Origin of the sequence: Cohaesibacter sp. CAU 1516 (assembly GCF_005771485.1) — a bacterium.
Lineage (GTDB): Bacteria > Pseudomonadota > Alphaproteobacteria > Rhizobiales > Cohaesibacteraceae > Cohaesibacter > Cohaesibacter intestini.
Genome location: NZ_VANT01000002.1, coordinates 57,177 through 112,495, shown reverse-complemented (window position 1 = coordinate 112,495; position 55,319 = coordinate 57,177). Strand labels below are relative to the sequence as shown.

57 protein-coding genes (2 of these 57 cut by a window edge) are annotated in these 55,319 nt (G+C 57.3%); 23 read left to right on the top strand and 34 right to left on the bottom strand.

Annotated elements, in window-relative coordinates; all coding sequences use genetic code 11:
• The 6 genes from FDK21_RS07445 to gcvA form a co-directional block, all read right to left on the bottom strand.
• Nucleotides 1-1,160 carry the 5' portion of an ABC transporter substrate-binding protein gene (locus tag FDK21_RS07445; protein ID WP_138148043.1) on the bottom strand. The gene continues 328 nt to the left of window position 1, outside the view, so the window shows 1,160 of its 1,488 coding nt (coding positions 1-1,160); it begins with the start codon at nt 1,158-1,160; the stop codon falls past the left edge of the window.
• An 80-nt stretch (nt 1,161-1,240) separates the two neighbouring features.
• On the bottom strand, nt 1,241-2,515 hold the full coding sequence (locus FDK21_RS07440) for an acetylornithine deacetylase/succinyl-diaminopimelate desuccinylase family protein (RefSeq protein ID WP_138148042.1): 1,275 nt from the start codon (nt 2,513-2,515) through the stop codon (nt 1,241-1,243).
• A 198-nt stretch (nt 2,516-2,713) separates the two neighbouring features.
• Nucleotides 2,714-4,387 (bottom strand): thiamine pyrophosphate-binding protein, encoded by a 1,674-nt coding sequence (locus tag FDK21_RS07435; protein ID WP_138148041.1) that lies wholly within the window; start codon nt 4,385-4,387, stop codon nt 2,714-2,716.
• Nucleotides 4,388-4,424: 37 nt separating this feature from the next.
• Nucleotides 4,425-5,660: a CaiB/BaiF CoA-transferase family protein gene (locus FDK21_RS07430; protein ID WP_138148040.1), complete on the bottom strand. Its 1,236-nt coding sequence runs from the start codon at nt 5,658-5,660 to the stop codon at nt 4,425-4,427.
• Between the two features lie 74 nt (nt 5,661-5,734).
• Nucleotides 5,735-6,922, bottom strand: coding sequence for an acyl-CoA dehydrogenase (locus tag FDK21_RS07425; protein WP_138148039.1), 1,188 nt, complete (start codon nt 6,920-6,922; stop codon nt 5,735-5,737).
• A gap of 423 nt (nt 6,923-7,345) precedes the next feature.
• The gene (gene gcvA, locus FDK21_RS07420; RefSeq protein ID WP_114008438.1) at nt 7,346-8,272 is read right to left on the bottom strand and encodes a transcriptional regulator GcvA; all 927 of its coding nucleotides are present in this window, start codon (nt 8,270-8,272) and stop codon (nt 7,346-7,348) included.
• Nucleotides 8,273-8,574: 302 nt separating this feature from the next.
• On the opposite strand from gcvA, the gene FDK21_RS07415 reads away from it, so the two are divergent.
• Nucleotides 8,575-9,042: an Rrf2 family transcriptional regulator gene (locus FDK21_RS07415; protein WP_138148038.1), complete on the top strand. Its 468-nt coding sequence runs from the start codon at nt 8,575-8,577 to the stop codon at nt 9,040-9,042.
• Nucleotides 9,043-9,124: 82 nt separating this feature from the next.
• On the opposite strand, the gene FDK21_RS07410 is transcribed toward FDK21_RS07415, so the two are convergent.
• Nucleotides 9,125-9,937: a 3-hydroxybutyrate dehydrogenase gene (locus tag FDK21_RS07410; RefSeq protein ID WP_138148037.1), complete on the bottom strand. Its 813-nt coding sequence runs from the start codon at nt 9,935-9,937 to the stop codon at nt 9,125-9,127.
• A 248-nt stretch (nt 9,938-10,185) separates the two neighbouring features.
• Between FDK21_RS07410 and FDK21_RS07405 the strand changes: the two genes are divergently transcribed.
• Together FDK21_RS07405 and ispG are read left to right on the top strand one after the other, a co-directional pair.
• A complete protein-coding gene (locus FDK21_RS07405) occupies nt 10,186-10,689 on the top strand; it encodes a Fur family transcriptional regulator (protein ID WP_114008441.1) in 504 nt (167 codons plus the stop codon).
• A gap of 217 nt (nt 10,690-10,906) precedes the next feature.
• Nucleotides 10,907-12,145, top strand: a complete 1,239-nt coding sequence (gene ispG / locus FDK21_RS07400) for a flavodoxin-dependent (E)-4-hydroxy-3-methylbut-2-enyl-diphosphate synthase (RefSeq protein WP_138148036.1) — start codon at nt 10,907-10,909, stop codon at nt 12,143-12,145.
• Nucleotides 12,146-12,155: 10 nt separating this feature from the next.
• Here ispG and FDK21_RS07395 read toward each other — a convergent pair whose 3' ends face one another.
• Nucleotides 12,156-13,091, bottom strand: coding sequence for a polyprenyl synthetase family protein (locus FDK21_RS07395; protein WP_138148035.1), 936 nt, complete (start codon nt 13,089-13,091; stop codon nt 12,156-12,158).
• A 152-nt stretch (nt 13,092-13,243) separates the two neighbouring features.
• Between FDK21_RS07395 and FDK21_RS07390 the strand changes: the two genes are divergently transcribed.
• Nucleotides 13,244-13,675, top strand: coding sequence for a DUF2267 domain-containing protein (locus FDK21_RS07390; protein ID WP_138148034.1), 432 nt, complete (start codon nt 13,244-13,246; stop codon nt 13,673-13,675).
• A gap of 7 nt (nt 13,676-13,682) precedes the next feature.
• Here the strand turns inward: FDK21_RS07390 and FDK21_RS07385 are convergent, their stop codons facing one another.
• Nucleotides 13,683-14,201, bottom strand: coding sequence for a carboxymuconolactone decarboxylase family protein (locus FDK21_RS07385; protein WP_138148033.1), 519 nt, complete (start codon nt 14,199-14,201; stop codon nt 13,683-13,685).
• A gap of 147 nt (nt 14,202-14,348) precedes the next feature.
• Nucleotides 14,349-14,897 (bottom strand): peroxiredoxin, encoded by a 549-nt coding sequence (locus FDK21_RS07380; protein ID WP_114008445.1) that lies wholly within the window; start codon nt 14,895-14,897, stop codon nt 14,349-14,351.
• Nucleotides 14,898-15,105: 208 nt separating this feature from the next.
• On the opposite strand from FDK21_RS07380, the gene FDK21_RS07375 reads away from it, so the two are divergent.
• The 4 genes from FDK21_RS07375 to ggt all read left to right on the top strand — a co-directional run bounded on the left by FDK21_RS07375 (nt 15,106) and on the right by ggt (nt 18,819).
• Complete coding sequence (locus FDK21_RS07375) at nt 15,106-16,014, top strand: hydrogen peroxide-inducible genes activator (RefSeq protein WP_114008446.1); 909 nt, start codon at nt 15,106-15,108, stop codon at nt 16,012-16,014.
• Nucleotides 16,015-16,240: 226 nt separating this feature from the next.
• A complete protein-coding gene (gene rpmF / locus FDK21_RS07370; RefSeq protein ID WP_114008447.1) occupies nt 16,241-16,420 on the top strand; it encodes a 50S ribosomal protein L32 in 180 nt (59 codons plus the stop codon).
• Nucleotides 16,421-16,617: 197 nt separating this feature from the next.
• A complete protein-coding gene (locus FDK21_RS07365) occupies nt 16,618-17,037 on the top strand; it encodes a hypothetical protein (protein WP_114008662.1) in 420 nt (139 codons plus the stop codon).
• 246 nt (nt 17,038-17,283) lie between these two features.
• Nucleotides 17,284-18,819 carry a gamma-glutamyltransferase gene (ggt, locus tag FDK21_RS07360; RefSeq protein ID WP_348639242.1) on the top strand — a complete coding sequence of 512 codons (1,536 nt, stop codon included), beginning with the start codon at nt 17,284-17,286 and terminating at the stop codon, nt 18,817-18,819.
• Nucleotides 18,820-18,828: 9 nt separating this feature from the next.
• On the opposite strand, the gene FDK21_RS07355 is transcribed toward ggt, so the two are convergent.
• On the bottom strand, nt 18,829-19,176 hold the full coding sequence (locus tag FDK21_RS07355) for a hypothetical protein (RefSeq protein ID WP_138148031.1): 348 nt from the start codon (nt 19,174-19,176) through the stop codon (nt 18,829-18,831).
• 333 nt (nt 19,177-19,509) lie between these two features.
• Between FDK21_RS07355 and FDK21_RS07350 the strand changes: the two genes are divergently transcribed.
• Nucleotides 19,510-21,198, top strand: a complete 1,689-nt coding sequence (locus FDK21_RS07350; protein ID WP_171021992.1) for a GGDEF and EAL domain-containing protein — start codon at nt 19,510-19,512, stop codon at nt 21,196-21,198.
• A 92-nt stretch (nt 21,199-21,290) separates the two neighbouring features.
• Here the strand turns inward: FDK21_RS07350 and phaR are convergent, their stop codons facing one another.
• The gene (gene phaR / locus FDK21_RS07345) at nt 21,291-21,866 is read right to left on the bottom strand and encodes a polyhydroxyalkanoate synthesis repressor PhaR (RefSeq protein WP_138148029.1); all 576 of its coding nucleotides are present in this window, start codon (nt 21,864-21,866) and stop codon (nt 21,291-21,293) included.
• Nucleotides 21,867-22,211: 345 nt separating this feature from the next.
• Here phaR and FDK21_RS07340 point away from each other — a divergent pair, with 345 nt between their 5' ends.
• The 3 genes from FDK21_RS07340 (at nt 22,212) to FDK21_RS07330 (ending at nt 25,371) form a co-directional block, all read left to right on the top strand.
• On the top strand, nt 22,212-23,393 hold the full coding sequence (locus tag FDK21_RS07340; protein WP_114008452.1) for an acetyl-CoA C-acetyltransferase: 1,182 nt from the start codon (nt 22,212-22,214) through the stop codon (nt 23,391-23,393).
• 241 nt (nt 23,394-23,634) lie between these two features.
• Nucleotides 23,635-24,363, top strand: a complete 729-nt coding sequence (gene phbB / locus FDK21_RS07335; protein WP_114008453.1) for an acetoacetyl-CoA reductase — start codon at nt 23,635-23,637, stop codon at nt 24,361-24,363.
• A gap of 132 nt (nt 24,364-24,495) precedes the next feature.
• Nucleotides 24,496-25,371: an EamA family transporter gene (locus FDK21_RS07330; protein ID WP_138148028.1), complete on the top strand. Its 876-nt coding sequence runs from the start codon at nt 24,496-24,498 to the stop codon at nt 25,369-25,371.
• Between the two features lie 24 nt (nt 25,372-25,395).
• Here the strand turns inward: FDK21_RS07330 and FDK21_RS07325 are convergent, their stop codons facing one another.
• From FDK21_RS07325 to FDK21_RS07315, 3 genes are all read right to left on the bottom strand, one after another.
• Nucleotides 25,396-26,202 carry a metal ABC transporter permease gene (locus FDK21_RS07325; RefSeq protein WP_138148027.1) on the bottom strand — a complete coding sequence of 269 codons (807 nt, stop codon included), beginning with the start codon at nt 26,200-26,202 and terminating at the stop codon, nt 25,396-25,398.
• The gene (locus FDK21_RS07320) at nt 26,192-27,004 is read right to left on the bottom strand and encodes a metal ABC transporter ATP-binding protein (RefSeq protein ID WP_138148026.1); all 813 of its coding nucleotides are present in this window, start codon (nt 27,002-27,004) and stop codon (nt 26,192-26,194) included. Before FDK21_RS07320 ends, FDK21_RS07325 begins: the two co-directional genes overlap by 11 nt.
• 241 nt (nt 27,005-27,245) lie before the next feature.
• Complete coding sequence (locus tag FDK21_RS07315) at nt 27,246-28,760, bottom strand: aldehyde dehydrogenase family protein (RefSeq protein WP_138148025.1); 1,515 nt, start codon at nt 28,758-28,760, stop codon at nt 27,246-27,248.
• Nucleotides 28,761-29,086: 326 nt separating this feature from the next.
• On the opposite strand from FDK21_RS07315, the gene FDK21_RS07310 reads away from it, so the two are divergent.
• Nucleotides 29,087-29,578 (top strand): Lrp/AsnC family transcriptional regulator, encoded by a 492-nt coding sequence (locus FDK21_RS07310; protein ID WP_114008663.1) that lies wholly within the window; start codon nt 29,087-29,089, stop codon nt 29,576-29,578.
• Between the two features lie 104 nt (nt 29,579-29,682).
• Here the strand turns inward: FDK21_RS07310 and gloB are convergent, their stop codons facing one another.
• Nucleotides 29,683-30,459 carry a hydroxyacylglutathione hydrolase gene (gene gloB / locus FDK21_RS07305; RefSeq protein WP_138148024.1) on the bottom strand — a complete coding sequence of 259 codons (777 nt, stop codon included), beginning with the start codon at nt 30,457-30,459 and terminating at the stop codon, nt 29,683-29,685.
• A gap of 459 nt (nt 30,460-30,918) precedes the next feature.
• Between gloB and FDK21_RS07300 the strand changes: the two genes are divergently transcribed.
• Complete coding sequence (locus FDK21_RS07300; protein ID WP_114008459.1) at nt 30,919-31,692, top strand: class I SAM-dependent methyltransferase; 774 nt, start codon at nt 30,919-30,921, stop codon at nt 31,690-31,692.
• Nucleotides 31,693-31,767: 75 nt separating this feature from the next.
• On the opposite strand, the gene metW is transcribed toward FDK21_RS07300, so the two are convergent.
• Both metW and FDK21_RS07290 read right to left on the bottom strand, forming a co-directional pair.
• A complete protein-coding gene (metW, locus tag FDK21_RS07295) occupies nt 31,768-32,427 on the bottom strand; it encodes a methionine biosynthesis protein MetW (protein WP_114008460.1) in 660 nt (219 codons plus the stop codon).
• Nucleotides 32,424-33,659, bottom strand: coding sequence for a homoserine O-acetyltransferase (locus FDK21_RS07290; protein ID WP_138148023.1), 1,236 nt, complete (start codon nt 33,657-33,659; stop codon nt 32,424-32,426). The genes metW and FDK21_RS07290 overlap by 4 nt, the downstream gene beginning before the upstream one ends.
• Before the next feature lie 290 nt (nt 33,660-33,949).
• On the opposite strand from FDK21_RS07290, the gene FDK21_RS07285 reads away from it, so the two are divergent.
• The 3 genes from FDK21_RS07285 to FDK21_RS07275 all read left to right on the top strand — a co-directional run bounded on the left by FDK21_RS07285 (nt 33,950) and on the right by FDK21_RS07275 (nt 37,103).
• Entirely contained in the window at nt 33,950-34,798 is an 849-nt protein-coding gene (locus FDK21_RS07285) for a chorismate mutase (protein ID WP_114008462.1), read from the top strand.
• Between the two features lie 222 nt (nt 34,799-35,020).
• Nucleotides 35,021-36,136, top strand: a complete 1,116-nt coding sequence (gene hisC, locus FDK21_RS07280) for a histidinol-phosphate transaminase (RefSeq protein WP_138148338.1) — start codon at nt 35,021-35,023, stop codon at nt 36,134-36,136.
• Nucleotides 36,129-37,103 carry a prephenate/arogenate dehydrogenase family protein gene (locus FDK21_RS07275; protein WP_114008463.1) on the top strand — a complete coding sequence of 325 codons (975 nt, stop codon included), beginning with the start codon at nt 36,129-36,131 and terminating at the stop codon, nt 37,101-37,103. Before hisC ends, FDK21_RS07275 begins: the two co-directional genes overlap by 8 nt.
• A gap of 94 nt (nt 37,104-37,197) precedes the next feature.
• Here the strand turns inward: FDK21_RS07275 and FDK21_RS07270 are convergent, their stop codons facing one another.
• Nucleotides 37,198-38,244, bottom strand: a complete 1,047-nt coding sequence (locus tag FDK21_RS07270; RefSeq protein WP_138148022.1) for a DUF2125 domain-containing protein — start codon at nt 38,242-38,244, stop codon at nt 37,198-37,200.
• Between the two features lie 162 nt (nt 38,245-38,406).
• On the opposite strand from FDK21_RS07270, the gene FDK21_RS07265 reads away from it, so the two are divergent.
• Nucleotides 38,407-38,949, top strand: coding sequence for a gamma-glutamylcyclotransferase (locus tag FDK21_RS07265; RefSeq protein WP_114008465.1), 543 nt, complete (start codon nt 38,407-38,409; stop codon nt 38,947-38,949).
• A gap of 38 nt (nt 38,950-38,987) precedes the next feature.
• Here FDK21_RS07265 and FDK21_RS07260 read toward each other — a convergent pair whose 3' ends face one another.
• The 5 genes from FDK21_RS07260 to ftsE all read right to left on the bottom strand — a co-directional run bounded on the left by FDK21_RS07260 (nt 38,988) and on the right by ftsE (nt 43,023).
• Entirely contained in the window at nt 38,988-39,344 is a 357-nt protein-coding gene (locus FDK21_RS07260; RefSeq protein WP_114008466.1) for a hypothetical protein, read from the bottom strand.
• A 139-nt stretch (nt 39,345-39,483) separates the two neighbouring features.
• Nucleotides 39,484-40,230 carry a lysophospholipid acyltransferase family protein gene (locus FDK21_RS07255; protein ID WP_138148021.1) on the bottom strand — a complete coding sequence of 249 codons (747 nt, stop codon included), beginning with the start codon at nt 40,228-40,230 and terminating at the stop codon, nt 39,484-39,486.
• Nucleotides 40,231-40,435: 205 nt separating this feature from the next.
• Complete coding sequence (locus FDK21_RS07250; RefSeq protein ID WP_114008468.1) at nt 40,436-41,107, bottom strand: YdcF family protein; 672 nt, start codon at nt 41,105-41,107, stop codon at nt 40,436-40,438.
• A 79-nt stretch (nt 41,108-41,186) separates the two neighbouring features.
• Nucleotides 41,187-42,353, bottom strand: coding sequence for an ABC transporter permease (locus FDK21_RS07245; protein ID WP_138148020.1), 1,167 nt, complete (start codon nt 42,351-42,353; stop codon nt 41,187-41,189).
• Nucleotides 42,354-42,363: 10 nt separating this feature from the next.
• On the bottom strand, nt 42,364-43,023 hold the full coding sequence (ftsE, locus tag FDK21_RS07240; protein ID WP_114008470.1) for a cell division ATP-binding protein FtsE: 660 nt from the start codon (nt 43,021-43,023) through the stop codon (nt 42,364-42,366).
• Nucleotides 43,024-43,234: 211 nt separating this feature from the next.
• Here ftsE and FDK21_RS07235 point away from each other — a divergent pair, with 211 nt between their 5' ends.
• The 4 genes from FDK21_RS07235 (at nt 43,235) to FDK21_RS07220 (ending at nt 46,121) form a co-directional block, all read left to right on the top strand.
• Nucleotides 43,235-44,338, top strand: a complete 1,104-nt coding sequence (locus tag FDK21_RS07235; protein WP_138148019.1) for a zinc-ribbon domain-containing protein — start codon at nt 43,235-43,237, stop codon at nt 44,336-44,338.
• 87 nt (nt 44,339-44,425) lie between these two features.
• The gene (gene hpt, locus FDK21_RS07230) at nt 44,426-44,950 is read left to right on the top strand and encodes a hypoxanthine phosphoribosyltransferase (protein ID WP_114008472.1); all 525 of its coding nucleotides are present in this window, start codon (nt 44,426-44,428) and stop codon (nt 44,948-44,950) included.
• 227 nt (nt 44,951-45,177) lie between these two features.
• On the top strand, nt 45,178-45,588 hold the full coding sequence (locus tag FDK21_RS07225; RefSeq protein WP_114008473.1) for a response regulator: 411 nt from the start codon (nt 45,178-45,180) through the stop codon (nt 45,586-45,588).
• Between the two features lie 284 nt (nt 45,589-45,872).
• A complete protein-coding gene (locus FDK21_RS07220) occupies nt 45,873-46,121 on the top strand; it encodes a SemiSWEET transporter (protein WP_138148018.1) in 249 nt (82 codons plus the stop codon).
• Between the two features lie 22 nt (nt 46,122-46,143).
• On the opposite strand, the gene lysA is transcribed toward FDK21_RS07220, so the two are convergent.
• The 3 genes from lysA to argH form a co-directional block, all read right to left on the bottom strand.
• Nucleotides 46,144-47,415 carry a diaminopimelate decarboxylase gene (gene lysA / locus FDK21_RS07215; RefSeq protein WP_114008475.1) on the bottom strand — a complete coding sequence of 424 codons (1,272 nt, stop codon included), beginning with the start codon at nt 47,413-47,415 and terminating at the stop codon, nt 46,144-46,146.
• Nucleotides 47,416-47,487: 72 nt separating this feature from the next.
• Complete coding sequence (locus FDK21_RS07210) at nt 47,488-47,712, bottom strand: lipoprotein (protein WP_138148017.1); 225 nt, start codon at nt 47,710-47,712, stop codon at nt 47,488-47,490.
• Nucleotides 47,713-47,840: 128 nt separating this feature from the next.
• Entirely contained in the window at nt 47,841-49,241 is a 1,401-nt protein-coding gene (gene argH, locus FDK21_RS07205) for an argininosuccinate lyase (RefSeq protein WP_114008477.1), read from the bottom strand.
• Between the two features lie 175 nt (nt 49,242-49,416).
• Between argH and FDK21_RS07200 the strand changes: the two genes are divergently transcribed.
• Nucleotides 49,417-50,016, top strand: coding sequence for a TlpA disulfide reductase family protein (locus tag FDK21_RS07200; RefSeq protein ID WP_246657539.1), 600 nt, complete (start codon nt 49,417-49,419; stop codon nt 50,014-50,016).
• Nucleotides 50,017-50,076: 60 nt separating this feature from the next.
• Here the strand turns inward: FDK21_RS07200 and FDK21_RS20600 are convergent, their stop codons facing one another.
• From FDK21_RS20600 to FDK21_RS07170, 7 genes are all read right to left on the bottom strand, one after another.
• Nucleotides 50,077-50,247: a hypothetical protein gene (locus tag FDK21_RS20600; protein WP_171021990.1), complete on the bottom strand. Its 171-nt coding sequence runs from the start codon at nt 50,245-50,247 to the stop codon at nt 50,077-50,079.
• 190 nt (nt 50,248-50,437) lie between these two features.
• A complete protein-coding gene (locus FDK21_RS07195; RefSeq protein WP_114008479.1) occupies nt 50,438-50,644 on the bottom strand; it encodes a hypothetical protein in 207 nt (68 codons plus the stop codon).
• A gap of 171 nt (nt 50,645-50,815) precedes the next feature.
• Complete coding sequence (locus FDK21_RS07190) at nt 50,816-51,376, bottom strand: RNHCP domain-containing protein (RefSeq protein ID WP_138148015.1); 561 nt, start codon at nt 51,374-51,376, stop codon at nt 50,816-50,818.
• Between the two features lie 610 nt (nt 51,377-51,986).
• Complete coding sequence (locus FDK21_RS07185) at nt 51,987-52,868, bottom strand: 3-hydroxybutyryl-CoA dehydrogenase (RefSeq protein ID WP_114008481.1); 882 nt, start codon at nt 52,866-52,868, stop codon at nt 51,987-51,989.
• 215 nt (nt 52,869-53,083) lie between these two features.
• On the bottom strand, nt 53,084-54,013 hold the full coding sequence (locus FDK21_RS07180) for an electron transfer flavoprotein subunit alpha/FixB family protein (RefSeq protein ID WP_138148014.1): 930 nt from the start codon (nt 54,011-54,013) through the stop codon (nt 53,084-53,086).
• Between the two features lie 24 nt (nt 54,014-54,037).
• Nucleotides 54,038-54,787, bottom strand: coding sequence for an electron transfer flavoprotein subunit beta/FixA family protein (locus tag FDK21_RS07175; RefSeq protein ID WP_138148013.1), 750 nt, complete (start codon nt 54,785-54,787; stop codon nt 54,038-54,040).
• 236 nt (nt 54,788-55,023) lie between these two features.
• A protein-coding gene (locus FDK21_RS07170; protein ID WP_138148012.1) for a rhomboid family intramembrane serine protease crosses the window boundary here: on the bottom strand, nt 55,024-55,319 show its end. 394 nt of this gene lie beyond the right edge of the window; 296 of the gene's 690 nt are visible here — the last part of the coding sequence; its start codon lies off the right edge, out of view; its stop codon occupies nt 55,024-55,026.

Sequence of the window (55,319 nt, the reverse complement as noted above, 5' to 3'; positions counted from 1 at the left end):
TTCAGCCACTGGCCCCACTCGACATTGATGATTTCAAGATCAATGCCGACCTTTTTGAGGTCAGAGGCAATGATCAGGCCGGAACGGCGGGCGTAATCGGTTGGCGGCAGATGCAGGCGGGCCTTGAAGCCATTTTCCAGCCCGGCTTCCTTCAAAAGAGCTTTGGCCTTGGCGAGATCAAAGTCATAGACGCCGGACAAATCAACATAGGCCGGATTGTGCGGCGCGAAGTGAGAGCCGATCAGCGTGCCATAGCCGAACATGGCGCCTTCGATCAGGGCCTTTCGGTTGATGGCATGGGCCATCGCCTTGCGGACCCGGACATCGTCAAATGGCTTTTGCGCATTGTTGGTCGACAGGACGGTTTCGCCTTCGGTGGTGCCAATGACCACCTTGAAACGCGGATTGACTTCAAATTGCGGCAGCATTTCCGGGGCGGCAAAAATCGGGAAGGCATCAACGTCGCCAGCCATCAGGGCGGAGACGGCAGCAGCAGAATCGGCGATGATCTTGAAGGTTGCCTTGTCGAGCTTGGCACCTTCGCCCCAATAATCTGGGTTCTTGGTCAGGGCAATGGAATCGCCCTTGACCCATTTGCCAAGCTTGAACGGGCCGGTGCCGACCGGGTTGGTCTTGTTGGTCTCGGCGCTTTCGGGCGCCACCATGATGGCGTCACCCCAGCCGAGATTGAACAGCATGCTGCCGGTCGGGCGCTTCAGTTTGACTTCGACGGTCAGCGGGTCAAGGGCGGTGACGCTCTCGATTGGCTCGAACAGGGCTTTCTGGGCGTTGACCGAGGCTTCGCCACGGGCGCGGTTCAAGGTGAAGACCACATCATCGGCATTGAAGTCGGTGCCGTCATGGAATTTGACGCCGTCATGCAGCTTGAAGATATAGGTCTTGCCATCCTCGGAAATGGTCCAGCTTTCGGCAAGTGCCGGTTTCACTGCACCCGTTTCGTCAATCCGGGTCAGGCCTTCGAAAATGTTGGCATAGACCACTTCGTCAATGGCGGCTGCCGCGCCAGCGGTGGGATCCAGATGCGGTGGCTCCAAGCGGACGCCGACGGTCAGATCCGTGCGGGCGGCCAAGGCGCTGGAGGCGAGCAGAGCGGACGCCACGGAAATCGCTGCAGTCCATTTCAGGGCTGATTTGATCATGAAGGTTCTCCCAACCTGGTGGTCAATGCCGCGCCAAACGACAGGGTTTGACGCCCCATATCCCTTGTTCAAAGGGGTGGTTAACTTGGTTGTGTATTGCGTAAAAGCGTATCAATGGCAAGCGCCATGATCTTGGCCGAATCGACCATATCCTCAATTCCGACCCATTCGTCGGGCTGATGGGCAAGGTCGAGAATGCCAGGGCCATAGGCGATGCAATCCTTCAATTTGCCGATGCGGTCGATGTGTTTCTGGTCATAGGTTCCCGGCGAAATGACATAGTCCGGGGCGGTGCCGAGCACCTCTTCCATTGCCTCATGCACCGCGCGGACCACCGGCTGGTCCTTGTCGGTCATGGTTGGCTGGACCTCGAACAGGTCGGTCAATTGATAGGAAAAAAGCTTGCGGCTTTGTTTCAATTGCTCAAGCAGGTCGGTGATTTCGCTTTTCACCACGTCGATATCTTCCTCGATCAGGAAGCGGCGATCAATCACGATGCGGCAGGAATCCGGCACACAAGGGGAGGGTAGGCCTTCGGTCTGACGGGTTTGGCCGCCATGGATCGAGTTGATATTCATGGTTGATTGGCGGGCGCCTTCGGGTACGACTGGCATGTCGGTGCGTTTGGTGGCGAGTGCCGGGAAAAGCGTGTTCTCAAAAGATTCCAACACCGCGCCCATATGGCGGACGGCGCAATCACCAAGAAAAGGCATCGAGCCATGGGCAATGTGGCCGTGGGTTTCGATTTCCGCCCACCAGACACCGCGATGGCCAAGGCAAATGCGGTTCTTGTTCAATGGTTCGGGGATGATGACATGATCAACCCGATCCTTGTTGAAATAGCCCTGTTCGGCCAAATAGGCGACGCCGCCAAAGCCGCCGGATTCCTCGTCGCAGGTGCCGGAAATCTCGATCGAGCCAGCAAAGTCGGGATAGGTCTCGATATAGCTTTCCGCCGCGATGATCGAGGCGGCGAGACCGCCTTTCATGTCGCAAGCGCCCCGGCCATAGACCTTGCCATCCTCAACCACGCCGTCAAAGGGCGGCTTGGTCCAGCCTTTGCCGACCTCGACCACGTCGATATGGGAATTGAAATGGATGCAGGGGCCGGGCTTTTGGCCGTTGAAGCGGGCAACGACATTCAGGCGCGGATAGCGTTCGCTGTCACCGGGGGAGCCGGTGGCGCGGACATAGTCCACAGCAAAGCCCTTGGCTGCCAAACGGTCGCCGATGAAACGAGCGCATGGCTCATAGGCTTCGCCCGGCGGGTTGATCGTCGGGAAGCGAATGAGATCCTGGGTCAATGCAACAAGGTCATCACGTTTGGCCTCGATGCAGTCGATCAGCTGTTGCACCCCTGTCCCTTTCGAAAGATGTGGCCCGCTTTCGCCTTCTGGGGCCCTTTTGGGCTTGAGGCAACAGAGTGCGTAAAAAAACGTGATCTGTCGAGAGGGCGTGCAAATTTTGCGGTTGCTCTTTAGGGGAAGCTGCGGATATCAAGGACGAAAAAGAACCACATTTCAGTTATTTTAAACTGAAATGTGGTTGAATTGTCATTGTCCGTTGCGGAACTCATCGAGTGTCTTGACCGGGGTCAGGGCCTGCGGATCGGTGATGATTTCTATCAGGGCCGGGCCGTCATGGGCCATGATGCGCGCGAAAGCTGCGGCAAAATCTTCGGTTCTGGTAACGGTTTCCGCCAGTCCGCCCATGGCGCGGGCCATAGCAGCGAAGTCCGGATTGGTGAGGCTTGTGCCGGACAGGCGGGCGGGATATTCGCGCTCCTGATGCATGCGGATGGTGCCATAGATGCCATTGTTGACGACGATCACCTTGATCGGCGCGCCTTCTTGTGTGGCGGTGGCAAATTCCTGACAGGTCATCTGGAAACAGCCGTCTCCTGCAAAGCATATGACCGGTCGGTTCTTGTCGTGAATGGCGGCGGCAACGGCGGCAGGCAGACCATAGCCCATTGAGCCGGAGGTCGGGGCCAGCTGGGTACGCCAGCCGCGATAGGTGAGGAAGCGATGGGCCCAGATGGCATAATTGCCTGCACCATTGGTGAAGACGGTTCCCTCTGGGGTGTTGGCATCGATATGCTTCATCACCTCGGCCATTTGCATGTCGCCGGGGCTCTTGCGGGCCGGAATGGCGTGGAAGGCCTCAAAGCCCTGATGCGCCGCTCTTACCCAATCGATATCCATGATGTTGCGCACGGTGCCAAGCTGGTTGAGCATTTTGGCGGCGGTGGCATGGCGAGCGGCAATCGACAGCGTGGGGCTGAAGACGCGGCCGGGTTCTTCCGGGTCCGCATGGATGTGGATGAGGGTCTGCTTTGGCACCGGGCTGTCGATCAGGGTGTAGCCGGAGGTGGTCATTTCTCCCAGACGCGCCCCAAGCACCAGCAACAGATCGCTTTGCTTGATGCGTGCAGCCAAGGCCGGATCAATGCCAATGCCCACATGGCCCGCATAATTGGGGTGCGTGTTGGGGAAATAATCCTGACAGCGGAATGAGACCCCAACGGGAATGGCGTTGGCTTCGGCGAAGTCGGCCACGGCCTGTTTGGCCTCAGCCGACCAGCCGCCACCGCCAATGATCATGAAGGGGCGTTCGGAGGCTTTGAGCAAATCTGTCAGCTCTGCCATGGCGTCGGGCGACGGAGCGCTGTCGGCGGGTTTGACCTTTGGCGGCAGGGCATTGGGGGCTGGCACTTCTGTGGTCAACATGTCTTCGGGCAAGGCCAGAACCACCGGGCCGGGGCGACCCGAAAGGGCGGTGCGATAGGCACGGGCGATGAATTCGGGCATGCGGGCGGGGTCATCGATCTGGGCGACCCATTTGGCCATCTGGCCGAACATGCGGCGATAATCAATCTCTTGGAAGGCCTCGCGTTCGATCTGGTCGCTGGCGACCTGACCAATGAACAGAATCATCGGGGTCGAATCCTGAAAGGCGACATGGACGCCTGCGCTGGCATTGGTCGCACCGGGGCCACGGGTGACCATGCAGAGGCCGACCTCGCCGGTCAGTTTGCCATGGGCTTCGGCCATCATCGCTGCGCCGCCTTCCTGGCGGGCATTGACGAAATGCAGCGTTGGCGCGTCATGCAGTGCGTCCAGCACCGCCAGATAGCTTTCGCCCGGCACGCCATAGATGGTGGAGGCACCTTGGGCGACAAGGCTGTCGACAAGAAGGGTGGCGCCTGTGAATTTGCGGTTGCTCATGGCTTTCATCCTCAAGGATCGGTCGATCCTGATTGGGTTATTCGTTCGTTTCGACGATCTGACGGGCGATCAGATCTTCAATTTCTCTCTCATTAAGTCCCAGATCGCGGGTCAGCACATCGCGGCTATGTTCGCCCAGAAAAGGCGGGGCGATGTCATAGCGCACCGGGGTTTTGCTCAGTTTGATCGGGTTGCCGACACCGGGCAGGCGGGCGCCGTCAGGGCGTTGAAGCTCGACCTGCATGCCGCGATGCTGGACCTGCGGCTCGGCAAAGACCCGGTCGAGCGTGTTGATCGGGCCACAGGGGATGCCTTCGCGGCCAAACAGAGCGAGCCAATCGTCGATGGTGCGATCCACCGTGATGGCCGAGATTTTGGCGGTCAGAATATCGCGATTTTCCACCCGGGCGCGGTTGGTGAGAAAGCGCTCATCCTCGGCCAAGCCAGCAAGGCCGGTCAGCTCGCAGAAGCGGGCAAACTGGCTGTCATTGCCAACCGCGAGGATGAAATGGCCGTCGCTCGCCGGGAAGGACTGATAAGGCATCAGGTTTGGATGGGCATTGCCCATCTGGGTCGGGGCCTTGCCGGTGATGAGATAATTGGTGGCCTGATTGGCGAGCGTTGCCACCTGCACATCAAGTAGGGCGAGGTCGATATGCTGCCCTTCGCCGCTGACCGCACGGTGATTGAGCGCAGCCAGAACCGAGATGGTGGCATAAAGGCCGGTCATCACATCAGCCAGTGCAACGCCAACCTTGACCGGGCCGCCGCCGGGGGTGCCCTGCGGTTGTCCGGTGACACTCATCAGACCGCCCATGGCCTGGATCATGAAATCATATCCGGCGCGATGGGCGTCCGGCCCGGTCTGGCCAAAACCGGTGACCGAGCAATAGACCAGATCGGGCTTGATGGCTTTCAGACTGTCATAATCAAGGCCATATTTGGCCAACCCGCCGACCTTGTAATTCTCGATCAGCACGTCGCTGGTCTTGACCAGATCGCGGATGATTTGCTGGCCTTCGGGGCTGGTGATGTCGAGAGCCAGCGAGCGCTTGTTGCGGTTGCAACAGGCGAAATAGGCGGCGTCATGGCTCGCGCCCCCCATGGCATCGGGCAGAAAGGGCGGGCCCCAGCCTCTGGTGTCGTCGCCCTTGCCGGGGCGTTCGATTTTGATGATATTGGCACCGAGATCCCCGAGGATTTGACTGGCCCAAGGGCCAGCCAGAATGCGGGACAGATCCAGCACGCGAATATGCGACAGGGCTCCTGTCATGGACGAACTCCTCCTCACCGTCCAAAGCAGACTATTTCTTCAGGTCAGGTCTTGTGCCTGACGCGCTCTATGGCTCAGAAGAATGCCTGCAGGCCGGTCTGGGCACGGCCCAGAATCAGCGCATGGATATCGTGGGTGCCTTCATAGGTGTTGACGGTTTCCAGATTGACCATGTGGCGGATCACGTGGAATTCGTCGGAAATGCCGTTGCCGCCATGCATGTCACGGGCGAGCCGGGCAATATGCAAGGCCTTGCCGCAGTTGTTGCGCTTGATCAGCGAGACATTCTCGACCGGGCAATTGCCTTCATCCATCAGGCGACCAACGCGCAGAGCGGCTTGCAGGCCAAGGGTGATTTCGGTCTGCATGTCGGCCAGTTTCAGCTGGACAAGCTGGGTCTGGGCCAATGGGCGGCCAAACTGGGTGCGGTCAAGGGTATATTGGCGCGAAGCATGCCAGCAGAATTCTGCTGCGCCAATCACGCCCCATGCGATGCCATAGCGTGCCTTGTTGAGGCAGCCGAACGGACCGGCAAGCCCTTGCACCTTGGGCAGCAAATTCTCGTCTGGCACAAAGGCATTGTCGAGAACGATCTCGCCGGTGATAGAGCCGCGCAAGCTCATCTTGCCTTCGATCTTTGGCGCGGAATAGCCATCAGTGCTGGCTTCGACGATGAAGCCTTTGATCTTGCCGTCATGGGCGTCGGACTTGGCCCAGACAATGGCAATGTCGGCGATCGGGCTGTTGGTGATCCACATTTTGGCACCGGTCAGGCGATAGCCGCCATCGACCTTGGTGGCGCGGGTGATCATCGACGCCGGGTCGGAGCCGTGGTTGGGTTCGGTCAGGCCAAAGCAGCCGATCAGTTCGCCGGTGGCGAGCTTGGGCAGATACTTCTTCTTCTGCTCTTCGGTGCCATAGGCGTCAATCGGATGCATGACGAGAGAAGACTGCACCGACATGGCGGAGCGATAGCCCGAATCAACCCGTTCGATCTCGCGGGCAATCAGGCCATAGGCAACATGGCTGACGCCAGCCCCGCCATATTCTTCGGCAATGGTTGGGCCGAGGAAACCGACTTCGCCCAACTCGCGCATGATGTCGATGTCGAAGGTCTCGTTGCGGTTGGCTTCCAGAATGCGCGGCATCAGCTTGTCGTCACAGAAGGCGCGGGCGGCATCGGTGATCATCCGCTCGTCTTCGTCCAGTTGGTCGCGGAAATGGAAGGGATCATCCCAGGTGAATTGCGGTTTGGCACACATATGAGCCGGCTCCTTGACTGGCAGCCTTTTTGCTCCGCCAAAAACCGGCAAGGAGAAAGACTGTGTTTCCTAAAATATCGCACGATGTCTCATTGGTGGGAGCATCCCATCAGGGGGTGGTCCGTAGGGCATCGCCTTGTGCAGAGCTTATCCCGGACAGACGGATCTGGCGACCATCGCTTGGGCCTTGGGTGGCAATCTTGCTTCTTCGTGGCGATTGTTCACATCCAAGGGCGGGGTGCAGGTGTCTGTCCGGTTCTCTTTGGGGGTTATCCTAGTGGGGCCATGCCTATCCGAGAAGCGATGAATATTCAAAAGCACATGAGCTTTGCTCATGACTTCGTGGAAAATTTGCGGCAAAAACGGGCTTTTGCATGAAGGATGGTTATCCCCTGCGTCGGAAGGACGCGCTTTCACTTGCCTTCACTTGCCTTCATAGGCCTTCAGCATCTGCTTCTTGGTGGTCAGTGCCTCACGCATGACCCACGTGCGGAAGGTTTGCAGATTCGGGTTGGCCCGTTTGGTTTGGGGATAGGCAAAATAGTAGTTGCCGTTCGATTGCACCGCCGTCTCATCCAGTGCCACCAGTTCGCCCGATGCCAGCTCTTCCTCCACCAACAGGCGCGGCAGGATGGCAATGCCCATTTTGGCCGCTGCGGCGCGGATCACCATATGAAAATGCTCGAAGCGTGGGCCGACATGGGGATTGGCATGGGTGAGGCCAGACTGGCTGAACCAGTGGGGCCAGATGGTGGGGCGCGATGAGGCTTGCAGCAGGGGATATTTGTGCAGAAGGGCGGTGAGGCCCAAGGCTTCTTTTTCCTTGAGCAGATCCGGATGCCCAAGCGGTATGATGAATTCCGGCATCAGAGCATCGGTCAGTGCGCCCGCCCACGTGGCGTCGCCAAAGTGAAAGGCGGCGTCGATATGCTGATCACTGAATTCGAACGGCGCGATCTTGGTGACGATATGGATGAGAATTTCCGGGTGCGCGGTGGTGAATTTGTTCAGGCGCGGCACCAGCCAGCGCGCGCCCAGCGTTGGCAGACAGGCAATGGTCAGCTCTCCCCCCTGACCGCGATAGGCGAGCAGTTCAAGGGTCGCCGTCTCGATGTCCTGTAGCTTGGAGCGGATCTTGTCGGCATAAACGGCGCCAGCTTCGGTCAAGACCAGCCCCGCACCGGTGCGCTCGAACAGGCGAAGCCCGAGCAACTCTTCCATCGCCCGCATTTGGCGCGAAATGGCGCTTTGGGTGACGCCCAGTTCATTGGCCGCCTTGGTGAAGCTGAGATGGCGCGCAGCGGCCTCAAAGGCACGCAGGGCAGAGAGGGACGGCAGGTAATTGAACATGGTCACACTCGCGGTTGGCCATCTGGGGTGAAAAAGAGAATATCAGACCACGAAAATTAGGCGAAGTTATCCCAGTGGGCAAATGCTGCGTCTCTGTTTCTATTCTAAGCTATGGAAAAATGATGCAAACTGCCCCATATTAGGTCTGCGCCAACAATCACAGGGCGCGGAGCGCTTCCATGTCGCGTCAGTGACGTCATGTCTGACGGATTGACCAAGACAGTGGGCATGCATGACGAGATCTGCAAACCCGAAGGGCGCGTATCAAGAGATCCAAACCGAGAGCATTAGGTGACCCGATCATGAGACTGACCCAACAGGCCAATTACTCTGTCCGTATTCTGATGTATTGCGCCGCTAAGAAAGGCGAGTTTGCCAAGGTGAGCGAAATTGCCCGGGTCTATGACATCTCGGAATATCATCTGTTCAAGATCCTGCCAATTCTGGTGTCGAACGGGTTCATCACCACACATCGGGGCCGCAATGGTGGCCTGAAGCTGGCGAAAGACCCGGCTGATATCACCCTAGGCCAGATCATCCGGGCGGCGGAAGAGAATTTCCATCTCGCCGACTGCTTCGATGAAGGCAGCTATGATTGCCCGCTTCTTTCGATGTGCGACTTCAACCATGCGCTCAATGATGCGCTGGAATCCTTCCTGAAAGCACTCGACAAATACACTTTGGCTGATCTGACCCAGAAAGAAGGCGACATGCGCAATCTGCTCGATATTGCCGAGCCAAAGTCTGTGGCCACAGCTGCGGCCAACTGAGTTGCACGGGACAATTTGAGGTATGGAAAGGCCGGTTGGGATGTCACCAACCGGCCTTTTTGATTATCAGTGGGTGACTGGCTTATTTTGCGGTCCAGCCGCCATCCATCGAAATGGTGGTGCCGGTGATGGAGGCCGCCGAATCACTGGCAAGATACAGCGCCAGATCGGCCACTTGCTCGATGGTGACAAATTCCTTGGTTGGCTGGGCCAATAGCAGCACGTCGCGCTTCACTTCTTCTTCGGTCATGTTGCGGGCTTTCATCGTGTCGGGGATCTGGCGCTCTACCAGCGGGGTCCAGACATAGCCCGGTGCAATGGCATTGACCGTGATGCCTTGTTCGGCCACTTCCAGCGCGACGGTCTTGGTAAGTCCCGCAACCCCGTGCTTGGCAGCGACATAGGCCGATTTGTAGGGGGAGGCGACGAGCGAATGGGCCGACGAGATATTGATGATCCGGCCTTTGCCCTTCTGTTTCATCTTCGGCAGGGCGGCACGGATGGTGTGGAAGTTGGAGCTGAGATTGATAGCGATGATGGCATCCCACTGGTTGATCGGGAACTTTTCGATCGGTGCGACATGCTGGATGCCTGCATTGTTGACCAGAATGTCAATCATGCCGAACTCGTCTTCGGTCACTTGAATGCTGTGCTTGATAGCTTCCGGGTCAAGCATGTTTGCCGCGCTGTAGATGGCGCGCACGCCAAAGTCCTGTTCAATCGATAGGCGGGCCTGCTCGATCTCGTTGGCATCGCCAAGGCCATTGATCACCACATTGGCTCCCTGGCTGGCAAAGGCCCGGGCAACGCCAAGTCCGATGCCACTGGTCGATCCGGTGATGAAGGCGGTCTGTCCCTGATGCGCGCCTTGATGCGGCTTGGTGTTGGTTGTCATCTCTCTCTCCTCTTGCAGCTCCGGTCCATCTGTCTGGGCAGGGTGACCGTATGCCATCTTGTCTGATCTGCCATAAAGTTGATATGCCGGGCTTTGATCTCCAGTTATGGTGGCATGGTCCTTTGCCGGGCAGCTTAATTGCCTCGCAAGGCTTGGCAAGGGTCTATGGTTGTGCATAGTTCGAAAGTGCAGTGCATCATCATGAGGGGCTGGATCATCATCAGCGGGCGGGAAGAAGGAGTGTGGCAATGATCGAACTGGAAGACCATGACCACAGTCATTGTGTCAGCCAGATGCTGGGGGCTGCGGAAAAACTCTGCAAAGAGCGGGGCCTGAGACTGACCGATCAGCGCAAGGCCGTGCTGGAAGTGCTCTGTTCCAGTCATGTGCCTGCCAGCGCCTATGACATTCTTGATCGCCTCAATCGGGTGCGCAAGGAGAAGAGCGAGACAATGCTTGCCCCGATCTCGATCTATCGGGCGCTCGAGTTCCTGATGGAGCATGGCATCATTCATCGGATCGAAAGCCGCAATGCTTATGTCGCCTGTACCCATTGCATTGAAGGGCACCGGGACGTGATCATCTTCCTCTTGTGTGATGATTGTGGTCGGGCTGCGGAATTCCAGTCGGAAAGCCTGAGCGGTCTGATCGATACAATTGCGGCAACAGCCCACTTTACTCCCAATGCGCCGGTGCTGGAAATCCGGGGCATCTGTTCCGATTGCCGTGGTTTTGTCGGGGCCGAAGACTGAGACTCGAACTCTGCTTTTGCTTCTTTTGTTCTCTGCCCTTAATGGGAGCGGAGGACATGCAAAGATGCGGGCGGGCTCCTTGCACCGGCCTGTGTGATTTGCCATATAAGGCCTGCTTGAAAATTTTCCCCTGCTCACCGACCGTTGGCTGAACGGATCGGGACATAGAGGCTCGCTTGGGCGGGTCGATCCGGATCTCCCGGGAAAGTGAGGATCTATGGCCTTTCTAACCGCTCCCCTTGAACGCCGCATCACCAAGGCGGTGAAGGTGGGCTCCGTGACCGTTGGTGGTGGCGCCCCGATTGTCGTCCAATCGATGACCAACACGGACACCGCGGATGTGGACAGCACGGTGGCGCAGGTCGCCGCCCTGCACAAGGCCGGGTCGGAACTGGTGCGCATCACGGTGGACCGGGACGAGTCAGCGGCGGCCGTCCCAAAGATCAAAGAACGGCTGTTGCGACTCGGTATCGATGTGCCGTTGGTTGGGGACTTCCACTATATCGGCCACAAGCTGCTGGCGGATCATCCTGCCTGCGCCGAAGCGCTCGACAAATACCGGATCAATCCGGGCAATGTGGGCTTCAAGGCACGGCGCGATCAGCAATTTTCGATGATGATCGAGACCGCCAACCGCTATCAGAAAGCGGTGCGGATCGGGGTCAATTGGGGCTCGCTCGATCAGGAATTGTTGACCAGACTGATGGATGAGAACTCCGCCAGTGCCAATCCACAGCCAGCGCAAGCCGTGATGCATGAAACCATCATCCAGTCTGCCTTGCTGTCGGCGGCGCGGGCTGAAGAGCTGGGCATGTCGCCGCATCAGATCATCCTGTCAGCCAAGGTGTCTCAGGTGCAGGATCTGATTGCCGTCAATACAGCGTTGGCGTTGCGTTCCGATTATGCCTTGCATCTGGGCCTGACCGAGGCGGGCATGGGCACCAAGGGCATTGTTGCCTCTGCTGCCTCAATGGGCATGGTGCTGCAACAGGGCATCGGCGACACGATCCGCGTGTCCCTGACACCAGAGCCGGGGGGCGATCGCACCCGTGAGGTTCAGGTGGCGCAGGAACTGCTCCAGAGCATGGGCTTCCGCTCCTTCATTCCGATTGTTGCCGCTTGTCCGGGCTGTGGCCGGACCACCTCGACGGTGTTTCAGGAACTGGCGCAGGATATCCAGAACGACATCCGCACCAACATGCCGGTCTGGCGTGAGCAATATCCCGGTGTCGAGGCGCTGAATGTTGCGGTGATGGGCTGTGTGGTCAATGGACCGGGCGAATCAAAGCATGCGGATATCGGCATTTCCCTGCCGGGCACCGGAGAGGCACCTGCCGCACCGGTCTTCATTGACGGGGAAAAGCGTGCCACCCTGCGCGGCGACAATATCGCTGCGGAATTCCACCAGATGGTCCGCGATTATATTGAACAGCGCTTTGGTGCGAACGCTTCCTGATTGGGGCCGACTATTTTTTCCGTTCCGCAATGAAGCGGGCCGTGGCGATCAGCGTCTCGGCCCGTTTTCCATAAGGGGCAAGCAGCTTCTCGGCTTCCTCAATCAGGGCGAAGAGCTTTTGTCGCGTCGCATCGATGCCATAGAGACTGACGAGCGTGGCTTTCTCGGAGGTCAGATCCTTGCCAGCTGTTTTGCCCAGCTGTTCCGAGGTGGCTGTCACATCGAGCAGATCGTCCGCAAGCTGGAAGGCCAGACCGATGATGGTGCCAAAGCGCGTGACCACAGCGCGATCTTCTTTGGTTGCTTTGGCCAGCATGGCCCCGGCTTCGCACGCATGGCGCAGCAGAGCACCGGTCTTCATGGCTTGCAGATTCAGGATTTCCTCTTCGGTACGCGTGCGATGTTCAGCCTCGATATCAAGCACTTGTCCCCCGACCATGCCACTGATCCCTGCATTTCTGGCAAGGCCGAGCACTAGTTCGGCCCGTACCGCTGGGTCTGGATGGACGTCGTCTCTTGCCAGAATGTCAAATGCCAGTGTCAGCAGACCATCGCCGGCAAGGATTGCCATTGCCTCACCATAGGCCACATGCACCGTTGGTTTGCCGCGCCTCAGATCGTCATCATCCATCGCTGGCAGGTCGTCATGGATGAGGCTGTAGCAATGGACGCACTCCAGAGCACAGGCCGCATGCAGAGTGCCGGGCGCATCATAGCCCAGCATGCGGGCGGTCTCGATCATCAGGAAGGGGCGGATGCGTTTGCCGCCATTCAGTGCGCCGTGGCGCATGGCAGCGATGAGCGAAGCGGGTGCTGAAGCGTCATTTGGCGCGGGTTGCTCGGGAAGGTAGGTGCACAGAGCCTCCTCGATCGCTTCGGCGCTCTGTTTTAGGCGTGCCCTGAAGACATCGTTTGCAGGGGCGGATGTTGAAACGCTGTCAGTCATCATCTTTGCTGCTGGTTCGGGTTGTGCTGTTGCGTGAAGGTTTGGAGAGGCGATGCCTTTTTTTTCTCGGGCCGTCAAGCTAAAACGGGGCCGAACACCGCTTTCCAACAATCACCCTTCGATGTTTTGCGAAGCATAACAGGAGCCACGCCATGCCGATGCCGTTGGAGATCGCCCATGCAAGTGAAGTCTATGAAACAACACTTCTCGCGCTGAAAGACGATCTTGATCTCACAACTCGTAACCAGACCTATACTGTGCTTGAGGCTGTGCTTGTGGTTTTCAGGCGGCGATTGTCTGCCGCAGAAATTTTGCGCTTTGCCGGACTGTTGCCACCGGTGGCGCGTGCAATCTTTGTTGCCGGTTGGGATGAGCACGAGGGAAAGGAAGTCTTTGGATGTCGGGAGGACTGGACGCGGGAGGTCAAGGGGTTAAGGCAGCATCACAATTTTGCACCAGATGATGCGATCAGGGTGGTCGTCGCAACATTGCGACGCCACATGGATGAAGCAGCTCTCGATCAGCTGCTGGGGCAGCTGCCAGACGGGGCGGTGGACTATTGGTCTGCCACGTTTGTGTCCTGAGCTTTTGTCAAAGAGCCTCAAGGGCAATGGCAGCGGACTGGATGATCGCCGCGAAACGGATGGCGGTCTGGATCTGATCGGTGGTCAGGCCATTGTCGCGCAGGATGCTTTCGTGGGAATCGATGCACATGCCACAGCCATTGATGGCGGAGACCGCAAGGCTCCACAGTTCGAAATCGACCTTGTCAACGCCGGGACGGGCGATGAAATTCATCCGCAATTTGGCAGGCATGGAGCCGTAATCCTTGTTGGATGCCAAATGGACAAAACGGTAATAGATGTTGTTCATGCCCATCAGGGTGGCAGCACCCTTGGCAGCAGCCAAAGCTTCAGCGGACAGTTTGTCAGCGGCTTCGGCAAGGAAGGCGTCGCGGACAGCTTGGCTGCGGGTGGCAATGGCGCAGGCAACCATAAGGCCATATTTCTGCTGATCGGTGAGGCTTTCGTCACTGGCAATGTTCGACAGGTTCAGCTTCACATCCTTGGCAAAGTCTGGCATCTGCGATTTCAACGCGTCGATGGTCATGGTGCAATTCCTATCATCAGGGTGTAGGGGGGCATTCCCGCGCCTTTTTCAGTCGCTGGGTAATGGTGAAACTATCTTGGGAGGAGGAGAGCCTATCGGCCCAGAATGCGGATGGGCGCGTGGCCCATCCGGCTTGATCGGGTCGGCTTAGCCGAGGGTCGCACCACCGACTTCGCGGTTGCAAGGGCAGAGTTCATCGGTCTGCAATGCATCGAGAACGCGCAGGGTGTCTTTTGGATTGCGGCCAACATTGAGGTTGGTTGCATAGACATGCTGGATGGTGTTTTCCGCGTCCACCACATAGGTGTAACGGTAGGCAACGCCGTCCGGGTGACGCACGCCGAGGCCATCCACGAGGGAGCCGTTGGTGTCAGCAAACATCCAGATTGGCAGTTTGTTGAGATCCGGATGATCCCGACGCCAAGCCAGTTTGCAGAATTCGTTGTCGGTGGAACCGCCAAGAACCACAGCATCGCGGTCTTCGAATTCTTCGTTCAGACGTGCAAATTCAGCGATTTCGGTTGGGCAGACGAAGGTGAAGTCTTTTGGATAGAAGAAGATAACCTTCCATTTGCCTTCGAAGCTTTTCTCGGTGAGGGCTTCAAATGCTTCTTCGCCATTCTCGACGATTTCGTTGAAGCCCGGCTTTACGCCAGTGATGGAAAATTCAGGAAGTTTATCGCCAATACCAAGCATTGCATGTCTCCAAGGGGTGGGAGGGGAGGATTGTCTTTTTAGAATCGTTCAAATTCTGTTGACCCTTTCAACCATATTTGACGCGATAGATCAAATCTCAAATTTCGAATTTGCTGATCGATAAAATCGATCATATAATCCAATCTCGCCAGAAGCGCCCGATTTTTTCGATGCTTGTTGTGTTATCCCGGTTTGATGGAGATCCCTGATGCCCATTCGCCCCACTTTGCGACAATTGCAGTATCTTTGCACACTGGCCGAGAAGGAGTCATTTCGGGGGGCGGCGGAAGTCTGTCATGTGTCTCAATCGACGCTCAGTTCGGGGATACGCCAGCTTGAAGATATTTTACAGGTGACGCTCGTTGATCGGGAAAGTGACCAGTTTCGCCTGACCGTGCTGGGCAACGAGATTCTGGGGCGGGCGAAAACCTTGCTGCGGGATACGGACGAACTCGTGGCGATGGCGCAGCGGCAGGAAAAACCACTCAGCGGGCGGCTACGGCTGGGTGTCATTCCCTCCATCGGTCCGTTTCTGCTGCCCAAGGCGTTGCCGGGACTGCGTCGGTCCTTTCCTGATCTGAAACTTTATTTGCGGGAAAAGCTGACCCGCCATGTGCTTGATGACGTGAAGGCGGGTCGGCTGGATGCGGCCGTGATTGCCTTGCCTTACAGAATCGAGGGCTTTGCCAGCCAGTCGCTGGGGCTGGATCGCTTTCATGTGGCATTGCCCCTGCGCCATCCTCTGGTCAAACACCAAAAGATCGAAGCGCTTGATTTGCGGCGTGAGCCGCTCATTCTGTTGGAAGACGGTCATTGTATTCGCGATCACGTGCTGGCCAGCCTGAAACGAGGAGACCCGACACCGGGGCAGGTTGCAGATGAGGAAATCGAGGCAACCAGCCTGATGACCATTGTCCAGATGGTGGCCAACGGACTGGGGGGGACCTTGTTGCCGGGGCTTGCCTTGCGGGCCGGGCTGGTCGATGGGCTGGATATCGTGGTGCGAGACTTCAAGGAGCCGACCGCCGAGCGCGAGATCGTCATGGTCTGGCGGCCGCGCTCGGCGATGGAGAGCAATATCCGGTTGTTGGCAAACCATCTCACGGCCTTTGTTTGAAGGGGGAATCCCATAAAAGGGCTTGAATTTTCAACCGGGCAAGGTAAAGAGTGGTGCAAAGACGTGATGTTTGGCGAGAGAATCCAGAAAAAGCGATCATTTTTGCAAGATTGCTCTGGTCAAGCGCGCTCGGGTTCTGTATAAGGCCCGCAATCTCTTACAACAGAGTAGGTTCCGCAACGGGGCTCGCCCCGCATAGTGGACTATTGACGACGGAGTTTTGACCATGGCTGTGCCAAAGAAAAAAGTGACCCGCATGAAGCGTGGCTTCCGCCGCTCTGCGGACGCACTCAAGCAGTCGGTCTATGTCGAAGACAAGGATTCTGGCGAACTGCGCCGTCCTCATCATATCGACCTGAAGACCGGCATGTATCGTGGTCGTCAGATTATGGAAGCCAAAGACTAAGTCTTTGCTTCTTGACGATTGAAGTTTAAAAAGGTCGGACTTGTCCGGCCTTTTTTTATGCCCATTTTTCCTTTATGTCTGAATGGCGTGGCGCTGACAGGCTGGTTCCATGGCAGGCGAATCCTTATCGCTTGCGAAGCGCCATCGGCGACCGCCTTGCGATATTCATTCTTCTTTCCGGCACGGAGTGTCTTTCAATGATCTTCAATATTCCGCTGTTGATTGCCCCTTTGCTTGTCTATAACGCCTTTGCATTCGGCCTGATGGGGAATGCAATTGGGGATCCCTGGAGTGCGCCAATCTTCACCATCGAGATGGTGTCTGACGCGCGCTGGACATTGACGCTGGGGGACGTGATGATCGTCGCGGCCCTGATCCTGCTGTTTGTCGAGATCCTGAAGGCCACGCGCACCGGGGTCAGCTCGATTGTTGATCACATTCTGTCGACCTTGCTGTTTGTTGCCTATTTGATCGAGTTTCTGCTGGTGCCGCAGACGGCGACGAGCGTCTTTTTCATCCTGATGTGCATTTCTCTGATCGACGTGATTGCTGGCTATTCGATCACCATTCGCGGCGCGACGCGCGATGTGGCCATTGGCCCGGGCGGCATGCTCTAGCTCTGTTCTGCGCCCCGCTGCCCGATGGGGCTCTTCCCCAGTTGCTGCAAAAGACATTGCGTCCGGTTGTGATTTCGGCGATGGTCTTGCTAAGGGATCGTCCTGATCCCTCTTTGTTTATCCAGACAATGGCCAGAGAATGGTCAGGGAATGAGCCGAGCATCAAACAGCTTGGCCAGAGGAGGAGGTTTGATCATGCGGGATTTCCAGCTGCCAGGACGCTCGCCGGTATATGGGGAAGCGGGAATGTGCGCTACGTCGCACCCGGTTGCCAGTCAGGTTGCCTTGTCGGTGCTGCTCAAGGGTGGCAACGCGGTGGATGCGGCGGTTGCCGCAGGTGCGGTGCTCAGTGTGGTGGAGCCACACATGACCGGCATTGGCGGGGATTGCTTTGCCATCATCAGCGAGCCGGATGGGTCGGTGCATGGTTATAACGGCTCTGGCCGGGCTGCAGCTGCTGCCAAGACCGAATGGTTCGTTGAGCAGGGCATCACCGAGATTTCCGAGAGCAGTATTCACGCGGTGACCGTGCCCGGATCGCTCAAATGCTGGGAGCGGCTGGTGCAGGATCATGGCAAACTGGGGCTTGATGCGGCCCTTCAGCCTGCGATCGATTATGCCGAAGGGGGCTTTGCTGTTACTTCGCGTGTGGCGTGGGATTGGCAGGATCTGGTCGAGGGGTTGAAGCGCGATCCCGGTGCAACAAAGCATTATTTGGTGGCTGGCCGTGCACCGCAGGCCGGAGAGCGACACACGGTGCCTGCGCTCGCCAAGACCTTGCGGGCGGTGGCTGAAGGGGGCAGCGATGCCTTTTATCGCGGGGCGATTGCCGCCGAGATTGCGGCTCTGGTTCAGCAGTATGGCGGTCTCCTGACCGAGGAAGACATGGCCGGGATCAGTTGCGATCCTCTGGTGCCGGTGTCTGCCAGCTATCGCGGGGTGGAGGTTGTTGAATTGCCGCCCAATGGACAGGGCATCACGGCACTGACCCTGTTGAAGATCCTTGAGCAGTTTGATCTGGGGTCTCTTGCGCCGCATGGTGCGGAGCGGCATCACCTGCAATTGGAGGCAGGGCGTCTGGCCTATGCGATGCGCGATGCTCATATCACGGATCCAGACCATATGCGGGTTGCGGTTGAAACGCTGATCTTGGACGCCTATGCCCAGCAATTGGCAGCATCCATTTCGCCAGATCGGCGCAACGACAGCTTGCCCAGTCTTGTGCCGTCTCAATCTGATACAGTCTATTTGACGGTTGCTGACCGGGATGGTCGCATGGTGTCTTTCATCAATTCCGTCTATCGCGGCTTTGGTGCGCGGGTCTGTACCATGGACAGTGGTGTGATGCTGCAGAATCGGGGCGCCTGCTTCGTGGTCGATCCGGCGCATCCCAATTGCATCGATGGCGGCAAGCGGCCGCTGCATACTATCATTCCGGCAATGGCCCGCAAAGATGGCAAGACATGGCTGTCCTTCGGGGTGATGGGTGGGGCCTATCAGGCGCAGGGCCATGCACAGGTCATCGCCAATATGGTTGATTACGGCATGGATCCGCAGGAGGCGCTGGATGCGCCGCGGCTATTCTGGAACGAGACCGGAGAGATTGTCGCTGAAAGGCCGCTGGCTGGCGATGTCTTCAGCGCTCTGGAGGCCAAGGGCCACAAAATGGTCTGGGCTGACAAGCCTCATGGTGGCGGTCAGATCATTGCCCGCGATTCGGAAACCGGCTTTTACTGGGGCGGTTCAGACTGTCGCAAGGACGGGATGGCAATCGGGATCTAGTTCGGGATCTTAAACAACATTTTGCAGGCGCGGCATATCCGAGACGGTTTGTGGCCGGCGGCGCGCCTGCCCATAGGCTCTGGCAGCCTCCCGCGGGGAACTGGCGGTGGGGCGACGAAAACTGCGCTGGCCGTTGGTTCCCAGACCATTGCTGCCAAGAATTTGTGCCTGAATATGGGCATAGGTGCCCATTGGGGGTGTCGCATGGGGTGGTGTGGGGTGTGCCTGCCGGGTGTCATCGGCCTGCGGATGCGGGCGTGGCAAAGGCTCCTGACGGGCGTCCGTCAGCAAAGGCGTTCCATAAGGATTGTGACTCGTCGGATTATGAGACGCTGGTGCAATGATCAAGCCGGTCATTTTCTCTGCCTTCCCGTTGATTGTTCCAATTTGGGACAATCGAGACGTTGTTTCGTCTTTTCAGGCAGAGCGGAGCAAGAAGCGGGCCAGTCGTTAAGACTTTGTTAAGAGTTTGGTTAATCGGGCCGTGTGGAAAGGCCGGTAATTTGGGAAAAATTAACCTTAAGTCCGTCTAATCAGACATGAATGTGGCTTTGAGTGCCTGTTGGGGCGCATGCGGTCCGATATGGTCTGATGGCGGGTTGGGGCCCGGTCATGATCATGACCGGGCCGGATCGAGGGCAGCAAAGAGCACGACCAGGCATACCGAAACAACCATTCCAGAATAAGAAGATGGCAGTGAAAGCGCGGGATATCCTCACATCGATCGGAGAAGTCGTCTATGACTGGCAGGCAAATGGGGATCATTTGCGCTGGAGCAGCAACGTGGTCGACGTGTTCGATATGGACCTTGCTGCGCGTCTGACGACCGGTCAGTCCTTTGCCGATTGTGTGACGCCTGACACGCTGGCGACCCGCTATCGTGCGATTTTCGGATCCGGTCAGGCTGATGACGGGAATGGAGTGCCGTTCGAATGCATCTATTGTTTTGCGCCCGAGGGGCTGCAATCGCAGAAGCGTCTCTGGCTGGAAGAGAGCGGACGCTGGTTTGCGGGGGCTGACGGGCGGGCGGAACGCATTCATGGATTGATGCGGATTGTCGATGAACGGCAGAATCGCGAACATCGGCAACGCTTCCTGTCCCAGTTTGACGAACTGACGGGCTTGTTCAACCGCACCTATTTTTGTGACCAGTTGGTCCAGACCCTCAAGCGGCGGGAGAAGACCGGGACGACGGCCTGTTATCTGGTTGCCCATATCGACAATTTCCGGGTGGTCAATGAAGCCTATGGCTTTGACATTGCCGATCAGGTGATCCGCGAAGTGGCCAAGCGGGTGTCCCTGCGCCTGCGTGACGGGGATATGGTGGGGCGCATTTCGGGCACCAAGTTCGGCCTGCTGATCAACAATTGTTCCGAACAGGAAATGGCAGCAACCGCCGAGCGGTTCCTTGAAGCGGCGCGTGACGATCTGATCCAGACGGATGCCGGACCCGTGCATGTGACCCTGACCATGGGGGGCGTGCATCTGAATGATACGGTGCCGGATTTGCGCACCGCCGAAATCTGCGCCCTTGATGCGCTCGACCGGGCCAAGCGGCACAATCGCGGCTCGTTCCGCTCCTTCCATTCGGTGCCCTTTGCGTTGGACAAGCGTGAAAAGATGATCCGTATGGCGGATGAAGTGATTTCCGCCCTCAATGAGCGCCGCATCGCACTGGCCTTCCAGCCGATTGTCTCATCAAAGACCGGCGAGACGATCTATCATGAAGTGCTGATGCGGGTGAATGACAGTGAAGGCGAGCCCATCCCGGCAGCGACCTTTGTGCAATATACCGAGCGGCTCGGACTGGCGGCGATGCTCGATCACCGCATTCTGGAAATGACACTGGATGTCTTGTTCACCTACCCGGAAGCGCGGCTCAGCATCAATGTGTCACCGGACGTGGGCATGGACAAGGACTGGACCACCTATTTGCAGGCCCGTATCGGAGCCAACCCGGATGTTGCCCGACGGCTCGTGGTGGAAATCACCGAAACCGCAGCGATCCGCAACATGGATGTGGCGGTGCAGTTCGTTCACAAATTGCACGATCTGGGGGCCAAGGTTGCGATTGACGATTTCGGGGCGGGTTATACCTCATTCCGCAATCTGCAGGCGCTCGATGTTGATCTGGTCAAGATCGATGGCAGCTTTGTTCAAGATATCGTCACCAATCGCCAGAACCGCGCCTTCGTACGCATGTTTTCTGAACTGGCCGGTGAGCTGAATATCGATGTCGTGGCTGAGTGGGTCGAGAATCAGGAGATTGCCGATATCCTGTCCGAAATGGGCGTTGGCTATTTTCAGGGCTATCATTTTGGCAAGGCGAGTCAGGACATTCCCTGGACTTCAAATCCTGGCAGCAAAGCGCTGGGGTGATCGGGTAGGCCGATCACAAGCCTGGATATAACAAAACCCTCCAGACGCTCTGTCTGTGAGGGTTTTGTCTTTTTGCCTCAAGGCGATCGCGATCAATCGTCTTTCTTGTCCGCGAGTTCGGAAATCTTCTTCTGCATGTCTGCGATCTGGTCCTTCAGGACATCAAGCTCGCTTGTTTTCTTTTCCTCTTGGGCCTTGGGTTGCGCGGCCGCGGCTGCCGGTCCGAAAGGCATGAACATCTTCATGGCATTTTCGAACATTTCGGAATTGCGGCGGACTTGCTCTTCCATGGCTTCGAAGGGGGACCCTCCGAAGGAATCGGCAAGCTGCTTGCGCAGATTGTCCTGATCGTTGGTGAGATTCTGCATGGAAAATTCCAGATAGCTTGGCACCAATGTCTGCATGCTGTCGCCATAGAAGCGGATCAGCTGGCGCAGGAAGGCGATGGGCAGCAAGTTCTGGCCTTTATTTTCATGCTCGAAGATGATCTGGGTCAGGACCGAGCGGGTGATGTCGTCGCCACTTTTGGCATCGAATACGACAAAATCCTCCTCCGCTTTCACCATCTCAGAGAGATCTTCCAACGTCACATAGGTGCTTGTGCCCGTATTATAGAGCCGTCTGTTGGCATATTTCTTGATGATGGTCTGATCTGACTTTTTTGTCATGTGGGTGCCTTTTTCCTATCGACCGACCTGCTCTCCTCGCCATGCCGGTTCCAAAAAGAGCTTGTAGCTTAGTGGTTTCGTGCTGCATTGCCAAGTCCTGTTGCTTGCCTTTTGTGCAACCGCGCAAAGGCTTGCAGTCGGACCGCAGATAGGACAAATTGAAATCAGCGCCTTTGGCCATTGGTCTTTCAGACTAGGCCCATGGCTTAATTGACATTATGCCGGATTCTAGCCGATTTTTGGCGTTGTGTTTGAAGGTGTATGCTCGTCAGGGAGGTTTGCGGCAGTGCAGCACAAACGGCGGGCTTCAGAGAGATTTTCTGTCAAACAAATAGGGAAACTATTATGACTCAAGGCACTGACATTGTCATCGTCGCGGCAGCGCGCACCCCTGTCGGGTCTTTCCTTGGCTCCTTTGCCGCCATGCCGGCATCCGAGCTGGGCGCCATTGCAATCAAAGGGGCGCTTGCCCAGGCCGATATTGACCCGGCGGATGTTGACGAGGTGATTCTGGGTCAGGTTCTGACCGCAGGTCAGGGCCAGAATCCGGCCCGTCAGGCGGCGTTGAAGGCCGGTGTTGGCGAGCGGGCTCCTGCCTGGTTGATCAATCAGGTGTGTGGTTCGGGCCTGCGGACCGTGGCGCTTGGCATGCAACAGATCGCAATGGGAGATGCGAAGATCGTTGTGGCCGGTGGTCAGGAAAATATGTCTCTGTCGGTGCATGCAGCCAATATGCGCGCGGGCACCAAGATGGGGGATGCCAAATTCACCGATACGATGATCAAGGATGGCCTGTGGTGTGCCTTCAATGACTATCATATGGGTCAAACCGCCGAGAATGTTGCCGACCAGTGGGACATCAGCCGTGATGTGCAGGACGCCTTTGCCGTTGCCTCGCAGAACAAGGCCGAGGCCGCCCAGAAAGCCGGCAAATTCAAGGATGAGATCGTGCCGGTCTCCGTCATCGAGCGCCGCAAGGAGCGGGTGGTCGAGGATGATGAATATGTCCGTCACGGGGCCAATCTTGAAGGCATGCAGAAACTGCGTCCGGCTTTTACCAAGGATGGCTCGGTCACTGCGGGCAATGCGTCGGGCATCAATGATGGCGCGGCCGTTGTTGTTCTGATGAGCGCCGAGGAAGCCCAGAAGCGTGGTCTGACGCCGCTTGCCACCATCAAGGCATGGGCCTCTGTTGGTATTGATCCTGCCATTATGGGTACGGGGCCGATTCCGGCTTCCACCAAGGCGTTGGAAAAGGCTGGCTGGAGCGCAACGGACCTTGACCTGATTGAAGCCAACGAAGCCTTTGCGGCACAGGCCTGTGCGGTCAATAAGGATATGGGCTGGGATGTCGAGAAGGTGAATGTCAATGGTGGTGCGATTGCGATCGGTCACCCGATCGGTGCTTCTGGTTGCCGTGTTCTGGTCACGTTGCTGCATGAAATGAAGCGTCGCGATGCCAAGAAGGGTCTGGCGACCCTTTGTATCGGTGGCGGCATGGGCGTTGCCCTGTGCGTCGAACGATAAGGCAAACTGAGCGTCTTCGGGCCGAGGGGATACAGGCCCGGAGATTGTGACCATGGGGCGGCGGGCGCCGTAAAAGAAAAGACAAGGACGCCTGTTTGTTCGTCGTGGAACTTGAATGGGATCGCAGGGCGGCACCGCCGCTCTGCGCAACCGGTTTGGATGGCATGGGCCAACTTCAGACCAATCTGGTTCGCTAAACCGCAGGAGTGAGCGGTGGCGGACACTGACATAGGGGAGAGATATGTCTAAAGTTGCAGTTGTTACCGGTGGGACCCGCGGGATCGGGGAAGCCATTTCAATCGAACTCAAGCAAGCCGGTTTTCTGGTTGCCGCCAATTATTGCGGCAATGACGAACGCGCCCGGGCCTTTTCAGAGCGGACCGGGATCAAGGCCTACAAATGGGATGTGGGCGATTTCGAAGCCTGCAAGGCAGGCCTTCGGCAGATCGAGGAAGATCTCGGCATCATCGATGTGGTGGTCAACAATGCGGGCATCACCCGTGATGGCATGCTGCACAAGCTTGGGGTGGATGAATGGCACGAAGTCATCAATACCAACCTCAATTCCATGTATTACATGACCAAGCCGGTGATTGACGAAATGCGGGCGCGTGCCCATGGCCGGATCATCAATATCTCCTCGATCAATGGCCAGAAGGGTCAGATGGGTCAGACCAACTATTCCGCCGCCAAGGCTGGGGTGATCGGTTTCACCAAGGCGCTGGCGCAGGAAACCGCCCGCAAGGGGGTGACCGTCAATTGCATCTGTCCGGGCTATATCGACACCGACATGGTGGCCGCTGTGCCAGAAAAGGTGCTGGAAAGCATTGTGTCGAGCATTCCGGTCGGTCGTCTGGGGCAGGCAGAAGAAATTGCCGCCATGGTGGCGTTCCTCGCATCCGAGAAAGCCGGTTTCATCACCGGGGCGGTGATGACGGTCAATGGCGGGCAATATATCGCCAACGGTTAGGGTCGTGTCTCTCTTTGCTGATGGGGTAATAAGCCTTTGATAAGTGCCGCGGGATCTTGTTTCCCGCGGTTTTTTTGTGGCTTCATGTGGCTTCTCGCCTTTTGCCTCCCTGAACCTGAAAAGAGATCGCCCATGTCCAGACGCCTGTTGGCCACCCTGATCGGATTTGTCGCCATTCTGATGTGGGCTTTGTTGGCTCTTTTTACCGCGGCAAGTGGCACGGTGCCGCCCTTTCAGCTGACGGCGATGACCTTTTTGATCGGTGGCTCCATCGGGCTGGTGAGCTGGCTGTTTCGTCCCGGTGCGTGGCGGGTGTTAAGGCAGCCTTGGCCGGTCTGGGCGCTTGGGGTGATTGGCCTGTTTGGCTATCACTTTCTCTATTACACCGCCTTGCGGCTGGCCCCTCCGGTGGAGGCGGGACTGATTGCCTATTTGTGGCCGTTGCTGATCGTTGTGCTTTCTGCCCTTTTGCCAGGGGAGCGGTTGCGCTGGTTCCATCTCACTGGTGCCTTGCTGGGCTTGGCTGGGACGGTGCTGATTGTCTCAAAAGGGCGCGGTATCAGCGTGGATATGGCTTATTTGCCGGGCTATCTGGCAGCCATTGTCTGTGCCTTCACCTGGTCGAGCTACTCGATCCTGTCGCGGCGTTTTTCCGCTGTGCCGACCGATATTGTCGTTGGTTTCTGTCTGGTAACCGCAGCGTTGAGTGCGTTGGCGCATTTGGCGTTCGAAACCACCGTCTGGCCGCAGTATGGGAGCGAATGGCTGGCCGTGTTGGGACTTGGCTTAATGCCGGTTGGGGCGGCCTTTTATGTCTGGGATTATGGCGTCAAGCATGGCGACATTCAGGTGCTGGGGGCGGCATCCTATGCTGCCCCGCTGCTGTCGACCGCTATACTGGTGCTGGCCGGATTTGGTGTTTTCAGCTGGACCATTGCGGCGGCGGCCCTGTTGATCACCTTTGGTGCCGTGTTGGCGTCAAAGGATATGATCCTGCGCTCGAAATAGCTGAGTAACAAAAGTGCCCGCTTTTCAAGTTTTGCGCATCTTGCGCAGGATCGGAGCGGTTGCCAGCGCTCCCAAAAAGAGCAGGAAAGCGGCCAGCACGATCGAGGGGCCGGGGGTTGAATCCCAGATCAGGGATGCATTGAGGCCGCCCAGAATCGACAGACAGGCGATCAATGCTGCCAGCAGGGCCATCGATTCCGGACCTCTGGCAAATTGTCGTGCGGTGGCAGCGGGAATGATCAGCAAGGAGGTGATCAGCAACACGCCGATCAGTTTCATTGCCACTGCGATCACCAAAGCGATCAACAGCACGAAGACCAGATTGGCTCGCTGGGTCGGCAGGCCTTCGGCGGCGGCAATGTCAGGGCTGATGGTACTGGCCAACAGGCTGCGCCAATGAGCGAACAGAAGGGCAAGAACCAAAGCTCCCCCTCCCCAAATGACCCCAAGATCCTGTTTGCTGACCGACAGGATGTCGCCAAACAACAGGGACATGATGTCAATTCTCAGCCATGTCATGAAGCCAAGAGCGAGCAGACCAATGGCCAGCGACGCATGGGAGAGAATGCCGAGCAGGGTGTCGGTTGACAGGCGGTCGAGTTTTTCCAGTCCATAGAGAAGGAGCGCGATGACAAGGGAGACGAAAAAGACCCCGGCAATCGGCATCAACTCGAACAGCAGGCTCAAGGCGATGCCGAGCAGGGCGGCATGAGCCATGGTCTCGCCGAAATAGGCCATGCGTCGCCAGACGATGAAACAGCCCAGCGGGCCGGAGACCAGCGCGATGCCGATGCCACCAAGCAGAGCGCGGGTGAAGAAGTCATCCAGCATGACGCTTGCTCCCCTCATGTGTATGAGCATGCTCGTGCCCGTTGTCATGGTCGTGACCACAGGAGCAACCTTCATCGATCATCTCCGCATCCTGTGGGTCATGGCTGTGATTGTGGTGATGATTGTATGGGGCCATGGTCTCAAGGCCTTTGGCTCCGAAGAGACGCTGATAATCGGGATTTTGGGCAACGTCCGCTGGCTGGCCGTAGCAGCAGACATGGGTGTTCAGGCAAATGACCCGGGTTGAGGCACGCATCACCATATGCAGATCATGGGAGACCAGAAGGATGCCGCAATTGTGGCGGTCCCGGATCTCTTCGATCAGACGGTAGAGGGCCAGCTCGCCCACATAATCCACCCCTTGCACCGGCTCATCAAGGACCATCAGATCCGGCTGGCCGACCAGAGCGCGGGCCAGCAGGACCCGTTGCATTTCCCCGCCTGACAGGGTGTGAACATTGTCGCGGATCTTGTGGGCGACGCCGGTTTCCTCCAACGCGGCCAACATGGCATCGCGGCTGTGATTGCCGGTGAGACGCATCAGCCGTTCGACCGTCAGCGGCATGGTGCGGTCGATCACCAGCTTCTGCGGCACGTAGCCGACCTGGAGGCCGGACTGGCGTTGCACCTTGCCTGAGGAGACAGACCACAAACCGAGCAGGGCCTTGACGAGGGTGGTTTTGCCGCCGCCATTGGGGCCGATGATGGTGATGATTTCGCCGCGATCAACAGAAATGGAGACCCTGTCGAGCAGGGTTTTGCCATCGCTGACAATGGTCAGGTTGTCGCCGGAAAGAAGCATTTGAGAGGTGCGCACGGGCTTGCCACGGGTCTGGGGTGATCAGGGTCGAATGAAAATGTTACAATATAACGATTTTTCGATGGTGCAACCATTCCCATGGCGCCGAGGGGTGCAAATCACAGCTGGACCGCTGGAATGGGCCTCCAAACACGCATTTGTGACAGAGAAAAGGGCCCGATGGGGCCCTTTTGTTGCTTTGGCGGCCCGTCGATGGGAACGGGGCCGCGGATCGTTGGGGCTGCTAGACGTCGAACGAGACGCCCTGTGCCAGCGGCAACTCGGCAGAATAGTTGATCGTGTTGGTCGCCCGGCGCATATAGCCTTTCCACGCGTCAGAGCCGGATTCACGCCCGCCGCCGGTTTCCTTTTCGCCACCAAAGGCACCGCCAATTTCTGCACCGGATGGGCCGATATTGACATTGCAAATGCCGCAATCAGAGCCAGCTGCGCTCATGAAGGTTTCGGCCTCGCGGATGTCGAGGGTGAAGATGCAGGAAGACAGGCCCTGCGGCACATCATTATGCATGGCGATGGCGTCACCGAGATCGCTATAGCGCATGACATAGAGGATCGGAGCGAAGGTTTCGGTCTTGACCATGTCGGTCTGATCGGGCATTTCGACAACTGCCGGGCGGACATAGAAGCCACCATCAGCGCCCTCAACCACGACTTTCTCGCCACCAACAACTTTGCCACCTTCGGCTTCGGCCTGCTTCAGCGCGGCCTGCATGGTGTTGAAGGAGGTCTCATCGATCAATGGACCGACCAGAGTGGAGGCCTCCAGCGGCGAGCCGATTGGCAGCGAGGCATAGGCCTTCTGTATCTGGGCGACAAGCTGGTCGGCGATGCTCTCGTGAACGATCAGACGGCGCAGGGATGTGCAGCGCTGACCGGCGGTGCCTACAGCAGAGAAGCAGATGGCGCGAATGGCCATGTCGAGGTCGGCGCTGGGGGCGACGATCATTGCATTGTTGCCGCCCAGCTCAAGGATCGAGCGACCAAAGCGGTCGGCGACACGCGGGCCAACGGCCCGGCCCATGCGGGTGGACCCGGTGGCGGACAGGATCGGCACCAGCGGATTGTCGACCAGTGCCTTACCGGCTTCCGGACCACCAACGACCAATTGATGCAACCCTTCCGGGGCGGCTTCGAAATCGGCCAGCACGCCCTGCAGGATGGCATCGCAGGCCAATGCCGTCAGCGGGGTTTTCTCGGAAGGTTTCCAGACCACGGCGTCACCGCAGATCAGGGCCAGGCAGGTGTTCCATGACCAGACGGCTACAGGAAAGTTGAAGGCGGAAATGACACCACAGACACCCATCGGATGCCAGCTTTCCATCATCCGGTGGCCGGGGCGTTCCGATGCAATGGTCTTGCCATAGAGCTGGCGGGACTGGCCAACGGCAAAATCGCAAATGTCGATCATTTCCTGCACTTCGCCGAGGCCCTCGGACAGGATCTTGCCAGCTTCGATGCTGACCAGTTTGCCAAGCGCCTGTTTGTGGGTGCGCAGGGCTTCGCCCAACTGGCGAACCAGTTCACCCCGCACAGGGGCAGGCACCGTGCGCCATGATAGAAAGGCCTCATGGGCGGCAGTGACCGCAGCATTCATGGCATCGGCACCCTGTTCAGCGACCTGACCGATGACCGAGCCATCAATGGGACTGGTGACCGTGATCGAACCTGACAATGTGGCACTGTCGACGCCGAGACTTTCGAGCAGGGATTTGGTTTCATTCGCAAGATTTGCGGACATGTGGTTCTCCAAAGGAAGGGAAGGACGATTTCGAAGGGGAGGCTTCTTCGTCTTTAATTTATTGATTTTTATAGCTAAATGTAGCTTTGCCTGGCCACTATAATCGGGCTTGAGATTAAGTCATAGTGGCTGTCCTATCCAGCTTGATAGATTGCCGGGAAGCTTCGGCAAAATGCTGGACAAGTCGGATTGCGTGACAAAATGTTGTTGGCGTCCCTTGGCAAAGTATGAATAAGTGAACCCGATGATTCCATCGCGTTGCTTATTCGTTGCCAAAGCGGGCCGTGTTGGAGGGATAGGCGATTGGTTGATGACGGAGTGTGATGATGCGGCGTGCCCTTGATGATCTGGACAGAAAGCTCATTCGGATTCTGCAAGCCGATGCCCGCTTATCGACCTCCGAGATTGGCCGCAAATTGTCGGTGGCCCGCTCAACCGTGCATGAGCGTATCGAACGGCTGAAGCGCGAAGGGGTGATTGATGGGTTCACCGTGTTGCTCAATAGCGACCCTTTGGAGACGCTGAACCGGGCCATCGTATTTGTCGAGATCGATCCAAAACTGCAAACACCGATTGTCCAGAAGCTTGAGGATTTTCCGGAAATCTCGTCCTGCTTCACGGTCAACGGGTCGTTTGATTTGGCGTTAATTGTCGAGATGCCGCAGCTCGAAGATCTGGACGCTCTGCTAGACGAGATTGGTGAAATCAATGGGGTGGCGCGGACCATGACCAACATCATTCTGGCCAAGAAGTTTGATCGCCGTCACACGCTGATCAATGAAACCGCAAAGAAGCTGTTTGGCGGGGAGCCTTTCTGAGGCCCGATCCGGGAACTGGCTGAGATCTGACCTTGCAAATATCAGGCATAAAAAAGCGCACTGTCGGTTGACGGCGCGCTTTTTTGCTTTGCGAGGAGAGTGGTCTAGAAATTGTCTTTTCTTGAGCGGATTTCCGTGAAAACCTCAAGGTCTGATGCATCGGCCATGCCGAGCGCTTCCTTGACCTCGGCATTGTTGGCGCGCAGGAAGCTGTTGGTGGTCAGCTCGTCAAGCATAGTGGTTGGAATGGTTGGCTCACCGCGCTCGCGCTTGGCACGAACATCTTCCATCCGCTGGAGCAGCAATTCATTCTCCGGCTCGATGGTCAGGCAGAATTCACCGTTGGACAATGTATATTCATGGCCGCAATAGATGGTGGTTTCCGGTGGCAATTTGGCCAGCCGATCAAGGGAGAACCACATGTCCTCCATGGTGCCTTCAAACACCCGGCCACAGCCCATGGCAAACAGGGTGTCGCCGGTGAAGGCCAGCTCGGCATCCGGGATCCAGAAGCTGAGATGATCACGGGTATGGCCCGGAGACGCGATGACCTTGATGTCGAGATCGCCGAACTTGATGGTGTCGCCGTCCTTCACACCGGTCTCGATGGTCTGGACTTTCGACATGCTTTCCTCGGGACCATAGATGGTGGCGCCCGTCACCCCCTGTAAAGCCGCCAGACCACCAATATGGTCATGGTGATGATGGGTGAGCAGAATGTGGGTCAGTTTCCAGTTGTTGTCTTCGAGAATGTGCAGGATCGGGGTTGCGATCGGTGCATCGACCAGAAGGGTCGACTGGCTTTCGGGATCATGCGCGAGAACAGCATAATTGTCATTGAGACACGGGATAAGAACAGTTTCCAAAGCGTGCTTCGGCATGTTTGGGCTTCCTTCCTTCGACTATCGATTTGTCAGACCTTGCTCCTGCTCTCTCGCCCTTTGCTGAGGATGGGCGCCAGAGAGTGAAAATGGCCCGGTCTCGTCCTTTGTCTTTGATTTGCAAGCCAAAAGGGCGAAACAGTGATTGGGTCCAGTGTGGCATATGTCTTGGGCGAACCATAGTCGCAAAATGGTGTAGATGGGTGTTTGATTCCGCCAAAGGCAGGCGAGGTTGGTTCTGGACGGCTCTGATACGAGGACGCCATGCTATGGGATAGGCAACAGGCGATGGCTTTTTCCAAGCCCAAGGGTTGGTTTTCCGACGGGAGAGTGCCACATTATCGCTAACCGGGTTGTTGGCGCAGAGCGCTCGACTTGTTGCGGGTCGAGGGGAGGTGTTGCGGTTGCCTTTCACGCCAGCAGATTCTGCCCCAACCGACGATGTGAAAGTGGTGTTGCATGTTTCTTGATGTCCTCGATTTGCGGGATTTTTATGCGCAGCCTCTGGGGCTGGCGACGGCCTTTCACATCAATCAGTGCATCCGTCAACATTGGGGCAACCTGAAGGGATTGAGCGTGCTCGGGGTGGGCTATACGCCCCCTTACATCCGTGATTTGCGAGGCAATGCGGAGCGCACCATCGCCTTCATGCCGTCCTGGCAGGGGGCCGTTTACTGGCCGTCTTCAGGGGCGTCACTAACCACGCTGGTCGACCCGGAGGCGCTGCCTTTGCCCGATGCCAGCGTCGATCGCATCCTGTTGGTGCATATGCTCGAGCTGGCGGACAATCCGGCGGAGCATTTGCGCGAAATCTGGCGGGTACTGACGCCGGGTGGCAAATTGCTGATTATCGTGCCGAACCGGAGTGGTTTGTGGGCGCGGCTGGACCAGACGCCCTTTGCCTATGGGCGTCCCTTTTCCAAGGGCCAGTTGAGCCATCTATTGCGCCAGACGATGTTTCAGCCGTTGCAATGGAGCGAAGCGCTGCATTTCGGACCGTTCAGTGGCAAAGCCTTCATACGGTCTGCCAAGGTGGTGGAGCGACTGGGGCAGCGCTTCTGGCCTGCCTTGTCCGGTGTGCTGATGGTCGAAGCGACCAAGTTGATGCGCCAAGGCCTGCCGGTGGCCGAGACGACGATGTTTGAAAGCCGCTTCCGTCCAGTTTTCCTGCCAGCGCCCAATCTACCCAAGTTCGGCCGGACTATACATCAATTGACCAAGTCTGAGGGCTGAACAGGGTCGACGATCGGCTCAGACAAAAGGCGGCGTTGCCGCCGCCTTGTTCCCTTTGCCTGAAAGCCTTGTGCCTCAATCCTGTTTGCGCGAGAGCAGGAAAATGGCCTGTTCGGCAAACAGATTCCAGAACCACCACGGGGCAGAGAAAGAAATCGGCTTGCCATCCCCTTGCAGGCCATGGGCCCGCTCGATGGTGGCATTGGCCTCGCCGCACAGATTGACAAAATCCCGCACAGTGCAGAAATGGATGTTCGGCGTGTCATACCAGCTGTAGGGCAGATAGTCGTTGACCGGCATGGTGCCGCGGAACAACAGATCGGTACGCACCTTCCAATGGCCGAAATTGGGGAAGGAGACAATGGCTTTGCGGCCAATGCGCAACAGATGCTCAAGCACCTTGCGCGGATTGCGGGTGGCCTGAATGGTCTGGCTCAGGACCACATAATCGAAGCTGTCATCTGGATAATAGATCAGGTCTTCGTCCGCATCCCCCTGAATGACTGACAGGCCGCGCGAGACACAGCGATTGACCCCGCGCTGGGACAGTTCAATGCCGCGGCCTTCCACGCCGTCTTTTGCCTGTAACAGCTCAAGCAGGCTGCCATCATCGCTGCCGACATCAAGGATCTTTGAGTTGGGTGCGATCATGTCGACGACGATTTCAAAGTCGATGCGGGTATTGTCGGCCCGACGGCCAACGACCAGCGCTTTCTTGTCTTCGGTCAGGCTCATTGTGCCTCCTCCTCGTCGTCGGTATCTTTGCTGCTCAGGCCAAAGTCTCGGGCAGCAGAGCCGATGAAGCCGCGCATGGCGTCGAAAAACTCCGGCTCATCGAGCAGGAAGGCGTCATGGCCCTTGTCGCTGTCAATCTCGACAAAACTGACCGAGGCTCCGGCGGCATTGAGCGCATGGACGATCTTGCGGCTCTCGCTGGTCGGGAAATGCCAGTCCGAGGTGAAGGACACCAGACAGAAGCGGGTCTTGGTGCCCATGAAGGCCTTGGCCATCTGACCGCCATAGTCTGCGGCGAGATCGTAATAGTCCATCGCCCGGGTGACATAGAGGTAGGAATTGGCATCAAAGCGGTCGACAAAAGTCATGCCCTGATGGCGCAGATAGGATTCAATCTGAAAATCGGCGTCAAAGGAAAAGGTTTTGACCTTGCGATCCTGAAGATTGCGGCCAAACTTGCTTTGCAGTGACTGCTCGGACATGTAGGTGACGTGAGCGGCCATGCGCGCGACCGAGAGACCCTTGCGTGGGGTGACGTCATAATCGTAATAGCGTCCGCCATGCCAGTCCGGGTCGGCCATCACGGCCTGTCTGCCGACCTCGTAGAAAGCGATATTCTGTGAGGTATGGTGGGCAGCGGTGGCAATGAAAATGGCCGATTTCACCCTGTCGCCATGTTCTGCAGCCCACTGGATGGCCAACATACCGCCCATCGAGCCGCCAATCACGCAGAACAGCTCTTCAATGCCAAGATGGTCGAGCAGCATCTTCTGGGCACGCACCATGTCGGGCACGGTGATGACGGGGAGGTCGAGACCAAAGGGCTTGCCAGTTTCGGGGTTGATCGAGGCAGGGCCCGTCGAGCCGGAACAGCCCCCCAGAACATTGCCGCAGACAACGAAAAAGCGATCTGTGTCAATGGGCTTGCCCGGGCCGATCATGTTTTCCCACCAACCCGGCTTGCCGGTGACCGGTGAGATCGAGGCGGCATATTGATCGCCGGTCAGGGCGTGACAGATCAGGATGGCATTGGAGCAATCCGCATTCAGCGTGCCATAGGTTTCAAAAGCAATCGTGAAGGGCGACAGGGCGACACCTGCATCCAGCATCAACGGCATGTCTTCCCCAAAGGTGACATGTTTGCTGGATGGGTGTTGGGCTTCTCTTAGGGCGGTATCGTCGCGCGGAGGAGAAGACGTGTCCTGATTGTCGCCGTCGGTTGGACCGATCATGAATGCTTCCTCGGTGAATAGAGTTGGGTGACTGGCAGATTTGTCTGCCCTATTTCAAGCAAGTCCGGGCGGCCTGCCCCTTGTTATTATTGTCTTGTAGCTAGGCAGAGCAAGGGTAAGTGTCAATTACTTTCTTTGCTTTTGTCGTAGCCTCTTTTATGTATGGCTTTGAGAAAAATTTGCGATAGGATCTGCCGCAACTGCCCATGCATTGCGCCAAGAGACGACTTTGGTGATTGCGATCGGGATTTTCGCATTGGCGACAAAAGGCGAGACGACAGGACGAACTGATGAGCAAGACCCCGACGGGCAGCAGCAGGGACATTCAGCCCACGCTTGATGAATTGCGGCAGCGTATCGACCGCATCGATGAAACCATCCATCTCAATCTGATCGAGCGTAGCGAGATTGTTGAGGCGTTGATCGCGGTCAAGCGGACCGACAAACCCGGCGCGGCTTTCCGGCCCGGGCGCGAAATGGACATGATGCGCCGCCTTGTGGGGCGGCATCGGGGCATTTTGCCGATCACCGCCGTTGAGCATCTCTGGCGCGAGATCATCGCGACCTTCACCCACATGCAGGCGCCTTTCGAGGTGGTGGTTGAGCCGGGATCGGATCTGCGCGATGTGGCGCGGTTCTATTTCGGCTTCACGGTCGGTTTTGATGAAGCGATGGATTGTCAGGCGGTGGTGGACCGGGTGCGCGCGGGAGAAGGCTCTGTGCTCGGTGTGGTTGGCGTCAAGGCCAAGGCGGAGCGTGCCTGGTGGCTGTCTTTGGCGGCCGATGGGGTGCAGGTGATTTCACGCTTGCCGGTGATTGCCCAGCCGGGACGTCCGGCGGCGGCGCCCGCCTTCGTTCTGTCGATGCCGCTGATGGATACCACGGTGCCTGATGTTCGCCTTGTAGCCCTGTCTGCCCCTTCAAGCAAAGGAGCCGAAGCGGCCATTGCCCGGATCGGTGGTGACATTGTCAGTCAGGTGATGGAAGAGGGCCATTGCGAAATCCTCGCGTCCGTGCCGTTCTCCGTCTCTCAGGTGACCGTCGAGAGCCTGACGCGTCTGTCTGACAATCCGATGGTCATTCGTGGCACCGTCGGGGGCTACTGGACGCCGATTGCGCTCTCTAGTCCTCAATCTTGATCAGAAATGATGAAATCCACGCATGGAGTGGTTTCATGCGCGGTATATGTGCGCCGGATCCTGCCTTTTTTCTTGAATGGTGCGGGATTTTGGCGTTAAGACAGGCGGGTTGCGCTCTTGCGGCAAGCAGGGCGCAGCGGCCAATTTCAAGTCTTGTGATCGAGCAGCCCTGATGAGCAGGCCCCCTGCCGATTGCACCAGTTCAGGAGTAATCCCATGTCCATGTCCGGACAGCTTCAGCGCCCGCAACCTCGTGACAGTGTGATGAGCATTCCCGTCTATGTCCCTGGCAAGTCTCAGGTGAATAATGATGGTCCCGTTCACAAACTCTCGTCGAACGAAACTCCATTGGGAGCAAGCGCCAAGGCTGTGGATGCCTATCGTCAGATAGCAGGACAGCTGGAATATTATCCGGACGGGGCCAGTACCGCCCTTCGGGAGGCGATCGGGGACGTTCATGGCATCCATCCCGGTCGCATCCTGTGCGGTGCCGGATCTGACGAAATCCTGTCGATGATTGCCAACACCTTCCTTGAGAAGGGTGTTGAGGCGATCTATTGCGAACATGGTTTCCTCGTCTATCCGATTGTCATTCAGGCCTCTGGCGCCACGCCCGTCATGGTCAAGGAAAAGAATTGCGTTGCCGATGTGGATGCGATCCTTGCTGCGGTCACCGAGCGGACCAAAGTGGTGTTCCTTGCCAATCCCAACAATCCAACCGGCACCTATCTGCCTTTCAGCGAGATCCGCCGTCTGCATGCGGGGCTGCCGGGCTCGGTGCTGCTGGTGCTCGATGCGGCCTATGCGGAATATGTCTCGGCTCACGACTATCAGTCCGGCGTCGAGCTGGCGGGTGCATCGGAAAATGTGCTGATGACCCGCACTTTCTCCAAAATTTATGGGCTGGCCAATTTGCGTTTGGGCTGGTGCTTTGGTCCCGAAGCGGTGATCAATGCCATGGAGCGGGTGCGTGGACCCTTCAACGTGTCTGGCGCGGCGCAGGCCGCAGGCATCGCAGCGATCCGCGATCAGGACTTTGTTCGCGCGGCGGTGGCCCATAATGACGAATGGCTGCCAAGGCTGACAAAGGGGCTGGAGGATCTCGGTCTGTCCGTCACGCCAAGCGTTGGCAACTTCATTCTGATCCACTTCACCGATGCGCCGGGCAAGAGTGCGGTGGAAGCCGATGCCTATTTGCTGTCCCATGGCTGCATTCTGCGTCAGGTCGGTAATTACGGGTTCCCGAATGCCCTGCGCATGACGGTCGGCTCTGCAGAAGCCTGCGAGCGGGTGCTTGCCTTGCTGGCAGATTTTATGAAAGGGAGCAGTGATGACTGATCCTCTTTTCAAACGCATGACGCTGATCGGGATCGGTCTGCTTGGCTCTTCCATTGCATTGGCGGCGCGCCAGCGTGGGGTGGTCGAGCATATCGCGATCCATACGCGTTCCAAGGCCACCCTTGATCGGGCAGCAGAGCTCAATCTTGGGGACAGCTATCATGCCGATGTCGCCGAAAGTGTGCGCGGATCCGATTTGGTGATTGTCTGCACGCCTGTTGGCGCGTGCGAAGCGGTGGCAAAAGCCATTGCCGGTGACTTGGCCGACGGGGTGATCGTCACCGATGTCGGCTCGGTCAAGGGGTCGATCATCAAACAGATGCAGCCGCATTTGCCGGACCATGTGCATTTCGTGCCCGGCCATCCAATTGCCGGTACGGAAGAGTCCGGCCCGGATGCTGGCTTCCCCGAATTGTTCATCAATCGCTGGTGCATTCTCACCCCTCCAGCAGGGGCGGATCAGGCAGCGATCGACAAGACAAACCAATTCTGGACCCTGCTTGGCTCGAATGTCGAAGTGATGGATGCCAAACATCATGATCAGGTGCTTGCCATCACATCACATCTGCCGCACTTGATTGCTTACAATATTGTCGGCACGGCGTCAGATCTGGAAATGGTGAAGGATTCCGAGGTGATCAAATATTCCGCAGGTGGTTTCAGGGATTTTACCCGCCTTGCGGCCTCGGACCCGACCATGTGGCGGGACGTGTTCCTGCATAACAAGGAGGCGGCTCTGGAAATGCTCGGTCGCTTCACCGAAGATCTGACTGCCCTTCAGCGGGCCATTCGCTGGGAAGACGGGGACGCCCTCTTCGATCTGTTCACACGGACCCGATCCATCCGCCGCAGCATCATTGATGCGGGGCAGGAAATTGACGCCTCCGACTTTGGCCGTCATATCAAGGACGGGGAAACCCATGCCGATCAACTGACCAAGGATGACCATGCCTTCACCGGCAGCTAACCTTAGGGTCGGTGTGTCTGGGTTGGCACCAAAAAGAAAAAGCCGCAGAGTTTGTCTGCGGCTTTTTTGTTGGCTGGGGGCCTGAGACTTGTGTCTAGAATTGCAGGGGTGGCACGGTGCCAAGGGGAATGAAGCCTGCCTTGATCTGGCCGTTGCTCAGTTTGATCTCGACTTCGGAGCCAATCAGGTCACCATCCTTCATCGGCTTGCCCATCAATTGCAGCGCGGTGAGGGGGCCATTGAGGCCATCCTTCTTGGCGGTCAGTGTTCGCACTGGATTGGCCTGATCAGCAGGCGGGTTGAGGATGCGAGCCTTGATCAGTCCATTGGCCATGCCGAGGCGATCAAAGGCCAGGTCTCCGGACAGCTTGATGGTCTTCTGGCCGATCTCGATGTTGCCGGCGAGCGGGTTGACCTTGCCCGATTGCTCCAGCCATGCGCGGGCCGGGTTGCCCTGATTGTGGAGCACGGCCTCAAGCCCGCCAACCAAGGTGAAGGAGACTTGGCCGGACAGATCGGGCAATGCCCGTGAGGCAAAGTCGGTGGCGGCCAACGAGACATCGAGATTGGCGGGTTGATCCGGGGTCGGGCGCAGGTGGAATTCCATCGCTTTGGCCTTGATGTCGCCGATCAGGGACGCCAGCTGCGGATTGTTCGAAGCAAAGGTTGGCTCGGTTGCCTCAAAGGAGGCGCGGGTGACGAAGGCGGACGGGCTGAAACGCACCGAACCGCGCATCAGGCTGGCCACCATTTCAAAACTCTGGCCGGTTGGCTGATGGGTGAGGGTGGCGCGGTTTTCGGTTTCGATCACTGCCAGATTGGGGGCATAGACCTGCCAGATGGCGCGCAAGGGGCCGCCTTCTGCCTGCCAGCCAGAGCGCGGATCCTGAATGCGGTAGGAGGCGCAGGTGAGGGAAAGCCGGAAAGGATAGCCGCCAAGGGTCTGCTCGTTGCATTGCAGCAGCTGTTGGCCATCGACGGTGCGGGCCATCAGCCGGTTGACGATCTCTTGCGTGCGGCTGTAGCTGATATACCAAAAGGCGCTCCAGCCGACTGCCACCAGCAACACGAAGGCGCTGAGCAGGACATATTTCCGCTTTGAAGAAGGCTGTTTGGTTTCGGTTGGCAGACTGTCTGACATCACTGGGCTCGTCTCTTGCAAATCATGGGACTGATTGGTATCCAGAGCCCTTGTCGCCCGTTCCTGTGGCGCAATCAAGGCCGGGTGTGCCTTGCCAACGCTTTATCGAGGATACTGGCGATGGCAAGACATGCCTCAGACAATTGAGAATGGAATGGATAGATGAGTGATCTCTGGGTGTTTGGATATGGGTCCCTGATGTGGCGGCCGGGCTTTGATTATTTGGAAGCCCATATTGCCGATCTGCAGGGCTATCACCGCTCGCTTTGCATCTATTCTCATATCCACCGGGGCACGCCGGAGGTGCCGGGGCTGGTTCTGGGGCTTGATACCGGGGGGCATAGCATGGGCATGGCCTTCCGCGTCGCCGAGGAAAAACGCGATGAGGTGATGGCCTATCTGCGAGCGCGGGAACAGGTGACGATGGTCTATCTGGAGCGCACAGGCGCGGTGCGTCTGCTTGATGGCCCGACAGCGGAAGGGGGGCGCATGGTCGATGCCGTGATCTATATTGCCGATCACAGCCACCCGCAATATGCAGGCAAACTATCGCTTGATGAACAGGCGGCCTTCGTGTTGCGCGGCCATGGCCAATCGGGCCCGAATATCGATTATGTGCTCAACACGGTGGATCACTTGCGGGACATCGATATCGAGGATGCAGAGTTGTTTGCGCTGGCGGAGCGGCTGCGGGCCAATGGCTGACTTCGGGCGGACAGGGGTCTTCAAGCAGGCGGGGGTCTTCAGGCAGGGATCTTGAACTCACTGCGGTCTGGTGCCTCACCAAGATCGCTTACGACGCGCGCGCGCTCTTCCTCGCCACCGGCCAACAAATGGACATAGGCGGAGAGATGCATGAGGGCGGTATCGCTCATATTGCTCAAGACCTTCGGCGTCAGGTCTTCGATCGCACCGATCCACTGGATTTGCGGGTGAGAGCTTTCTTCGCTGGCCAGTATCAGGACGCAGTCGCTGAAGCTGGCAATGTCATCCAAGGCAATTTGGGAAAAGACATAGCGTGCCTCACCGCTTCCCTGCCAATAGCAGAAACGGCTGTTCAGGCTGTCCTTGGCCAGATCTCCCTTCGGTCTTGATGACATGACGTCCCCCTGAGGTCACATTCCGTCAGAATGAGAACAAAAATAGAACAAATTTGCTTGAAAAGCAAGCTGATCTCTTCCTATATCATGTAGACCCTGATGTGCAGAATACAAGATATGGTGATCGCTCGTCAAAAAATTATTCATCTGGGGCCGGTTTGGCCTGTTCCGCTCTTGCTTCAGCAATCAGGCGATCGCTGTTGGTCTCGATGGTTTGGGAGACTTGTGCAAAGAAAACATCCTGATCCAGACCCGGAGCGATCGGAGGTAGGATCTCGACAATGATCTTGGCCGGATAGAGCAAAAAGGAATGGCGGGGCCAGGCGAGGCCGGTGTTGAGCGCAACGGGATAGCAGGGCACATTGAGTGCCTTATAAACATGGCTGATGCCATACTTATAGACCGGCTCGGCATCGAGCGGACGGCGGGTGCCTTCCGGGAAGATGATCAGCTGGCGGTTTTCCTGCATGCGTTGTCTGGCGTTTTCGAGCATTTCGCGCAGGGCCTTTGCCCGGGCACCGCGATTGATCGGAATCATTTCGCCACGGGCCACCGCCCAGCCAAAGAGCGGGATCCACATCAGTTCGCGCTTGAGGATGAAAAGCGGATCCTTGACCAGGGGCACCAGCGCAAAGGTTTCGAACACACTCATATGCTTGGCGGCCAGAATGAGGCTCTGATTTTGCGGCAGATTTTCAAGGCCGCGTACCTCATAGCTGCCGCCGACAATCAGGGTGAGAAGCTTGGTGCAGAGGGCCGCCCAGAAACGAGCAATGGCAATCACCCCGAAACGGCGAAAGGGCAGGGTCAGCATGCAGGCAAGCAACAAGATGAAGGTCACCACATAAAAGGCAATGTGATAGAGCAACGACCGGACGAACAGCATGCATTAATCCCTTGTGGTCAGGGCAATTGCGGCGGTTGCGCTGTGCGGCTGCCGTCCCTGATCATGTGTCTTCGAGCAGCATGACGTCGCGCTGGACTGGTGGCTGGATCGCCATGCGCGGTTGTTATCGGCCATATTGGGCAAGGAGTCCAGCAACGGGGCGGCGGATCTTGGGGAAAGGCGTAAGGGTTTGGCACCCTCCCGGTTAGCGTTTGGTAAGCCGTTCGGAGCTGCCATAGACGATGGCACCGAGCAGTTTGCCATATTCCTTGGTCAGCAAATGGACATTGTTCCAGTCAAACAGGCGGGTCAACAGCGCGCGGTCCGAGCGGGTTACCAACTGCCCCTGCAGCCGAATGTCCGGCGCGGCGCGGCGCATTTCAAGCATGGTGCGCGGCATGTGGTAGGCACTGGTGACGATGATCAGGCTTTCAAAGCCATAACGGCGGGCCCATTCAGCCGTCTGGGTGGCATTGGCCACTGTGTTGAGCGCCCGGCTGTCGAGATCGACACAACAGGCAATCTGGTTCTTGGTCAGCTTGTAGCGGCGTTCAAGGGTGATGGGACCATAGCCGGGATGGACACCTGAAATCAGTAGTCGTTTGCCTTTCTCCTGCTTCAAAAGCTCGATGGCCTTTTCCAGACGGCCTGCGCCGCCGGTGACGACCACGATGGCGTCAGCCGGTTCCGGCTCGCGTTCACTGGCCAGCAACACATAGCCGGTATAGCCTGCCAACCCCATGCCAAGCATGGCGATGGTCAACAAGACCAACAGGGCAATCAGCCGTGCCAACTTGCGCCAGGACAAGAACGACCAGCCGCGTGCTTCGCGGAGCTCCGACTTGTCAAGGCTGTTGCTGTTGGCCTGATTGGACATTGGGGGGTATCTGCTTTCAGTGTTTTCTATCTCGGGGTGAGGTCGTTGTCGTTTGTTGGACAACGGGATACCGTTCTGGTCAACTCAGTTTGCTCAGCGTGTTGATAACCGTCAATCGTGTCGTGACTGCGGTGAAGATGGCAATGGCCAGCGCCAGTGCCAAGGTGCCCAGATAAGCACTGTAGCCGAGCTCTATCACACCCAATAGGGCCTGCATCTGATCTGCCGCTGCTGATCCTTCATCCTCCCGAACCACAAACTGCATCATCAGAAAGGCCAGCATGGCCCCGCCACCGCCCGATATGGAGCCCTTGATGCCAAGGGCAAAAAAACGGCGTTGAAATTCACTTGCGATGAAGCGGTTGCTGGCACCGACAAAATGCAGAACCTCAATGGTTTCCTTGTTGCCAGCCATGGCGGCACGGGTTGCAAAGACGACGATCAGCACCGTGGCGGCGATCACCAGAGCGAGAATGGCGACACCCGCAAGAATGGCGGTTTCGGCCATGGATTTCAGGCGGTCGACCCAGAAACGGTGATTGTCAAGGATCGCGCCGCGAACCTGCTTTTGCAGGGCGTCGCTGATGGCAGCGAAATCCACGACGGACGGGTCATCAATGGTCAGTTCGATCAACCGGGGAACCGGCAGGTCGTCAAAGGCCAGATCGAGGCCGAGCCATGGTTCCAGCAGGGCGTTCGAGTCCCTTTCGGTCAACACCCTGGCGCTGTTGATGCCGTTGGCCTCGTGGGCAATGCGCACCGCCTTGGCCAACTCGGCATCGATGTCGACCCCTTCAATCGGGCGGATCTGGATGGTGGCACCGCGCGAAATGTCCGACTGCCAGTCGCGGGTGGCATCTGAGACCACCGAGACCCCAGCCACTGTCAGCGCCGCCAGAAAGCTCATGATGGCAATGACCAACACCAGAGCGTGACCGGCAATGGTGCCCTTGGGCACAATGGGGTCAGCCTTGTTGGCCATCGCAAAGCTGGAATTTTTGAGCATTGCCTTGGGTTTGAGGCCCCCAAGACGTCCCTTGCGGCGCTTTGGTTTTGCGATTGTTGGCGGGGGCTTGCCCGATGGGGCAAAGGACTGGCTGTCAATTGGATTGAGGTTCGGGCCAACCCGGGGTGAGCTCGAAGGCATGGGTGGCAAGCTATGGGCGCCATGCATGGACGGGCCTGATGGATGCCCATTGCCCCCTGTCCGATTGCTGCCATTGCCGTTTGGTTTGTCAGTTGCCACAGTTCAGACCTCAATCATACACATAGAGCGCGCCATCATTGAGCACAATCCGGCGGGCATCGACCTGATCCATCAGTCCGGTGTCATGGGTGGCAATGATGATGGAAGTGCCCGAGCGATGCAGCTCGATGAACAGCCGGAGCAGGCGGCGCGCCAAAATCGGGTCGACGTTGCCTGTCGGTTCGTCCGCCAGCAGCAGTTTGGGTTGGGAAATCAGAGCGCGCGCAATGGCGGCACGCTGCTTTTCCCCACCGGACATGACCGGTGGGTAGACATGCATGCGATGGCCCAGTCCGACCCATTGGAGCAGTTCGGCCACATCGGTACGGTAATCATGCTCCGACTTGCCCTGAACCCGCAGCGGCAGGGCGACATTTTCAAAGGTGGTCAGGTGATTGAGCAGACGGAATTCCTGAAACACAAAACCGATCTGGCGGCGCAGTTGGGACAGCTCGTCATGATCCAGCCGGGCGGTGTCCTTGCCGAATATCTTGATCAGGCCGCGATTGGGCTTGAGTGACAGGAACATCAATTGCAGCAGGGATGTCTTGCCCGCGCCGGAGGGACCGGAAAGGAACTGGAAGGATTTTGCCGGAATGTCAAAGGACACATCCCGCAAGACCTCCTGTCCCATGCCATAGCGCAGTCCAACATTTTCAAAGCGAATCAAACCGGTTTCCCTCTTTGCTGTTGGTGCCGAGCTTGCCTGATTTCCTGCGTGAATTCATCCGATTTGTGCCCGGTTTGCCTGATCTTTAGACAGGTCTTGGCAAAGCGTTAAGGGCTGATATCCTATTTTGTGGATGATTCGTCCGCTTTCCTCTGTTTGAGACCAGAAATGCGGATGTTCCGTGACCGTGGCTTCAACTGATTGTGCGCCAATGAAAATCACCTGCCCCAAATGTTCGACCAGTTATCAGGTGCCTGACGACTATATCGGTGCCGAGGGGCGGCCGGTGCGCTGTGCCAATTGCGGGGATACATGGCATGCGGTGCCCGAAGCCCCTGCAAAGGTGACCGCTTCCCCGGCAGCGCCCGCTGACCAAGCCGATGACGGCGACAATTCCCAAGATGACATTGATGCCTTGTTTGACAGCCCGGCTGGTGGTGAAGAGCAGAGCCAGGACGATATTGATGCTCTGTTCGATAGTCCTTCAGGGGGCGAAGACCAAAGTCAGGATGATATCGACGCCTTGTTCGATAGCCCTTCAGGGGGCGAGGACCAAAGTCAGGATGATATTGACGCCTTGTTTGACAGCCCGTCAGGGGGAGACGAGCAGAGTCAGGATGATATCGACTCCCTGTTTGATACGGACGATGCAGGGTCTGATGACGGACCAACGGTGATCACGTCGGAAAATAGCGATGATCCGATGATGGTCACTGGTGTTGAAGATGATCGGTTCGATTCGCCGGTGATGGACCTGATGGATGCCGCAGCCTTTGAAGCGCAGAAGAAAGTGGCGCGCGGCACTGACATCGAATCAAGTGTGCGTCGCAAAAGGCGCAAGAAACAGAAAGCCAAGGCAAGGGCCAAGGACAGCATCAAAGGGCAGGCCGCCCAGCGCAAGGAATGGATTGTTGGCGCCTCGGCTCTGGCCGCTACGCTTATTCTGGTTATTTCGCTGGTCGCGGCCCCCAATTTCTGGACCAGAAGCTTCCCCGATCTGGCTTCGTTCTATGACATGCTGGGCATGGACATCAACGTGACCGGTGTCGATATTCAAGCGGTGAATGTCGAACTGGTCCAAAAGGCGGGTGCTCCGGTGATTGCGGTGGAGGCTGAGCTTGTGAATCTTGGGATAGAACCTGTGAGTCTTCCCTCTGTGCGGTTTTCGGTCCTTGGCAACAACGATTCAGAACTTTATTCATGGGATATCAATCCCGACATCAGGGGATTGGGGCCGGGCGAGCGCAAGACGATCAAGACGTCGGTTGCCGCGCCCTCACAAGCGAAATTTGTATCGCTGCGGATGTTCCATTGATCCGTCATGCCAACGTGGGCCAATGTGGCCCCAGACAGGCCATGACCAAGCCATCCGACACGCGGCAACAGGAATCCGGACAAGCGCATGACAGACACCATTCACGTCCTCTATGATGAGGCGACCCTTGCTGATCGCAACACCGAGCTGGCCAAGGCCATAGCGGATGCGGGCTATCAAAATCTTCTGGTGATTGCTGTGCTGAAGGGCAGCTTCGTCTTTGCGGCCGATTTGCTGCGGGCGCTCTATCGGGCGGGCGTGAAGCTGGAAGTGGAGTTCATGTCCCTGTCGAGTTATGGGACGGGCACCAAATCCACCGGCCATGTGCGCGTGGTGCGGGATGTCGAGGAAGAGGTCAAAGGGCGCGACGTGCTGCTGATCGACGACATTCTCGAATCCGGCCGGACACTGGCCTTTGCCAAGGATCTTCTGTCCAATCGCGGTGCTAACCGGGTGGATGTGGCGGTGCTGCTCGACAAGCCGGGCAAACGAATCGCCGATATCAAAGGCGAGTATGTCGGGTTCGTCTGCCCGGACAAATTTGTCGTCGGCTATGGCATGGACAAAGCGCATTCCTATCGGGAAGTGCCGTTCGTCGGTTATCTCGAATAGAGCTTTACTCTGCCTCTGGTTTGACTGGTTGCACCGCCGTTCCGTTGTCGCCGGAGCGGATTTGTCGATTGGGCGCTTATCCCCCACTGGGTCGGATTGCCGCTCCCATCCGCAACTTTTCGTCGTCGCTTTCGCTTTTGGTAAACCTTTTCCCTGTCAAATGGGATGGCAAGATCATCAAGAGATCTTGGGGTGACGAGTTTGAGTATAGTGTGGGAGTGGGACATATGGCCCGAATTCTTCTGACCGAAGACGATGATGGCGTACGTATGTTTGTCCAGCGCGCTTTGATGATGGACGGACACGAAGTCAGAACGGCAGAAGATGGTGGGGATGCCCTTGATGTACTGACGGATTGCGAGGGAGCGTTTGATCTGCTCCTGACCGATATCAAGATGCCATATATGGATGGCATAGCGCTGGCCAAAAGCGCCGCGCAAGAGTATCCCGAATTGACCATTTTGATGATGACCGGCTTTGCCGACCAGCGGGAACGCTGCGACAGCCTGAATGCCATCGTTCATGATGTGGTATCCAAACCATTTTCTCTGGCGGAAATCCGCAACGCGGTGCGTGAGGCGCTGTCCGGGCGTGCCGCTGCCGGACCAGCCTCCATATCTCAGGTCATGTATGGCTAAATGCCGCAATTGAGCGCAAATAGAGACTTGCAAAAGGGATGGCATCGCGCCGTCCTTTTGCTTTTTGGGAGCCCTTTTTATCCGGTCTTTTCGAAGCTGTTGCTTTTATGGGTCCACAGGTGGACAAGGATATGCTAAGAGGGTGGCCCTTACATATACGTACCTGACCGTTTCTCCGGTTCCAAAAGGGTACGCCCAATCTCCATCTCCATATCGATGGTGCGCAATCGGCTTGCTAGGCAGGCTGTTGCCTGCCAGAGCCATAGTGAAGAAGGCAAATCGACATGATTGACCTGCTCGGCTACGCTGCGGCCTTGCTGGGGACCCTTTGCTGGATCCCGCAAGTGTTGAAAGTCTGGAAAACACGACAGACCAAGGATCTGTCGCTGTCCACCAACTTGATGCTTTTTACCACCATGAGCCTGTGGCTGATCTATGGCATTGCCATCAATTCGCCGCCCCTGATTGCTGCCAACATCCTGTCGGCCATATTTGTTGGCTCGATTGTTTCAGCGAAACTCTTCTTCAAATGAGCGATGCTGCAGGAGGGCTGGATCAGTCCTCCAGCCATGCAGGGATGGTATCGAGGCCGAGCAGATCTTCATAGGATGGGCGCGCCCGAATCACGTCCCACTGATCGCCATTGACCAGCACTTCAGGCACCAACAGGCGGCTGTTATAGGTGTTGGATTGAACCGCGCCATAGGCCCCTGCGGACATGATGGCGAGCAGATCGCCCGCTTCCATTTTTGGCAGAGGGCGGTTCTGGGCGAGGAAATCACCGGTTTCGCAAACTGGTCCCACCACATCGACATTGGTCACCGGGGTATCAAAGCCCGGCTCGATGACCGGTTTGACTTCGTGCCAAGCCTCATAGAGGGTCGGGCGAATGAGGTCATTCATTGCGCCATCGACGATCAGGAAAGTCTTGCCTTCGCCTTCCTTGCGATAGATGACTTCGCTGACCAATATGCCCGCATTGCCTGCGATCAGACGACCCGGCTCGAAATAGACCTTGCAGTCGAGATCCTTGACATGCTTCTTCACCGTGTCCGCATAATCGCGTGGCAAAGGTGGTGGCGACTGGTTGGCTTCATAGGGAATGCCCAGACCGCCGCCCAGATCCACATGGTCGATCAGATGGCCGTCGGCACGCAGGTCCCGAACCAGATCGCCAAGGCGCTGGAAGGCATTGTCGAACGGCTCGAGCTGGGTGATCTGGCTGCCGATATGCATGTCGATGCCAGTGACCCTGATGCCCGGCAGATTGTCGGCGCGTTTATAGACGTCACGGGCGCGCTTCCACGGAATGCCGAATTTGTTTTCCGACTTGCCGGTGGCGATCTTGGCGTGGGTCTTGGCGTCGACATCGGGGTTGATGCGGATCGAGATCCGGGCTTCTTTGCCCAAATCGCTGGCGATGCGGCTGAGATGCTCCAGCTCCGGCTCGGATTCGACATTGAAACACAAAATGTCATGTTCCAGCGCAAAGGTCAGTTCGCGGCGGGTTTTGCCGACGCCGGAAAAGAGGATCCGGTCAGCGGGAATGCCGGCGGCCAGTGCGCGGCGCATTTCCCCTTCGGATACCACATCAGCGCCTGCGCCCAGACGGGCAAGGGTTTTCAGGATGGCCTGATTGGAGTTGGCCTTCATCGCATAGCAAACAAGCGAAGGCACATCGCCAAAGGCATCCGAGAAGACCTTGAAATGACGCTCGAAGGTCGCGGTGGAATAGACATAGAAGGGCGTGCCCACCTGACGGGCGATTTCGGGGATGGACACATCCTCGGCATGCATCACGCCGTCGACATAATCAAAATGGTGCATAATCGTCTCGCCGGTTTGTCGCGCGTGCCTTTCCGGGACGCGGGCGGGAAATGAGGTTTGAGCCGTCTGGGTCTAGAGCAGCGGGTCCAGAACGAAGCCTTCGTCAGGCACATTCGGATTGTCTTTGGTGGTCGCTGGTGCGGCCTCCGTCTCCATACCGGCATCCGGGGTCTTGGTCGAAGGCGGGACCAGCGGGCCGCGCTGGCCACAGGCAGCCAGACCGGCAGCCAGGGCTGTCAGGCACAGAAGCTTGGCAAGTGTCTTTGCCGGGGCGAGGGAAAGGGAATTGAGAGCCATCGCGAGAAATCCTTGTGCCTTCGTTTTTGCCCTTTCAAGGGCCATGCGGTGTTTGCTCAGGGTCGATGGGACCAGAGCGAATCAAAGAGGGCCGGGAGACTGGGATGTCCCCGGCGCCGTTGATCCGACTATTGCTTGGCTGCTCTTTCTTTTTCAAGCTTTTTCAGCCAGCTTTTCGCCTGTTTTCTGACATTGACCGGTGCGGTGCCGCCATAGGAGGTGCGGCTGCGAACCGATTTGTCGACCGACAGCACAGAGAAGACATCGGCGGTGATCTCAGGATCCACCGACTGCATGTCTTCAAGTGTCAGCTTGTGCAGCTCGATATTGCGCTCGGCGGCCATGGCGACAAGGGTGCCGGTGACATGGTGGGCGTTGCGGAAGGGCATGTTGAGACTGCGCACCAGCCAGTCGGCCAGATCGGTGGCGGTGGAATAGCCTGAACCAGCGGCCTTTTTCAGCTCTTTGACATTGGGCTCAAGGTCGCTGACCATACCGGTCATGGCCGCGACACAGAGGGACAAGTTCTGCAGGGCGTCAAAGGTCTGTTCCTTGTCTTCCTGCATGTCCTTGGAATAGGTCAGCGGCAGGCCTTTCATGACGATCAGCAAAGCGTTGAGGGCACCGATGATGCGGCCGGATTTGGCACGGACCAGTTCGGCGGCATCGGGGTTGCGCTTCTGTGGCATGATCGAGGAGCCGGTGGAGAATTTGTCGCTCAGTTTGACAAAACGGAACTGGGCGGAAGACCAGATGACCAGCTCTTCGGCAAAGCGCGACAGATGGATGGCGCAAATGGAGGCCGCCGACAGGGCCTCAAGGGCAAAGTCGCGGTCTGACACGCTGTCCAGCGAGTTGGCTGTCGGGCGGTTAAAGCCCAACGCCTTGGCGGTCATGTGACGGTCGATCGGGAAGGAGGTGCCTGCCAGCGCGGCAGCGCCAAGCGGGCTTTCATTCATCCGCTTGCGGGCATCCTGCACCCGGCCCCGGTCACGAGCCAGCATCTCGACATAGGCCAGCATGTGATGACCGAAAGTCACCGGCTGGGCGCTCTGCAGATGGGTAAAGCCGGGCATGACGCTGGCGGAAAATTCCACGGCCTTGTCGGCAAATGCCTGTTGCAACTCGAGCAGCTGACCATCAAGGGTATCGAGGGTTTCGCGCACCCAGAGGCGGAAATCGGTGGCGACCTGATCGTTGCGCGAGCGCGCCGTATGCAGACGACCGGCGGTCGGGCCGATCAGATCCGCAAGGCGGCTTTCCACATTCATGTGAATGTCTTCCAGCGCGCGCGAAAAAGTGAAGGTACCCGCCTCAATTTCTCCCGCGATTGTGTCTAGACCATCCTTGATGGCTTTGGCATCATCGCTCGTGACGATGCCCTGCTCGGCCAACATGCTTACATGAGCTTTCGAACCGGAGATATCCTGGGCATAGAGTTTTTTGTCAAAATCGATGGAAGCGTTGATTTCTTCCATGATTGCATCTGGGCCTTCAGAAAAGCGCCCGCCCCACATTTTGTTGCTCATAATAGATGTTCCAGTCTGTATGTGCTTGTTGCCGTGCTTTATGCCACAACAAAATTGGGCTGTCAGCGCTTTTGAGGTAGAAAATTCTGCAGACTTCTGGACAACAGAAATCAGGCCGGATCAAGGCAGGAAAAATAAGAAAGACCAATAAGGTAGGAGAGATATGGTGAAGGGAATGAAGCAGTGGGCCAGCAAGGTCCTTTTGATGATGGGCATGCTGATGCTGCCAGCGGTCGGTTGGGCAGCGGATGCCTGCCCCGCCTCCAAGGCGCGGATCGACAGCATTGACCCGCTGATCAAGGGCGCGATTGCGGCCCTTCAGATCAGTGGTCACCCCAGAGATATGTCCGGCCTTTCCTTCAAACGCGAAGATGGCAGCGATGTATCGGTTGCCGATTTCGAAGGTAAGGTGCTGCTGCTCAATCTTTGGGCCACATGGTGCGCGCCCTGCCGTCACGAAATGCCTGACCTCAATGCCCTGCAGGCAAGTGTTGGCGGGGATGACTTCGAGGTTGTCACCATCAGTCTGGATCGCAAGGCACCCGCCAAGGCGCGGGAATTCTTCGATGCCTTTAAGCTCAACGATCTTGAGCTGTTCTATGATGAAGGCATGGCGCTGTTCCCCACTTTGCGCAAACAGGGTATGGCGTTCGGCATGCCAACGACCCTGATCATTGATCAGGATGGCTGCTCACTGGCCCATATGTCAGGGTCGGCACCTTGGGCTGACGAACAGGCCAAACTCATGATCCGGGATGTGATTGGCAAACAGTAAATCGGTGCCGTCTGCTCTGATCTCACAAAAAAAGCCCGGATTTTTCCGGGCTTTTCCTATTCAGACCGACAAGTCCACCGATCCACCAAGGCCCGCCGGGGCAGGGGGCGGTGTTGCGACCTTGGCCGGGCTTGATGCTGCACTGGCGGCAGGCGAGGGCGTAGGGCTCGGGGCTGAGTAGCTGGTCTGGGCGACATGTCCTCCCCCACCAGCGGCTGATACTCCACACATCGTCTTTCTCCTCATGGTTTTGGTTTGCCCCATGAGATTTGACTTTTGTCCTTAATCGACAATGAAGAAGCGCTCTCGGCGGTATCACAATTGCGTCAGAAGCGTAGGCTTTGCCTTGTCGCTCGGGCAAAGAAAAACCCGGCAAAGGCCGGGTTGCAGACTTGTGTCGGGTATCGGCTTTCAGGCAAGGTCAGGCCTTGATATTGACCGACCCGCCCATCCCTTCCGGGGTTGCTGCATTATTTTGCAGGCCCTGCTGGACGAGCTTGTCGAGAATGCCAGTCATGGCATTGTCGGCATTGTGGGCAATCTTGGTCAGGGTGCTGCCAAGTTCCATATTGGTCTCCGCTGCGTTTTTCGCAACCATTGCAGAGGCCAGAGAGACGACAGAAGACATGGGTATTTGCTCCAGATCATTGGATCCTATGAAGCGTTAGTTTCGCATCTGTTCCTTAAGTCAGGGTAAACAAAAAGCTAAACAAATTGATCGAACTTGAAGGAATGCCTGCCGGGTGGTGGAGGCCCGGCAAGCATTGGCTGGTGTCAGGGGCCGGTAGCGGCCCGCTGGCTATGGAGCCCTTGTCAAAGAATCCGGTCGGAAGGATTTGCCATAGATGGCTTGGTGCAAACGATCGCTGTCGGTCCGGGTCAGCAGGCAGATTGCCTGCTCCGAGAGCTTGCGCAACAAAGGCGGGCCAAGCGTCTCTGACCGGTCAAAGATGTCAAACAGCTTTGCCAGACAATCGTCACCGGCAATGCGGTTGAGGTTGATTGCTCCACAGCCATGGCAATGATGAACGAGCATCACGTCGCCGGTTCTGGTGCGGCCATATTTGTCAAAGCCATGATGCTTGAAGGTCAGGCCGACCGGTTTCATACCGCCGTGACAGGTGGAGGCGCGGTTGCCGGGTTTGGTGTCAACATGACAGGACCAGAGGCAATGCGGGCAGTGGTTGCGTTGCGTGGTGCCTATCTGCTCTGCCGGAAACACCATTTGCTGACAATGGTGGCAGCGAAAGGCTTCGTTTGTCGTGTGCCAGCGTTTGCGGCTCTTTTTGTCTCGTTTGTCTTTGGGGTGATGGGTTAAAGGACGCTTGCGCTGTTTGCTGCAAGGATGAGGGTGTTTCATTGTCTATTCCGTTCATCATCAGAAGGATGATTGGACAGACCAAAATCTTGTGGTGTGATCGGCTTTGCCAGATACCGGGATTCCAGACAGAAGGATGCCCGTCAGCGAGCTTCAAGCCACAATGCTTCAAGTCGCAATGCTTCAAGTCTCTGGGGCGACGGCATCCAGGACGCATCAACCGTTCTGACCGCATGCCATTGTTTCTGGTTGGGCATGGGAAAGAGGCGTGCGGAAAACAGCGCGCGGCGCTTGCCGTGCAAGATGCAGCGGAGCGTCGATGAGCTGTTTATTCTGTGTGGGAGAAGAAGATTTTGCTGCCATAAGGGCTGCTGACGTCTGATCCTGCCCGGACGCGAGCATGGAGGTCAGAGGTCATGCAACCATCGGCATCGACTGATTGTTGGTCGATGCTAGGCGCTTACAATCTCTTTTGTGGGACGGTATGACATAAAGCCCTTTCTTGCATTTGCACAGCCTGCATAACATCGGTTTGGCGGGCCTGCAAGCACCGGCAGAATGCCGGCAAACAAAAGGGCGCATGCGTGACAAAAAAGGCACCCGGCCGAAACCGGGTGCCTTGAGCAAAAACCATCGATCCTTTGGCCGCTGCTTAGCGGGTTGGCACCGGCTCGTCGCCGCGATAGTCGTAGAAACCCCGCTGGGTCTTGCGGCCAAGCCAGCCTGCTTCGACATATTTGACCAACAGCGGACATGGGCGATATTTGGTATCGGCCAAGCCTTCATAAAGCACCTGCATGATGGACAGGCAGGTGTCGAGACCGATGAAGTCGGCCAGCTGCAGCGGGCCCATCGGGTGGTTGGCGCCAAGGCGCATGGCGGTATCAATGGATTCGACCGAGCCAACACCCTCGTAAAGGGTATAGATGGCTTCGTTGATCATCGGCAGCAGGATGCGGTTGACCATGAAGGCGGGGAAGTCTTCGGAAACCGCAACAGTCTTGCCCAGGCTGTCAGCGAATTTCTTCGAGGTGATATAGGTTTGCTCGTCCGTGGCAATGCCGCGCACCAGTTCGATCAGCTTCATCACCGGCACCGGATTCATGAAGTGAATGCCGATGAATTGCTCGGCACGATCGGTCGACGCAGCCAGACGGGTGATGGAAATCGAGGATGTGTTGGATGCGATCATCGCGTCGGGGCGCAGCACCGGGGTCACTGCGGCGAAGATCTTGCGCTTGGTTTCCTCATGTTCGGTGGCGGCCTCGATGACCAGATCGACTTCGGCCATGGCTTTGAGCTCGGTTGCCGGAATGATGCGGCCCAGAGCTGCGTCGCGTTCGGCTGCACTGATCGTGCCTTTGGAGACCTGGCGATCCATGTTTTTCTTGATCGTGGCCATGCCTTTGTCGAGATTGTCCGCGCTCAGATCGTTGAGGACCACGTCATAGTTTGACAGGCCGCAGACATGGGCAATGCCATTGCCCATCTGTCCAGCGCCAATGATGCCGACTTTCTTGATTTCAGAAATCATCCTGCTCACCGCTTGCCGCTGTTGCGGCTACTTCTTGGGGTTCTTGTTTTTTTCCCATCGCGCGGGCCGCTTGTTGCTAGCCATCGCGTGGTCTGGGCGGAATAGTGGCAGATTATAGGCTATTTCGCAAATGCGAAAAGCACGAAAGGGTGCCGATGGGGCACCCTTTCGAAATTTGTTCCATCCGGCCAGATTGTGAAGGCGGAAGCCTTGGTTCAGAGGGCTTTTTCCAGCTCGGGCAGAATGTCGAACAGGTCGCCAACAATGCCATAATCCGCCACCTGGAAGATCGGAGCTTCCTCGTCCTTGTTGATGGCAACAATGACTTTGGAATCCTTCATGCCTGCCAGATGCTGGATGGCACCGGAAATGCCCGCCGCGATATACAGCTCGGGAGCAACAACCTTGCCGGTCTGGCCGACCTGCAGATCGTTCGGTGCATAGCCAGCGTCAACCGCCGCGCGGGAGGCACCAATGGCGGCGCCCAGTTTGTCGGCGATTGGGGTCAGAATGGCGTTGAACTGTTCTTCGGATGCCAATCCACGACCACCGGAAATGATGACGCGGGCTGCGGCCAGTTCCGGACGGTCGGACTGGGACAATTCTTCGCTGACGAAGCTGGCACCAGCCGGAGCATCGGCTGCGGCCACGCTTTCAATGGCAGCCGAGCCTTCGGTGGCAGCGGCAGCGAAGTTGGCGGTCCGCACGGTGACGACCTTTTTCGCGTCGCTTGTCTTCACGGTCTGGATGGCGTTGCCAGCATAGGTCGGACGCTCGAAGGTGTCAGCCGCGATGACTTTGGTGACGTCGGACAGCTGCATCACGTCGAGCAGGGCAGCGGCGCGTGGCATATAGTTTTTGCCGTTGGCGGTGGCTGGCGCAACAAAGGCGTCATAACCATCGGCCAAAGCCACAATCTGGGCAGCCATGGCTTCGGCCAGCTGATGCTCAAGGGCATCGCTTTCGGCAACCAGCACCTTGGCGGCACCACTCAGCTTGGCGGCTTCCTCAGCAACGGCACCACAGCCTTTGCCTGCGACCAGCACATGAACGTCTGCGCCAAGGGCGACAGCTGCGGTCATGGCTTTGGTGGTGGCTTCATTCAGTGCCGCATTATTGTGTTCGGCAATCAGAAGGGTTGTCATGATCTTGTGTCTCCTCTTTCTGCCTTACAGCACGCCAGCTTCGTTTTTCAGCTTGTCGACCAGTTCTGCGACGCTTTCCACCTTGATGCCAGCTTCGCGGGCAGCCGGTTCGGCGGTGGCAAGGATCTCGTGACGCGGCGCGATGTCAACGCCATAGTCTCCGGCTTCCTTGGTATCAAGCGGCTTTTTCTTGGCCTTCATGATGTTGGGCAGGGAGGCATAGCGTGGTTCGTTCAGACGCAGGTCAGAGGTGACCACGGCAGGTAGGGCAATCTTGATTTCCTGCGAACCACCATCGATTTCGCGGGTGATGGATGCGGTTTCGCCTTCAATATCGATTTTGGAAGCGAAGGTGCCTTGCGGCCAGCCCAGCAGGGCGGAAAGCATCTGGCCGGTCTGGTTGCTGTCATCGTCAATGGCCTGTTTGCCAACGATGACGAGACCGGGCTGTTCTTCCTCGACCACGGCTTTGAGCAGTTTGGCAACGCCGAGTGGTTCCACATGGGCGTCGGTCTTGATCAGGATTGCGCGGTCCGCCCCCATGGCAAGACCGGTGCGCAGGGTTTCCTGCGCCTGTTGTGGACCAACGGAGACCAGAACGATTTCCGTCGCCGTGCCCGCTTCTTTCATGCGAACGGCTTCTTCTACCGAGATCTCGTCAAACGGGTTCATGGACATTTTCACGTTGGCAAGATCAACACCGGTTCCGTCTGCTTTGACACGGATTTTGACGTTGTAATCGACAACCCGTTTCACGGGTACGAGAATCTTCATGGATCGTCTCTCCCACATGAACCGGCATAGGCCAGTTCAGAAGTTGCTTGAATTGAATAGAACTGTACGCATCTGATGAACGCATGAGGGGCGCCTTTCGCAATCGGAAAGATGCGCCCTGACGGTCGGCTGCTGCAAGTTTGGGGAGGACGGTAATGGCATGGATTGGGGCTGTCAACAATCCGTCCGTCGCAGTCGCATGACTTTCGGTTATAATTACGTTACGTATACGTAATTTATCCACTGCGTTGGAAAAGTGGAACATTGGCATATTTCATCAGGGGGATGAGGAAGGCCCCGGTTGCTGCTCCGCCAACATGGGCCCACCAGGCGACGCCTTCATCGACGCTGGTGACGGAGTTGAAGATCTGCAAGGCAATCCAAGCGCCCAGACAATAGAGCGCAGGGACCGGCAGCGGAATGCGTCCGAGCACCAGAATCCAGACCTTGACGCGCGGATGGAGCAGCAAATAGGCGGCAATGATGCCGGCCGTCGCCCCGGAGGCGCCAATCAAAGGGATGGGAGATCCCC

Excerpts from the sequence above, each read along its gene's own strand:
- FDK21_RS20600 (WP_171021990.1), bottom strand. The coding sequence starts at position 50,247 with ATGTGTGGAGTATCAGCCGCTGGTGGGGGAGGACATGTCGCCCAGACC.
- FDK21_RS07260 (WP_114008466.1), bottom strand. The coding sequence starts at position 39,344 with ATGTCATCAAGACCGAAGGGAGATCTGGCCAAGGACAGCCTGAACAGC.
- FDK21_RS07265 (WP_114008465.1), top strand. The coding sequence starts at position 38,407 with ATGAGTGATCTCTGGGTGTTTGGATATGGGTCCCTGATGTGGCGGCCG.
- FDK21_RS07255 (WP_138148021.1), bottom strand. The coding sequence starts at position 40,230 with ATGCTGTTCGTCCGGTCGTTGCTCTATCACATTGCCTTTTATGTGGTG.
- FDK21_RS07395 (WP_138148035.1), bottom strand. The coding sequence starts at position 13,091 with ATGACTGACAGCGTTTCAACATCCGCCCCTGCAAACGATGTCTTCAGG.
- FDK21_RS07200 (WP_246657539.1), top strand. The coding sequence starts at position 49,417 with ATGAAGCAGTGGGCCAGCAAGGTCCTTTTGATGATGGGCATGCTGATG.
- FDK21_RS07390 (WP_138148034.1), top strand. The coding sequence starts at position 13,244 with ATGCCGATGCCGTTGGAGATCGCCCATGCAAGTGAAGTCTATGAAACA.
- hisC (WP_138148338.1), top strand. The coding sequence starts at position 35,021 with ATGTCCGGACAGCTTCAGCGCCCGCAACCTCGTGACAGTGTGATGAGC.
- FDK21_RS07340 (WP_114008452.1), top strand. The coding sequence starts at position 22,212 with ATGACTCAAGGCACTGACATTGTCATCGTCGCGGCAGCGCGCACCCCT.
- lysA (WP_114008475.1), bottom strand. The coding sequence starts at position 47,415 with ATGCACCATTTTGATTATGTCGACGGCGTGATGCATGCCGAGGATGTG.
- FDK21_RS07195 (WP_114008479.1), bottom strand. The coding sequence starts at position 50,644 with ATGTCTTCTGTCGTCTCTCTGGCCTCTGCAATGGTTGCGAAAAACGCA.
- FDK21_RS07175 (WP_138148013.1), bottom strand. The coding sequence starts at position 54,787 with ATGAAGATTCTCGTACCCGTGAAACGGGTTGTCGATTACAACGTCAAA.
- FDK21_RS07350 (WP_171021992.1), top strand. The coding sequence starts at position 19,510 with ATGGCAGTGAAAGCGCGGGATATCCTCACATCGATCGGAGAAGTCGTC.
- metW (WP_114008460.1), bottom strand. The coding sequence starts at position 32,427 with ATGAGCCTGACCGAAGACAAGAAAGCGCTGGTCGTTGGCCGTCGGGCC.
- FDK21_RS07415 (WP_138148038.1), top strand. The coding sequence starts at position 8,575 with ATGAGACTGACCCAACAGGCCAATTACTCTGTCCGTATTCTGATGTAT.
- FDK21_RS07285 (WP_114008462.1), top strand. The coding sequence starts at position 33,950 with ATGAGCAAGACCCCGACGGGCAGCAGCAGGGACATTCAGCCCACGCTT.
- FDK21_RS07250 (WP_114008468.1), bottom strand. The coding sequence starts at position 41,107 with ATGTCCAATCAGGCCAACAGCAACAGCCTTGACAAGTCGGAGCTCCGC.
- FDK21_RS07405 (WP_114008441.1), top strand. The coding sequence starts at position 10,186 with ATGATCGAACTGGAAGACCATGACCACAGTCATTGTGTCAGCCAGATG.
- FDK21_RS07410 (WP_138148037.1), bottom strand. The coding sequence starts at position 9,937 with ATGACAACCAACACCAAGCCGCATCAAGGCGCGCATCAGGGACAGACC.
- FDK21_RS07430 (WP_138148040.1), bottom strand. The coding sequence starts at position 5,660 with ATGACAGGAGCCCTGTCGCATATTCGCGTGCTGGATCTGTCCCGCATT.
- FDK21_RS07330 (WP_138148028.1), top strand. The coding sequence starts at position 24,496 with ATGTCCAGACGCCTGTTGGCCACCCTGATCGGATTTGTCGCCATTCTG.
- FDK21_RS07290 (WP_138148023.1), bottom strand. The coding sequence starts at position 33,659 with ATGATCGGTCCAACCGACGGCGACAATCAGGACACGTCTTCTCCTCCG.
- ispG (WP_138148036.1), top strand. The coding sequence starts at position 10,907 with ATGGCCTTTCTAACCGCTCCCCTTGAACGCCGCATCACCAAGGCGGTG.
- hpt (WP_114008472.1), top strand. The coding sequence starts at position 44,426 with ATGACAGACACCATTCACGTCCTCTATGATGAGGCGACCCTTGCTGAT.
- FDK21_RS07210 (WP_138148017.1), bottom strand. The coding sequence starts at position 47,712 with ATGGCTCTCAATTCCCTTTCCCTCGCCCCGGCAAAGACACTTGCCAAG.
- phbB (WP_114008453.1), top strand. The coding sequence starts at position 23,635 with ATGTCTAAAGTTGCAGTTGTTACCGGTGGGACCCGCGGGATCGGGGAA.
- FDK21_RS07310 (WP_114008663.1), top strand. The coding sequence starts at position 29,087 with ATGCGGCGTGCCCTTGATGATCTGGACAGAAAGCTCATTCGGATTCTG.
- FDK21_RS07185 (WP_114008481.1), bottom strand. The coding sequence starts at position 52,868 with ATGATTTCTGAAATCAAGAAAGTCGGCATCATTGGCGCTGGACAGATG.
- FDK21_RS07375 (WP_114008446.1), top strand. The coding sequence starts at position 15,106 with ATGCCCATTCGCCCCACTTTGCGACAATTGCAGTATCTTTGCACACTG.
- FDK21_RS07435 (WP_138148041.1), bottom strand. The coding sequence starts at position 4,387 with ATGAGCAACCGCAAATTCACAGGCGCCACCCTTCTTGTCGACAGCCTT.
- FDK21_RS07325 (WP_138148027.1), bottom strand. The coding sequence starts at position 26,202 with ATGCTGGATGACTTCTTCACCCGCGCTCTGCTTGGTGGCATCGGCATC.
- FDK21_RS07315 (WP_138148025.1), bottom strand. The coding sequence starts at position 28,760 with ATGTCCGCAAATCTTGCGAATGAAACCAAATCCCTGCTCGAAAGTCTC.
- FDK21_RS07190 (WP_138148015.1), bottom strand. The coding sequence starts at position 51,376 with ATGAAACACCCTCATCCTTGCAGCAAACAGCGCAAGCGTCCTTTAACC.
- gcvA (WP_114008438.1), bottom strand. The coding sequence starts at position 8,272 with ATGTTCAATTACCTGCCGTCCCTCTCTGCCCTGCGTGCCTTTGAGGCC.
- FDK21_RS07365 (WP_114008662.1), top strand. The coding sequence starts at position 16,618 with ATGATCTTCAATATTCCGCTGTTGATTGCCCCTTTGCTTGTCTATAAC.
- FDK21_RS07180 (WP_138148014.1), bottom strand. The coding sequence starts at position 54,013 with ATGACAACCCTTCTGATTGCCGAACACAATAATGCGGCACTGAATGAA.
- FDK21_RS07225 (WP_114008473.1), top strand. The coding sequence starts at position 45,178 with ATGGCCCGAATTCTTCTGACCGAAGACGATGATGGCGTACGTATGTTT.
- rpmF (WP_114008447.1), top strand. The coding sequence starts at position 16,241 with ATGGCTGTGCCAAAGAAAAAAGTGACCCGCATGAAGCGTGGCTTCCGC.
- FDK21_RS07275 (WP_114008463.1), top strand. The coding sequence starts at position 36,129 with ATGACTGATCCTCTTTTCAAACGCATGACGCTGATCGGGATCGGTCTG.
- FDK21_RS07320 (WP_138148026.1), bottom strand. The coding sequence starts at position 27,004 with ATGCTTCTTTCCGGCGACAACCTGACCATTGTCAGCGATGGCAAAACC.
- FDK21_RS07220 (WP_138148018.1), top strand. The coding sequence starts at position 45,873 with ATGATTGACCTGCTCGGCTACGCTGCGGCCTTGCTGGGGACCCTTTGC.
- FDK21_RS07380 (WP_114008445.1), bottom strand. The coding sequence starts at position 14,897 with ATGCTTGGTATTGGCGATAAACTTCCTGAATTTTCCATCACTGGCGTA.
- ggt (WP_348639242.1), top strand. The coding sequence starts at position 17,284 with ATGTGCGCTACGTCGCACCCGGTTGCCAGTCAGGTTGCCTTGTCGGTG.
- FDK21_RS07300 (WP_114008459.1), top strand. The coding sequence starts at position 30,919 with ATGTTTCTTGATGTCCTCGATTTGCGGGATTTTTATGCGCAGCCTCTG.
- FDK21_RS07425 (WP_138148039.1), bottom strand. The coding sequence starts at position 6,922 with ATGTGTGCCAAACCGCAATTCACCTGGGATGATCCCTTCCATTTCCGC.
- FDK21_RS07355 (WP_138148031.1), bottom strand. The coding sequence starts at position 19,176 with ATGACCGGCTTGATCATTGCACCAGCGTCTCATAATCCGACGAGTCAC.
- phaR (WP_138148029.1), bottom strand. The coding sequence starts at position 21,866 with ATGACAAAAAAGTCAGATCAGACCATCATCAAGAAATATGCCAACAGA.
- FDK21_RS07235 (WP_138148019.1), top strand. The coding sequence starts at position 43,235 with ATGAAAATCACCTGCCCCAAATGTTCGACCAGTTATCAGGTGCCTGAC.
- FDK21_RS07270 (WP_138148022.1), bottom strand. The coding sequence starts at position 38,244 with ATGTCAGACAGTCTGCCAACCGAAACCAAACAGCCTTCTTCAAAGCGG.
- argH (WP_114008477.1), bottom strand. The coding sequence starts at position 49,241 with ATGAGCAACAAAATGTGGGGCGGGCGCTTTTCTGAAGGCCCAGATGCA.
- FDK21_RS07385 (WP_138148033.1), bottom strand. The coding sequence starts at position 14,201 with ATGACCATCGACGCGTTGAAATCGCAGATGCCAGACTTTGCCAAGGAT.
- gloB (WP_138148024.1), bottom strand. The coding sequence starts at position 30,459 with ATGCCGAAGCACGCTTTGGAAACTGTTCTTATCCCGTGTCTCAATGAC.